Below are 56,262 nucleotides of genomic sequence, written 5' to 3' on the forward strand. Positions count from 1 at the left end.
CGATTTCGCGGGCATTCTTACGTGATGCATGGATCAGATTTCGCGGGCATCTTGATGCGATGAAGGGGCGGGGCCTCCGCTCCTCGTAGCGTTCCCGGCGGATGCTGGGGGTGTTCACTATCCACGAATCATGGGAGGCCCCTATGAACGAGTATGACGGCAAGCAGTTCGTCGGGATCGATCTGCATCGGCAGCGGTCGGTGATCGTGCGCCAATCCGAGTCCGGCGAGCAGCTCTCGGCAGTACGGATCGTCAACGACCCAGTCGCGTTGGGACTGCAGCTCGAGGACGCCGGCACTGACCCTGAGGTGGTGCTCGAAGCAACCTACGGTTGGTACTGGGCGGTCGATGTGCTGCAAGCCCACGGAGCGCAGGTGCATCTGGCACACCCGTTGGGAGTCAAAGGGTTTCGATACCGACGAGTGAAAAACGACGTGCGCGACGCCGGTGATCTGGCCGATCTGCTGCGGATGGGTCGCCTGCCCGAGGCCTGGATCGCACCACCGACCACCCGCGAGTTACGCGAACTGGTGCGCTACCGGGCCAAGCTGGTCGCAATCCGATCCGGGCTCAAAGCCCAGGTCCATGCCGTGCTGGCCAAGGCCGGCGTGTTGATCGCGGTGTCGGATCTGTTCGGCGTTGCTGGCCGCAAACGACTGGCCAAGGTGCCCCTGCGCCCCGCCTACACAGAACGGGTCCGCTCGCTGCTGGAATTGATCGATACCCTCAATGGCCACGAGGAACGGTTTGCCGCGTTGATCGCCGAACGGCTCAACGCTGACCGCGGCTATCAAGCCATCCAGCAGGTGCCCGGTATCGGACCGGTGCTGGCGGCAGTGTTCGTCGCCGAGATCGGTGACGTCGGTCGCTTCACCGGTCCGGCCCAACTCTGCTCCTGGGCCGGGCTGACCCCGCGCCACCGCGAGTCCGACACTGTCGTGCATCGCGGGCATATCACCAAACAAGGCTCCAAGCTGGTTCGGTGGGCGACGATCGAGGCGGTGCAGCGCCACCCAACGACGGCCAAGATCGCGGCCGACAAGGACCGTATCGAAGCTCGCCGCGGCAAGAACATCGCCAAGGTTGCCGCGGCACGCAAACTGCTCACACTGGTCTACTACGGACTGCGCGACGGACACATCCGCGCGCTCGACAAAGCCCGGGCGGCGTGAGCACTCCGGACGCAACACGTGCGCGGTCGCTATTTTGTCTGACCCCCCAACGGCGTGGTCGCCCTCTTGATTGACCCCGCGTGTTGCTACCGCACCGCTCCATGCCCACCACAGCTGGGCGAAGGGATGACCGGCAGCCGGAAAAGTCCGGCCCTGCCCCAAAGTACCTGCACACCATCACAGTTGGAGAAGGCCCACAACCACACTCGCGCCGCTGATCTTCCGGCATCCGCCGAAGTATGCATCGGCACGGTCCCGGCATCAAGACCGTTCGTCCTCGCTCACGCTGCGGGCGCTGCGTCTTGACCCCGGCCCTTACCCGATGCCGCCCACACGGAGGCCGAAAATCAGCAAATTACCTGGTCACCAACGCCTTGACAGAACCCCACCCCTTCAGGGATGACTTGATGCATCACGGGATCTCGTCGCCGACCTTTCCGCTGTCGGCCAGATCGCACAGCGTGCGGCCGGCCGTGACGGCCTGATCGGGTTGCCTGTATTAGAGCCCGCACCGCCAGGGCGTTGAGGAAGGTCTCGACTGGCGATGCTGCGCCGCTGGCCGGATACCCCCAAGGGGCGTGACGACCGGGACGGCTGGGAGCTGCTGCACCAGAACAGCCACAACCCCCCGGTGCTGCGCGCCGGCGCGGCCGGGCATCTGGCCGGCATCGATTTCGCACGCGGCTGACTTCCCTGGGATCGACTGGCGCTGCAACGGTGCTGCAACGTGGTGATTCGTATCTTGGGTGGCGACCGCCACACCATGCAGGTAGGGAGCAGCACCGTGACAGTGATCGACACCGTTCTTGACGTCGCGGATGCCGAGGCCGATCGGTTGGGTTTCTGGGCGGCTCAGGCCCGCCGGCTGGACTGGGACACCGACTTCACCCAGGTACTCGATTACACCGACGCCCCGTTCGCCCGCTGGTTCGCCGACGGACGGCTCAACGTTGCCCACAACTGCATCGACCGCCACGTCGCCGCCGGCCACGGCGACCGCATCGCCATCCACTGGGAGGGCGAACCCGGCGATCACCGCACCATCAGCTACGCCGACCTGCAAGCCGACGTCTCCCGCGCAGCCAACGCCCTGACCACCCTGGGCCTGGTCGCCGGGGACCGGGTGGCGATCTACCTGCCGATGATCCCCGAAGCCATCATCGCCATGCTGGCCTGCGCCCGTCTCGGCGTGCTGCACACCGTGGTGTTCGGCGGCTTCGCCGCACACGCGCTGCGCGACCGGATCAACGACGCGGCCGCCAAACTCGTCATCACCTCTGACGGCCAATACCGTCGCGGGGTCGCCGCCGCCCTCAAACCCGCCGTCGACGAAGCCTTGAGCACCGCCCCCGAAGAAAGCACCGTGGCCCACGTCCTGGTGGTGCGTCGCACCGGCGGCGACGTCGCCTGGACGCACGACCGCGACCTGTGGTGGCACGACGTCATGGCAACCGCCGCCCCGCAACACACCCCCGAGGCCTTCCCCGCCGAACAGCCACTGTTTCTGCTCTACACCTCCGGCACCACCGGAAAACCGAAGGGCATCGTGCACACCTGCGGCGGCTACCTCACCCAGGCCGCCTACACCCACCAGGTGATCTTCGACCTCAAGCCGGCCACCGACGTGTTCTGGTGCACCGCCGACATCGGCTGGGTCACCGGCCACACCTACGCCGTCTACGGTCCGCTGTCCAACGGCGCCACCCAGGTTATCTACGAGGGCACCCCCGAGTTCCCGGACCAGCATCGGCATTTCGAGATCATCGAAAAATACGGCGTGACAATCTATTACACCGCGCCAACGCTGATCCGCACGTTCATGAAATGGGGCGCCGAGGTGCCCGACGCCCACGACCTGACCAGTCTGCGGCTGCTCGGCTCGGTCGGTGAGCCGATCAACCCGGAGGCCTGGCGCTGGTACCGCCAGGTGATCGGCGCCGACACCCTGCCGGTCGTCGACACCTGGTGGCAGACCGAGACCGGCGCCGCCATGATCAGCCCGCTGCCCGGGATCGCCGCGGCCAAACCGGGTGCGGCGATGACCCCGCTGCCGGGCATCTCGGCAATGATCGTCGACGACGACGGCAACCGCATCGCACCCGCCGACGGCTCCGCCGAACCTGTCACCGGGTACCTCGTGGTCGATCAGCCGTGGCCGGCGATGGCCCGCGGCATCTGGGGTGATCGACAGCGTTTCATCGACACCTACTGGTCGCGGTTTGCCGAGCAGGGCTGGTATTTCGCCGGTGACGGCGCCCGCTACGACGCCGACGGCGACATCTGGGTGCTGGGCCGAGTCGATGACGTGATGAATGTGGCCGGGCACCGCATCTCCACCGCTGAGGTGGAGTCGGCGCTGGTGGGCCACCCCGCGGTCGCCGAGGCGGCGGTGGTGGGTGCCGCGGACGAGCAGACCGGCCAGCGCATCTGCGCGTTCGTGGTGGTGGCCAAGAGCTACAGCGACTGGTCCGACGTCGACGACGCGATCATCGGCGAACTGCGGACGCGCGTGGCCGCCGAGATCTCCCCGATCGCCAAACCCCGCATGGTGCATGTGGTTCCGGAGCTGCCGAAGACCCGCAGCGGTAAGATCATGCGCCGGCTGTTGCGTGACGTCGCCGAGGGCCGCGAGCTCGGTGACACCTCGACACTGGTCGACCCGAGTGTCTTCGAAGCGATCCGGACCGGTCGATAGCCACACGCGGTCAGCTGCAGGATTATCTGGATCGGGCGATACAGTCCGGCCCCACAGGCGGCACACCCCACACGTGCTCGACGAGGCGCTGTCCTGGCACACCCGTTACCTGGCGACCGGCACGATGCTGGCCTGAGACCGGCTATCGACCGCGGAGCAGCTCCAGCACCTCGCTGAGCTGGCCGCCGACCGTTTGGATCTGACCACCGAGCTTGGTATCAAGTGCATCGATCCGACCGTTGAGCTTGGTATCCAGCGCATCGATCCGACCGTTGAGCTTGGTATCCAGCGCATCGATCCGACCGTTGAGCGTGGTATCCAGCGCATCGATCCGACCGTTGAGCTTGGTATCAAGTGCGTCAACCTTCCGGTCGACGCCTTCGACCAGCTCGTAAAGCGCGTCAATATCGGCACGCTGCTGGCGCGCCTGGCGTTCGGTCTCGCGCTGTGTCATCCCCGAAAGCTTAGGAGCTCTCCGGCGCCGGCGTATTCCAAATTCCACAGCCCTTGACCCGCGCAGTGATCCGCTACGACGCCGCTGATTCAGGCCAGCTCAGAGTCCAGCCCGGCCAGATGACCGCGGGCCCGCGCGCAGACCGCCGTATCGCCGTTGGCGGTGTCGTGCAGCAACTGCCACCCTTCACGGTCGTCCCGGCCCTCGGGAAGATCCAGCCACTGCCGCATCGCGGCCGTATTGCCCGACGCCAGCACCGCGCCACGCATGCTGGTGCTCAGTTCGGTGCGCAGCCGTCCGATGCCGGGCGACAGCGACCGGGGCAGCAGCGGTCCCTGGTACTGCCCCATCGCGGTCCGGACATCGGCCGCATCCAGGGCGGTCAGTACATCGCCGATATCGCTGCTGATCGGTTTGAGCAGCCGGTAGGGCCGGGAGTCGATGAAGTCGGCGCCGATGGCCTTGCGCAGTCGCGACATCTCGGCGCGAATCGTGACCGGGTCGAGGTCGGTTTCGTCGAGCAGTATCGCCAGATGGTCGGCGGTCAATCCCTCGGGGTGACGGCTGAGCAACGCCAAGATCTCGGCGTGCCGACCGCTCAGGGTCGTCACCCGAGCGTGCCCACCGGCGTCGGTCACCACCCAGCGCGACGGCCCGGGGCCCAGCACCGTCAGGCGGGCGCTCACCGCCGGGTTGGTCCCCACACCGGCCAGCCGCAGCAGCGCCAACTGGTTCTCCACCGCGACCGCCGTCGCGCGCAGCAAGGCCAGAGTGGTCGGGGTGACCACCCGGCCACTACCGGTCACGTTGATAGCGCCGATCACCGCACCGGTGGCACGGTCATGGACGGGCACCGCCGTACAGTTCCAGGGGTGCACCGCGCGGGAGAAATGTTCCGCTCCGCGGATCTGCACCGGGCGATCCAGCGCCAGCGCGGTCCCGGGTGCGTTGGTTCCCACCCGACTTTCGCTCCAGTCGGCGCCGGGCACGAAGTTCATCGCTTCGACGCGTCGGCACACCCGACGATCACCTTCCACCCACAGCAGCGTGCCGTCGTCGCCGACTACGGCCACCACCACCCCGGAAGACGCCGCATCATCGGTCAACAGCTGCCGAATCACCGGCATCGCCGCCGTCAGCGGATGCCCGTCACGCACCGCGGCCAGTTCATCGGAGATCACCTGCTGCGGCGGGCCGTCGGGATCGACCCCTCCAGCCAGGCTGCGCTGCCAGCTCTGCGCAATCACCGGCGACAGCGGCGTCGTACCCAGGTATGCAGCGTCGATTCCCCCGGCGACGAACCGTTCGTGGATGTCGCGCAACGTCGACCTCAGGTTCCGCTCGTCGGCGATTCCCTCGATCGGCATTGCATCACGCTCCAACTCGCGCAACGGCCCCATACGGTGCTCCCAGGGTAGTCCGATCGCCAACCGGGCGTAACAACCTCCCGCTACCGGTAATCGATCACCATCCGGCCGTCGATCTGTCCGCGGTCCATCCGGTGGAAGATGTCGTTGATGTCCTCCAGCTTGGCGGTGGTCACGATGGGCTTGATCAGACCGCGGGCATAGAAGTCGAGCGCCTCGGCCAGGTCCTGCCGGCTACCGACCATCGAGCCCCGGATGGTCAGTTCGTTGACCGCGATGTCGAAGATCGTCGCCGGGAAGTCCCCGGGCGGCAGGCCTAGGAAGACGATGGTGCCGCCGCGGCGGGCCATCCCGATCGCCTGCGCGAACGCCTGGGGATGCACCGCGGTGACCAGCACACCATGCGTTCCGCCGGTGAGCTTGCGGGCTTCGGCGGCCACGTCGACAGTGCGCGCGTTCAGGGTGATCTCGGCGCCCAGCCGAGCGGCCAGCGCCAGCTTCGGGTCGTCGACGTCGACGGCCAGCACCCGCATCCCCATCGCCCGGGCGTATTGCACCGCGACGTGGCCGAGCCCACCGATGCCGGAGATCGCCACCCATTGGCCGGGCCGGGTCTCGGTTCGCTTCAGGCCCTTGTAGACGGTGACACCGGCGCACAGAATCGGTGCGACTTCCACCGGGTCGGCGCCGTCCGGGATTCGGGCCGCATAGTCTGCGTTGACCAACATGTAGCTACCGAAGCTGCCGTTGACCGCGTACCCGCCGTTCTGCTGCTTCTCGCACATGGTTTCCCGGCCGGTGTGGCAGTATTCGCAACGTCCGCACGCCGACCACAGCCAGGCGTTGCCGACCTTGTCGCCCACCTCGAGATCGTCGACACCCGGACCGAGTGCGACCACAGTGCCGTATCCCTCATGGCCCGGAACAAACGGCGGCTGCGGCTTGACCGGCCAGTCACCTTGTGCGGCATGCAGGTCGGTGTGGCATACGCCGGAGGTCTCGAGCTTCACGAGAGCTTCCCGGTAACCGGGGGTGGGCAACGGCAATTCGGAAACCTGCAGCGGCGCACCGAATTCAGTGACAATCGCGGCCTGCATGGTTGCGATGGGCGGCGCGGCTGTGCGGGCGGTTTGGGAGGCGCTGGTCATCGTTCGTTCCTATCTTCGAGGGTGGATTCCTTCAACTGGGTTGCGGCTCAGAAGAATCCCGGGGCGCTGGTGGAGTAGGACACCAGCAGGTTCTTGGTCTGCTGGTAGTGGTCGAGCATCATCTTGTGGTTCTCCCGGCCGATGCCGGACTGCTTGTAGCCGCCGAACGCGGCGTGCGCCGGGTAGGCGTGATAGTTGTTCACCCACACCCGGCCGGCCTGAATGTCGCGGCCGGCCCGGTAGGCGGTGTTGCCGTCGCGGCTCCACACCCCGGCGCCGAGTCCGTACAGCGTGTCGTTGGCCTTTGCGATGGCGTCTTCGTAGTCGCGGAAAGAGGTGACCGCGAGGACCGGGCCGAAGATCTCCTCCTGAAAGATCCGCATCTTGTTATGACCGGTGAAGACGGTCGGCTGCACGTAGTACCCGCCGGACAGTTCCCCGCCGAGGTCGGCGCGCTGTCCGCCGGCGACAATCGTGGCGCCCTCGTCCTTGCCGATCTCGATGTAGGACAGGATCTTCTCCAACTGGTCGTTGGAGGCCTGCGCCCCGATCATGGTCGCGGTGTCCAGCGGGTCACCTTGCCGGATCGCCTTGGTGCGGATCGTGGCCAAGTGCAGAAACTCGTCGTAGATGTCGTCCTGAACCAACGCCCGCGACGGGCAGGTGCAGACCTCGCCCTGATTGAGGGCGAACATCGCAAAGCCCTCCAGAGTCTTGTCGCGGAATTCGTCGTCGGCTGCCAACACGTCGGCGAAGAAGATGTTCGGGCTCTTGCCGCCCAACTCCAGCGTGACGGGGATCAGGTTCTGGCTGGCGTACTGCATGATCAGGCGCCCGGTGGTGGTCTCTCCGGTGAACGCCACCTTGGCGATCCGGTTCGAAGAGGCCAACGGCTTTCCGGCCTCGGCGCCGAATCCGTTGACCACATTGAGCACTCCGGCCGGCAGCAGGTCTGCGATCAGGCTCATCAGGTACAGGATCGAGGCCGGAGTCTGCTCGGCCGGTTTGAGCACCACCGCGTTGCCGGCTGCCAGCGCGGGCGCCAGCTTCCAGGTGGCCATCAGGATCGGGAAGTTCCACGGGATGATCTGGCCCACCACCCCCAGCGGCTCGTGAAAGTGATAGGCGACGGTGTCCTGGTCGATCTGACTGAGCGCACCCTCTTGGGCGCGGATCGCCGCTGCGAAATAGCGGAAGTGGTCGACCGCGAGCGGCAGGTCGGCGTTCAGTGTCTCCCGGATCGGTTTGCCGTTGTCCCACGACTCGGCCACCGCGAGCGCCTCGAGATGCTGCTCCATCCGATCGGCGATCTGGTTCAGCACCTTCGCCCGTTCGGCCGGGGAAGCCTTACCCCAGGCCGGTGCCGCCGCGTGCGCGGCGTCCAGCGCCCGGTCGATATCGGCCGCGGTGGAGCGGGCGACCTCGCAAAACACCTGACCGGTCACCGGGGTGCGGTTCTCGAAATAGTTGCCGCTGATCGGCGGCACCCACTGGCCGCCGATGAAGTTGTCGTAGCGCGACGAGAACGACATCAGCGAGCCTTCGGCGCCGGGTTGGCGATAGACCGCCATAATTCCTCCTCATGTGCGAACTGTGGCTGCGATCACACACAAGGTAGGGCTGGCCGGGTTGCATCACCGTTGCAACGACTCAGACGCGGTTTGGCGCACCGGCTCCTGCACCGCCGAACAACTGCAGGGCCGCGGTGGGCTCAGCCGATCCGATCGATCGCGGCGCTCAACCGCGCCACCGTTCCCTCGACATCGGCCAGCTTGTCCAGGCCGAACAAGCCCACCCGGAAGGTGCTGAACGTCGCCGGTTCGTCGCATTGCAGCGGCACTCCCGCCGCGGTCTGAAGCCCCTGGGCCAGAAATTTTTTCCCGGTACGGATCTCGGGGTCGGTGGTGTAGCTGACCACCACGCCGGGCGCTTCGAATCCCGGCGCGGCCACGCTGGGGAAGCCGCGTTCGGCCAGCAGCGCACGCACCTTGCGCCCCAGGGCGAACTGTTGCTCGCGCACCGCGCCGAAGCCGCGCGCGCGGGTCTCGGCCATGGCGTCGCGCAGGCCTCTGATGACCCCGGTCGGCATGGTCGCGTGATAGGCGTGGCCACCGTTCTCGTAGGCCACCATGATGTCGCGCCATTTCTTCAGATCCAGCGCGAAGCTGGTGCTCTGGGTGCGCTCCATGACCTCCGCCGCCCGGCTGGACAGGCAGACCGCGGCGCAGCCCGGGTCGGCACTCCAGCCCTTCTGCGGCGCGGTCACCAATACGTCGACGCCGAGCGCTGCCATATCGACCCAGACGACGCCCGAGGCGATGCAGTCCAGGACCAGCAGGCCGCCCACCGCCGCTGTCGCCGCGCCGAGGCGCGCCAAGTAGTCGTCGGGCAGGAGGATTCCGCTGGCGGTCTCCACGTGCGGGACGAACACCACCGCCGGCCGGGTCCGCGCGATCGCCTCCTCGACCTCGTCGATGGGCGCGGGCGCGAAGGGCGCCTGGTCGCCGTCGCCGGTCGGGCGCGCCTTGAGCACGGTGATGCGGTCGGTGATGCGGCCGGTCTGAAGGATCTGACTCCACCGGTAGCTGAAGAACCCGTTGCGGACGACGAGTACCTCGGCGTCGTTGGCGAACTGGCGCGCCACCGCCTCCATCCCGCAGGTTCCGTTGCCGGGCACCACGATTGCCACGTCGGCGTGGTACACCTCGCGCAGCATGGCCGAGACGTCGTTCATGACGTCCTGGAAGCGCGCGGACATGTGGTTGAGCGCCCGGTCGGTGTAGACGACGGAGTACTCCAGAAGGCCGTCTGGGTCTACTTCGGGCAGAAGTCCTGGCATGAAGCCTCTCCTAGCGTCGGTGGACTGATCAGCGCAGCAGGTGCCGGCTCATCACGACGCGCTGAATCTGGTTGGTGCCCTCATAGATCTGGGTGATCTTGGCGTCGCGCATCATCCGCTCCACCGGGAAGTCGGTGGTGTAGCCCGCGCCACCGAACAACTGCACAGCGTCGGTGGTGACCTCCATGGCCACATCCGAGGCGAAGCACTTCGACGCCGCCGAGATGAATCCCAGACCGGTCTCGCCACGCTCGGCGCGCGCCGCAGCCGAATACACCATCAACCGGGCGGCCTCCAGCTTCATCGCCATGTCGGCGAGCATGAACTGCACACCCTGGAAGCTGCTGATGTTCTTCCCGAACTGCTTGCGGTCCTTGGTGTATTCGATCGCCGCATCCAACGCGCCCTGGGCGATACCCACGGCTTGGGCACCGATGGTCGGCCGGGTGTGATCGAGCGTGCGCAGCGCGGTCTTGAATCCGGTACCGGGCTCCCCGATGATCCGGTCGCCGGGAATCCGGCAGTTCTCGAAATACAACTCCGTTGTCGGCGAACCCTTGATGCCGAGCTTGTGCTCCTTGGGCCCGATGGTGAAGCCCTCGTCGTCGATGTGCACCATGAACGCCGAGATGCCGTTGGCGTCCAGGTCCGGGTCGGTCACCGCCATCACCGTGTACCAACTGGACTTGCCGCCGTTGGTGATCCAGCACTTGGACCCGTTGAGGATCCAGTCGTCTCCGTCGGCCTTGGCCCGGGTGCGCATCGCCGCGGCGTCACTGCCCGCCTCACGCTCGGAGAGCGCATAGGAGGCCATCACCTCACCGGCCGCCAGACCCGGCAGCACCTGCGCCTTGAGTTCCTCGGAACCGGACAGGATCAGGCCCATCGTGCCGAGCTTGTTCACCGCCGGGATCAACGACGACGAGGCACACACCCGCGCCACTTCCTCGATGACGATGCACGCCGCCACCGAGTCCGCACCCTGACCGCCGTACTGCTCGGGCACGTGCACGGCGTTGAAGCCCGAGGCGTTCAGCGCCACCAGGGCCTCCTCGGGGAAGCGCGCCTTCTCGTCGACATCCTTGGCGTACGGAGCAATCTCCTTCTCCGCCAACGCCCGAATCGCCGACCGCAACTCATCATGCTCCTCAGGGAGCTTGAACAGATCGAACGAGGGATTCCCGGCCCACCCAGCCATCACAGCCTCCTAAGCTACTCGCCGGTAACTTTACCTTGAAGCGCGGCGTCTTTCGCAAGCACGACGTCGGCCAACCGATCCTGAAATGCCACCATCCGGGCCCGCATCGTCGCGTCGGCGGAGCCCAGAATACGCGCCGCCAGCAAACCCGCGTTGCGTGCGCCGCCGATGGAAACCGTCGCCACCGGCACGCCGGCCGGCATCTGCACAATCGACAGCAAAGAGTCCAACCCGTCCAGGTGAGCCAGCGGCACCGGGACCCCGATCACCGGCAGCGGTGTGGCCGAAGCCACCATCCCCGGCAGGTGCGCAGCGCCACCCGCCCCGGCGATGATCACCTCGATGCCCCGGCCCGCTGCGTCGCGGGCGTAGTCGAACATCCGTTGCGGGGTGCGGTGCGCCGAGACGACCCCGACCTCTAAGGGGATCTCGAACTCGGCCAGCGCCAGCGCCGCCTCCTCCATCACCGACCAGTCGCTGTCGCTGCCCATGATCACGCCGACCCGGGGTCCGGGCTTGTGCTCACTCATGCGGGTCCCATCCATCGCTCCATTCCCCGTGCGACAACCAGTGTGCCGCGCTTTCGGCCCGTTCACGCAGCTTCGCCCACTCCGACAAGTCATCCCCGAGCAGATTGATGTGCCCGATCTTGCGTCCGGGCCGTTCGCCCTTGCCGTACAGGTGCACTCGCGCGTCGGGATAGCGGGCGAACAGGTGGTGCAGCCGCTCGTCCATCGTCATCGTCGGCGGTTCCGCAGCACCCAGCACATTGGCCATCACGGTCACCGCAACCACCGGGGAGGTGGCTCCCAGCGGGTAGTCCAGCACCGCGCGCAGATGCTGTTCGAACTGACTGGTGGCGGCGCCGTCCATGGTCCAGTGGCCGGAGTTGTGCGGACGCATTGCCAGCTCGTTGACCAACAGGGCGCCGTCCGTCGTCTCGAACAGCTCGACCGCCAGCACCCCGACGACACCCAACTCGTCGGCCAGGCGGAGCGCCAATCGCTGTGCCGCAGCAGCTGATTCGTCGGACAGATCCGGAGCCGGCGCGATCACCGTCACGCAGATCCCGTCCTGTTGCACGGTCTCGACCACCGGCCACGCCGCGCCCTGACCGAACGGTGAGCGGGCGACCAGCGCGGAGAGCTCGCGACGCATCGCGACTCGTTCCTCGGCCAGCACCGCCACCCCGGCGGCCAGGTAGTCGGCCACAGCGGCTCGGGCCTGCTCGGCGTCGTCGACGATCGAGACCCCGCGCCCGTCGTAGCCGCCCCGGGCCGCCTTGATCACCATCGGACCACCCGTCACGACGGCGAACTCGTCGACTGCGTCGACAGTCTCGATGGCGGCGAATCGCGGCACCGGCGCCCCCAGCGCCGCCAGCTTGCGCCGCATCACCAGCTTGTCCTGGGCGTGCAGCAGCGCGGCCGGCGGCGGCGCCACGGTGACGCCCTCGGCGACCAGCTTCTCCAGCAACTCACCTGGGACGTGCTCGTGGTCGAACGTGAGCACGGTGGCCCCGGCCGCGGCCCGGCGCAGGGCGTCGAGGTCGGTGTGCGATCCGATCACCACATCCGGGCTGACCTGGGCCGCCGGTTCGTCGGCGTCGGCGGCGAGCACCCGCAGCCGCTGACCGAGCGCGATCGCCGCCTGATGGGTCATCCGGGCCAGCTGGCCGCCGCCGACCATGGCGACCAAGGGGTAACGCCCGCTTGCGGGGGACGTGGAAGGCGCAGACACGGGCAATATCGTGTCACGACCGCCGGCAGAGGTCGTTATCCAGTCGTTAGGCGGGAGACCCGCAGAGTCCGTACACTGGCAACTTGTGTCTTTTACCGACGCCACCATCGCCCGCCTGCCGCGGGTGATCCGACCCCTGGCCGAGCGCCACCACGAGTTGATCAAGTTCGCCATCGTCGGCGCGACCACCTTCGTGATCGACTCGGCGCTGTTCTACACACTCAAGCTGACGATCCTGTCGCCCAAGCCCGTCACCGCCAAGGTCATCTCCGGGATCGTGGCCGTGATCGCGTCCTACATCCTCAACCGCGAGTGGAGCTTCAAGGCACGGGGCGGCCGGGAACGCCACCACGAGGCGCTGCTGTTCTTCGGGGTCAGCGCCGTCGGCGTGCTGCTGTCGATGGCGCCGCTGTGGTTCTCCAGCTACGTGCTGCAGCTGCGGGCGCCCAATGTGTCCCTCACTGTTGAGAACATCGCCGACTTCATCTCGGCCTACATCATCGGCAATCTGTTGCAGATGGCGTTCCGGTTCTGGGCGTTTCGGCGCTGGGTCTTCCCCGACGAGTTCGGCCGCAGCGACGACGCTGCGCTCAGTGCGACTCTGGAGACCGGTGCGCTCGCCGAAGCCCTCGAGGACGCCGAATTGGACGGCGGCCCGGATACCGGTGTGGTGACACTGTTCCGGCGGCCTGCGTCTCAGCCGCCGACGGACGGGCTGTCGAAGACTTCGTGATACAACAGCGCGTGGACCTGTTCCACCCGCGGAATGTCGTAGAACTCCAACGGTTCCTGTGACGCCGACTCGATGACCAGGGTGCCGGTGCGCAGTATCCGGTCGATGAACCCGTGGACGAATTCCACACTGTTGATGCGTGCCAATGCGATGTCGATGCCGCTGCGGGTGAGCAACCCGTGCCGGAACATCACCCGGCGGTCGGTGATGACGAAGTGGGTGGTCAACCAGTTCAGGTACGGCAGGACCGCCAGCCAGCCGACCACCACCAGCCAGATCGCCCCGATCACCCCGACGACGACGTTCTTGGCGGTGGGATCCCAGGCGAGGGGGTTGACGATCCCCGCCAGGAAGCCGGCGCCGGCGGTGACCAGCAGGAGGGCCAGAATCGGCCCGATCAGCCGCTTGACGTGCGGGTGGCGGTGCAGCACCACATGTTCGTCGTCGGCCAGCACGCTCTCGGGGTAACCCACGACCGGCCCTAATTCGGCCGCAGCCGGGTGACGTCGCCGGCCGATACCGTCACGGTTTGGCCGCCGGTGTCGATGACAAGCCGCCCCGTCTCGTCGATGGCCTGCGCGACGCCTTCCACCCGCTGCTCGCCCGGCATGTCGGCGCGTACCCGCTCGCCCAGCGTGCAGCTGTGCCGCCGGTAGTCCGCGGCCAGTGCGTCATCGGCCCCGCCGGCCGTTCGCCAGGCCGAGATCCGCGCCGCGAGGTGACGAAGTACTTTGTCCGCCAAGATATTCCGGTCGAGCACTGAGGAACCGAGCATCGCCAGCGAGACGGCGGCCGGGTCCGGCGCCTCGTCGGCGGTCATCGTCACGTTCAGGCCGAGCCCGACGACGATGACGGGTTTCGGGGGTTGCTTGGGCGTGGCCACCTCGGCGAGGATTCCGGCCAGCTTGCCGTCTTTGGCGATGACGTCGTTGGGCCACTTCAGCCCGACCTGCAGGCCGGCCTCCGCGAGCGCGTCAGCCACCGCGACGCCGGTGGCCAGTGTCAGCCAGCCCCATCCCGACGTAGGCACGGTGTCGGCGGCGACCCCGACCGACAGTGCGAGCTGGCTGCGCGGTGGGGCGCTCCACTGCCTGCCGTGCCGGCCGCGGCCGGCGGTCTGGTGATCGGCCAGCAGCACCGCCCCGTCGATGTCGCCACCCGCCGCGGCGCGGGCCAGCAGGTCGGCGTTGGTGGAGCCGGTTTCGGCGATGACGTCCAGGCTGCGCCAGGGCAGGCCGGGTCCGGCCAGTCCGTCGCGCAGCACGGTGGCGTCCAGCGGCGGCCGGGGCGGCTGAGATTCCATTTCGCCAGCCTACGGGCGGTGGCGTGGCCGTACCGGTTGAAACGCCCGGCCGCGGGGTATGCGGATTGCAGATGTTGAGGAGGTGATCGCCATGGTCACCAGGGGGTTACGGCGACGAGTTCACCGTCGTCGCAGCACACAGTCGGTCGCCGTGTCGCTGACCAGTCGGTTCTTCGTGAAGAACGTGGTACGCGCCTGGGCGATCCGGCCTGACCTCGCCTGGCCGTTCGCGTCGGTCGACCGGTTCGCCGGTCTGGTGCCGTACGGCGGTTCCGCCGAGGTCCTGCGCGTCCGTCTGAGTCATTGTGTGGCCGAGCGGATTCAGGCAGCGGGAACCTCGGCGCAACAGGCGATTCTCTATCTGCACGGCGGCGCGTTCCTCACCTGTGGACTCAATACTCACCGTTCGCTGGCAGCGCGGCTGTCGAGGGCCGCCAATGCCTGCGTGCTCAACGTCGGCTATCGAATGTTGCCCTCGCACCGGATGTCCGATGCGATCGAAGACGCCCTGAGCGGGTTACGCTGGCTGCTCCGTCACGGCTATTCCCCGGAACAGATTGTGGTTGCCGGGGATTCGGCTGGGGGCTATCTGGCCTTCATGACCGTCTTGGCCGCCCAGCATTCGGAGAAGGTGAAACCCGCGGGCATAGCCGTTATCTCACCGTTCACCGACGCCAATCCGGCAGCGAAGCTGCGCCACCGCAATGCGGACCGATGCGCGATGTTCCCGTGCGGGGCGCTGTCGGTGTTCAGCCGTTATCTGCTCCGCGCCCGCGCCGCGTCGCCGGTGGATGCCGACCTGTCGTCGCTGCCGCCGGTGACCATCCACGCCAGCTCCGACGAACTGTTGCTGCCCGATGCCGAAATCATGGCCCAGCGTTTGGATACCGCCGGCGTCCGGTGCGATCTGCACCTGTGGGACGGCCAGATTCACGACTTTCCTCTGGCGGCCGACGTGCTCCCCGAAGGCCGGCGGGCCATCCGCTACATCGGCGAGTTCGTCCAGCAGGTCACCGAGGACCAAAGCCCTCCACACCTGACCGCCGCATAGCCCGGGCCAGGGAACGCGCATGCCTCCCCATACCGGCCCACGGGTCGTCGCGTTCGACCATTCGCTTGGATACGTCGCGCAGTGTAAACAGATCCGAACGCATGCCGCGATCCTCGAGCTCGTCCCACTCCAGCGGGGTGGCGACCGGCGCACCTGGACGTGCCCGTACCGAGTACGGCGCTACCGCCGTCTGCCCGTAGACATTTCGCATGACGTCGACGTATAGGCGGCCGCCGCGGCCGCTCTTTCGGATCTCACTCGTGCGGTGCGCCGGATCGTCGTCGACGACGGCTTGTGCAACAGCACGGGCGAACTCGCGAGCGGTGTCGAAGTCGGCGCTACCGCGCACCGGCGCGACGACGTGCAGGCCGCGCGAGCCCGTCGTCTGCACGTAGGGCGTCAGCTCCAGCGCCCGGAGCACCTCGGCGATGGCTCGGGCGGTGTCGCGCAGCACCGCGAAGTCATCGCCCGCCGGATCCAGGTCGAACACCAACCGGTTCGGAACATCCAAGTGCGGCTTGCGCGACAACCACGAATGCAGGGTTACGCAGTCCTGATTGGCGGCCCACACCAGAGCTTCGCGCCGCCGGACCACCGGATGCACGACGGTGCCGGTACCGGACTTCCGGGCGACCTCGGCACGGTCTATCCAGTCGGGCAGCGACGTGGCGAAGTTCTGCTGAATGAATCCCTCCTCCTCGATGCCGCCGGGGAATCGCGTCAGAGTGAGTGGACGACCATCCAGGTGCGGCACCATGACGGGCGCTATCTCGCGGTAGTAGTCGACGAGGTCGTTCTTGGTGAGCGCGGCGTGGGTGGCTGACGCAGGGAACAGCACCCGATCCGGGTGGGTGATCGCAACGTCGGGCTTCATCAGGACTGCGTACCCGCGGACCCTGGACGGGTAAACCAAACCTCGTTTATCACTGTATTCACTTGTGTCACTGTGGTTTTGGCGTCTGCGCGTGTCGGTGGGCGCCGCTACAATTAGCACATGTGTTCGAGTGATCGGGAGACAGTGGTCGAAGCGTTCGACGCCCTGTCGGCCGATCTGGACCGGGCACTGGAGTTGGACTTCTCCGCCCTGACCCCGCGAGAATGCCTGGACCTGCTGAAGCGCTGCGAAACCCTGCGCCGGCGCCTGCCCGCCGTCGAGCATCCCCTGGTCAACCTCCTGGCCGCCACCGACCCCGCCGAGATCGGCGGCAAACCCAACTGGGTCCTCGCCGATGCCCTGCGCATCACCCGCAGTGACGCCAAACGCCGGATCGACGACGCCGCCGACCTGGGGCCACGACGCGCCCTGACCGGCGAACCGCTGGAGCCGCTGCTGCCGGTGGTGGCCGCCGCCCAACGCAACGGACGCCTCGGCACCGGCCACGTGATCGTCATCCGCTCCTTCTTCGACTACCTACCCACCGACATCGATGCAGGCACCCTGGCCCAGGCCGAGGCGCATCTGACCGAACTGGCCGGCGGATGCCGCCCGGATGAATTAGCGAAGCTGGCCCAACGCCTCGCCGATCACCTGCACCCCGACGGCGACGAACCCGACGAACGCGCCGAACAACACCGAGCCCAACGCCGCGGCATCACCCTGGGCCCCCAAGACCGTGACGGCATGACCGCGATCACCGGCCACCTCGACCCGGCAGCACGCGCCGCCCTCGACGCCGTCCTGGCCCGCTGGGCCGCACCCGGCATGTGCAACCCCGACGACGACACCCCCTGTCACTCGGGCACCCCATCACAGGCCCAGATCGACGCCGACCGCCGCAGCGCGGCCCAACGCAACCACGACGCCCTGGCGGCCATGGCCACCAACCTGCTGGCCTCCGGCGAACTCGGCAGCCACCACGGACTGCCCGCCACCGTCGTGGTCTCCCTCAGCCTCGCCGAACTGCAATCCGCCGCCGGCAAAGCCACCACCGCCGGCGGCACCTGGCTACCCGTCCGCGACCTCATCGCCCTGGCCTCGAAGGCCCACCACTACCTACGCATCTACAACGGCGCCAAAGAAATCGCGCTCTTTCACACCAAACGCCTCGCCAACCCCGGCCAACGACTGGTGCTCTACGACAAAGAACGCGGCTGCACCCACCCCGGCTGCACCGTGCCCGCCCAACTCACCGAAGTCCACCACAACAACGACTACGCACACACCCGCCGCACGGACATCAACGACCTCACCCTGCGCTGCCGCCCCCACCACCGACTACTCTCCCACGGCTGGCAAACCCGCAAACGCCACAACGGCATCACCGAAACCCTGCCCCCAACCCACCTCGACCACGGCCAACCACGCACCAACACCTACCACCACCCCGAAAAACTGCTACGCGACAGCGAACCCCGAGAAGACGACGACGTGCCGTAACCGGTCCGGTCGGGCGATCCGAGGGCCCACACTTTAAGATCGTTTCTTATGACTAGCGTTTCCGACGCCCATGTAGAGGCCCGAGCCGATCACGTCGTCGACCTCCACACCACCGCAGGCAAGCTCGCCGACCTCAAGCGCCGTACCGAGGAGACCCTGCACCCGGTCGGTGAGGCCGCGGTGGACAAGGTGCATGCCAAGGGCAAGCTGACCGCCCGCGAGCGGGTCTACGCCCTGCTGGACGAGGGGTCGTTCGTCGAGCTCGACGCGCTGGCCAAGCACCGCAGCACCAACTTCGGCCTGGGCGACAAGCGTCCTCTCGGCGACGGTGTGGTCACCGGTTACGGCACCATCGACGGCCGCGAGGTCTGCATCTTCAGCCAGGACGCCACCGTGTTCGGCGGCAGCCTCGGCGAGGTCTACGGCGAGAAGATCGTCAAGGTTCAGGAGCTGGCCATGAAGACCGGCCGCCCGCTGATCGGCATCAACGACGGCGCCGGCGCCCGCATCCAGGAGGGCGTCGTCTCGCTCGGCCTCTACAGCAAGATCTTCCGCAACAACATCCTCGCCTCCGGAGTGATCCCGCAGATCTCGCTCATCATGGGCGCGGCCGCCGGCGGCCACGTCTACTCCCCCGCGCTGACCGACTTCATCGTGATGGTCGACCAGACCAGCCAGATGTTCATCACCGGCCCCGACGTGATCAAGACCGTCACCGGTGAGGACGTCACCCAGGAGGAGCTCGGCGGCGCCCACACCCACATGGGCAAGTCGGGTACCGCGCACTACGTCGCCTCCGGCGAGCAGGACGCCTTCGAGTACGTCCGCGACCTGCTGAGCTACCTGCCGCCGAACAACTACGCGGACCCGCCGCGCTACCCGGCTGCTGCGGTTGAAGGTGCCATCGAGGACAACCTCACCGCCGAGGACATCGAACTCGACACCCTGATCCCGGACTCGCCGAACCAGCCGTATGACATGCACGAGGTCATCACCCGGATCCTCGACGACGACGAGTTCCTGGAAGTCCAGTCCGGTTACGCCCAGAACATCGTCGTCGGCTTCGGCCGTATCGAGGGCCGCACCGTCGGCATCGTGGCTAACCAGCCCACCCAGTTCGCCGGCTGCCTGGACATCAACGCCTCGGAGAAGGCCGCCCGGTTCATCCGGACCTGCGACTGCTTCAACATCCCGATCGTGCTGCTGGTGGATGTGCCCGGCTTCCTGCCCGGCACCGAGCAGGAGTACAACGGCATCATCCGGCGCGGCGCCAAGCTGCTCTACGCCTACGGTGAGGCCACCGTCGCCAAGATCACCGTCATCACCCGCAAGGCCTACGGCGGCGCGTACTGCGTCATGGGCTCCAAGGAAATGGGCGCCGACGTCAACGTGGCCTGGCCCACCGCACAAATCGCCGTGATGGGCGCGTCCGGCGCGGTCGGGTTCGTCTACCGCTCTCAGCTGTCGGAGGCCGCCAAGAACGGCGAGGACGTCGACACGCTGCGGCTGCAGCTGCAACAGGAGTACGAGGACACTCTGGTGAACCCGTATGTCGCCGCTGAGCGCGGCTACGTCGACGCGGTGATCCCGCCGTCGCACACCCGCGGCTACATCGCGACCTCGCTGCGGCTACTGGAACGCAAGATCGTCCAGCCGCTGCCCAAGAAGCACGGGAACATTCCGCTATGACGGACGAGACACCGGCAGCGGCCGACGAGCAGCGGGCCGCCGAGCCGCACATCCAGGTGCTGCGGGGCAACCCCAGCGATGCCGAGATCGCGGCTCTGGTCGCGGTGCTGGGCGCGGCCGGCGGCGGCAGCAGCGCCGAAGCCGGTGTGCAAGACCGCAACCTGTGGGGCCACCCGGTCGACAAGCTGCGCTATCCGCTGATCAGCTGGCAGCGCATCACCCTGCTTGAGCGCACCCACATGCGCCGGTGACGAGGCCGAGCGCCAGCGAGGCGGAGAATATCCGGCGCCGAAAGCACCGCCGGTGACCCGACTGGTCCTGGGCTCCGCCTCGTCCGGCCGGCTGGCCGTACTGCGCGGCGCCGGGATCGAGCCGCTGGTGGTGGTCTCGGGCGTCGACGAGGACGCCGTCATCGCCGAGCTGGGCCCCGATGCCCCCGCCGGGCAGGTGGTGGTCGCACTGGCCAAGGCCAAGGCCGAGGCGGTCGCCGCCGACCTGACCACAGACCTGGCCGGCGATTGCATTGTGGTGGGCTGTGATTCGATGCTGGAGCTCGACGGTCGGCTGCGCGGCAAGCCCGAATCCGCCGACGCCGCTCGCGCCCAATGGAACTCGATGGGCGGACGGGTCGGGACATTGCACACCGGGCACTGCGTACTGCGACTGCGCGACGGCGCCGTAGTCCAGTCCGAAGCCCAAGTGGGTTCCACCACAGTGTTTTTCGCCCAACCGTCGGCAATAGACCTGGATCACTACATCGGCAGCGAAGAGCCGCTGTGGGTGGCCGGGGCGTTCACGATCGACGGTCGTGGCGGCTGGTTCGTCGACCGCATCGAGGGCGATTCGTCCAATGTGATCGGCTTGAGCCTGCCGTTGCTGCGCCGGCTGCTACAGGCGACCGGCGTGTCGATCGCCCAACTGTGGGCGTCGAACCCCCGCAGCGTTGAGTAGGCTCGACACCGTGCCAGTACCTGCCGATCCCAGCCCCGCCCTGCAGTCCTACGCCCACCCGGAAAGGTTGGTGACAGCCGACTGGCTTGCCGGGAATCTGGGCAAACCCGGTCTCGTCGTGGTGGAGTCCGACGAGGACGTATTGCTCTACGACATCGGCCACATTCCCGGTGCGGTCAAGATCGACTGGGTCACCGACCTCAACGACTCCCCGGTCCGCGACTACATCAACGGCGAGCAGTTCGCCGACCTGATGAACCGCAAGGGCATCTCGCGGGACGACACGGTGGTGATCTACGGCGACAAGTCGAACTGGTGGGCCGCCTACGCGCTGTGGGTGTTCACCCTGTTCGGCCACCAGGACGTGCGACTGCTCGACGGCGGTCGTGACCTGTGGGTGTCCTCGGGCCGCGAGACCACCCTGGACGTGCCGTCGAAGACCACGACCGGCTACCCCGTCGTCAAGCGCAACGACGCCCCGATCCGCGCCTACAAGGACGACGTGCTCCAGATCATCGGCAAACAGCCGCTGATCGACGTCCGCTCGCCGCAGGAGTACACCGGCGAACGCACCCACATGCCGGACTACCCGGAGGAGGGTGTGCTGCGCGGCGGTCACATCCCCACCGCGGTGTCCATCCCGTGGAGCAAGGCCGCCGACGAGGCCGGGCGGTTCCGCAAGCGCGAGGAGCTCGACGCCCTCTACGGCTTCCTGAAGCCCGGGGACAAGCCCGTCGCCTACTGCCGGATCGGGGAACGCTCCAGTCACACCTGGTTCGTATTGACCTATCTGCTCGGATTGCCTGACGTCCGCAACTACGACGGCTCCTGGACCGAGTGGGGCAACACCGTGCGGGTGCCCGTCGTCGACGGTGAAGCACCGGGAGCCGTGCCGGCCTGATGAGCCTGCCGGAGGGATTGGCGCAGGTGGTGTCCGACTTCGCCGAGGTCGAGGGACAGGACAAGCTGCAACTGCTGCTGGAATTCGCCGATGAGCTCCCCGCGCTCCCCGACGACCTGGTCGAATCGGCGATGGAACCGGTGCCCGAGTGCCAGTCACCGCTGTTCCTGCATGTCGATGCCGATGACCGTCAACGGGTGCGGCTGTACTTCAGCGCGCCCGCCGAAGCCCCCACCACTCGGGGTTTCGCATCGATCTGGGCGGCGGGCCTCGACGGACAGCCGGCCGACGTCATCTTGGGCGTGCCGGAGGACTTCGCCTCCCGTCTCGGTCTGGCCGCGTTGATCAGCCCACTGCGACTGCGCGGCATGTCGGCCATGCTGACCAGGATCAAGCGGCGGTTGCGTACGACGTAAGGGGCACCCGGAAGAGGTTCCGCGGTCGCGCCTTACACTGCTGTGAACTACATTCTTAAAGACATTTCTTAAACATGCCATCAGGAGGGCCAGTGGCGAACCATGCCAGCTCGAAGATCTCCAAGGTGCTCGTCGCCAATCGCGGGGAGATCGCAGTCCGGGTGATCCGTGCCGCTCGCGACGCAGGACTGCCCAGCGTGGCTGTGTACGCCGAACCCGACGCCGACGCGCCGCACGTCCGGCTGGCCGACGAGGCGTTCGCACTGGGTGGGCAGACCTCGGCCGAGTCGTATCTGGTGTTCGAGAAGATCCTCGACGCCGCGGCGCAGTCCGGCGCGAACGCCATCCACCCCGGCTACGGGTTCCTCTCGGAGAACGGCGACTTCGCCCAGGCCGTGATCGACGCCGGTCTGATCTGGATCGGGCCGAGCCCGCAGTCCATCCGCGACCTCGGCGACAAGGTCACCGCCCGTCACATCGCGGCCCGCGCCAAGGCGCCGCTGGTGCCGGGCACCCCTGACCCGGTCAAGGACGCCGACGAGGTGGTGGCCTTCGCCAAGGAGCACGGCGTGCCGGTGGCGATCAAGGCCGCGTTCGGCGGCGGCGGTCGCGGCATGAAGGTGGCCCGCAGCATCGAGGAGATCCCCGAGCTGTTCGAGTCGGCCACCCGTGAGGCGGTCTCGGCGTTCGGCCGCGGCGAGTGCTTCGTCGAGCGTTACCTGGACAAGCCGCGCCACGTCGAGGCCCAGGTCATCGCCGACATGCACGGCAACGTCGTCGTCGCCGGCACCCGCGACTGCTCGCTGCAGCGCCGCTTCCAGAAGCTCGTCGAGGAGGCGCCGGCACCGTTCTTGACCGACGCACAGCGCAAGGAGATCCACGAGTCCGCCAAGCGGATCTGCAAGGAGGCCGGCTACTACGGCGCCGGCACCGTGGAGTACCTGGTGGGCCAGGACGGCCTGATCAGCTTCCTGGAGGTCAACACCCGTCTGCAGGTGGAGCACCCGGTCACCGAGGAGACCTCGGGCATCGACCTGGTCCGCGAGCAGTTCCGGATCGCCAACGGCGAGACCCTCGACATCACCGAGGACCCGGAGCCGCGCGGGCACTCCATCGAGTTCCGCATCAACGGCGAGGACGCCGGCCGTGGCTTCCTGCCCGCCCCCGGCCCGGTCACCCGCTTCGACCCGCCGACCGGCCCCGGCATCCGGATGGACTCCGGCGTGGAGACCGGCTCGGTGATCGGCGGCCAGTTCGACTCGATGCTGGCCAAGCTGATCGTCACCGGCGCCACCCGCACCGAGGCCCTGGAGCGCGCCCGTCGCGCCCTGGACGAGTTCCACGTCGAGGGCCTGGCCACGGTCATCCCGTTCGACCGCGTGGTGGTTCGCGACCCGGCGTTCATCGGCGACGAGAACGGCTTCACCGTGCACACCCGCTGGATCGAGACCGAGTTCGAGAACAACATCGAACCCTTCACCGCCGGCGAGCCCCTCGACGAGGAGGACGCGCAGCCGCGGCAGAAGGTGGTCGTCGAGGTCGGCGGCCGTCGCCTGGAGGTCTCGCTGCCGGGTGATCTGGCGCTGGGCGGCGGCGGGGGTGCCGGAAGTGGAGCCAGCGGTGTACTCAGAAAGAAGCCCAAGGCCCGCAAGCGTGGCGCGCACGGCGGAGCGGCGGCTTCCGGTGACGCCGTGACCGCGCCCATGCAGGGCACCGTGGTGAAGGTGGCCGTCGAGGAGGGCCAGGAGGTCGCCGCCGGTGACCTGGTCGCCGTCCTGGAGGCGATGAAGATGGAGAACCCGGTCACGGCCCACAAGGACGGCACCGTCACCGGCCTGGCAGTGGAGGCCGGCGCGGCCATCACCCAGGGCACGGTGCTCTGCGAGATCAAGTAGTCACAGCGACAATCGGCCCGTGGCATCTGCTGATGCCACGGGCCGATGTGCGCCGCGGGTGAACTTCCGGGTCGCCCGCTGCGCCGCGGGGGTCTACCTGCGGTGGTGGGCGGCGTGGGCGGTGCGGTTCCGCCCGGCGAACATCCAGGTCACGCCGCCGACCGCGAGTACAAGTACCGCGATCCCGAAGCCCAGCGCCCAGCCCGCGCTGGCCTGCGCGGCAGCGCTCGCGAAGGCCACCAACGCCAACGCCGCCATCACCAGCATGGCCAGGCCCGGCATTTCGCGCCGGTCCTTGAACACCATGCCGGCCCGCGGCCGAGTGGTTCTCGCATCATCGATGGGGTTATCGGTATCGGTCATGAATCCGCTGTACCCCCTGCGCCACGCACCGAAACCGTTACCGTCCGTCTACCGTCCGTCACGCAGAGCGGTCAGCAGCGGTTCCGCGGCGTCGGCGAGGAATGCCTCCTGGGTCTCCCCGCCGATCTGGATCAGCGCGACATCGGTGAATCCGGCCTCTTGGTAGGCGCGCACCGCGTCGATGATCGGCTCCAGATCGGGTCCGCACGGGATGGCCTCGGCGACGTCCGCGGGCCGCACGAAGTGGGTGGCAGCCGCGAAGGCTGCCGGTGTCGGCAGCTCGGAGTTGACCAGCCATCCGCCGCCGAACCAGCGGAACTGCTCGTGCGCACGCTGCACCGCAGTATCCCGGTCGGGGTCCCAGCACACCGGCAGCTGCCCGATCACCCGGCCGCCTTCACCGAGCCCGGTCGCGTGGCGTGCGGTGTGCCAGGCGTGCACCAGATCCCTGTCGGGCCGCACCGCGATCAGATGGTCGGCTGCGGTGGCGAACCGCTCGATGCCCTTCTCTCCGGACATGGCGACAGCCAGAGCGACCGGAATCTCGGGGAGGTCCCAGAGCCGCGCTCCGTCGACCTGAAAATGCTCGCCACGCAATGTGACCGTCTCACCCATGAGCAGTTCGCGAATGATCTTGATCGCTTCACCGAGCATGGCCTGCCGGTGCGACGCGTTCGGCCAGCCGGCGCCTGTGACGATGTGCTCGTTGAGGTTCTCCCCGCTGCCCAGGCCCAGGGTGAACCGGCCATCGGCAAGGATCTGCAGCGTGGCGGCCTGCTGCGCCACCACGGCCGGGTGGTAGCGCATCGTCGGGCACGTCACGTAGGAGCACAGCCCCACCTGCTCGGTGGCGTGGGCGACCGCGCCCAGCACGGGCCAGGCATTGGGCGCGTGGCCCTGCGAGGTCAGCCACGGCGAGAAGTGGTCGCTGCAGACCTCGAAGTCGAACCCGCGTTCTTCAGCGTCCAGGGCGTAACGGACAAGGTCTTTGGGCCCGCTCTGCTCGGTCATCAAGGTGTAGCCGAACCGTGTCATGCTCACCCGGGTACCCACCGGTTCCGCCCTGAAACGACGGTCGTTTGCCCGTGGCCGCGCGGGGGAAAACCACGGGCGTGAGCATCGCATTGCCCCGCGCTGGGCCCTGGTTGCCGACTCCGGCCGGCCCGTTGTCCGCCGCAATCTTCGACCTTCTCCGCAGGCCAGCCGGCGTAGACCGATTCGATCCGTCTGTGGCCGACGCCGATCCGTACGGCCGGGACCTGCAACTGGCCTTGTATGTCTGCTACGAGTTGCACTACCGCGGCTTCGGCGACGTCGATCCCGACTGGGAATGGGATGCCACCTTACTGGAACTGCGCGCATGTCTGGAGCGAATGTTTCTCGATAGTGTGCGGCGTGGCGTCGGCCCGATACCTCCGGACGTTACCGTCGACACCGAAATGACCTCTGCGGCAACCGAGCCCGTGCACGGGACCGGCCCGTCCTGGCATCTGCGCGATCACGGCACGTGGGAGCAGGCCCGCGAGTACTTCGTGCACCGGTCGCTGTACCACCTCAAGGAGGGCGACCCGCATGCCTGGGCGATCCCGCGCCTGACCGGCCCGGCCAAGGCCTCGTTCGTCGCGGTCGAGTTCGACGAGTACGGCGCCGGCCGCGCCGCGCGGATGCACCAGCAACTGTTCGCCGATCTGCTCACCGCCGCCGATTTGGATGCTGAATACCTCGCCTACCTCGACGTTGTTCCCGCCGAGTCGCTGGCGGTGGTGAACCTGATGTCGCTGTTCGGCCTGCATCGCCGCTGGCTGGGCGCCGCCGTCGGACACTTCGCAGCAACGGAGATAACCTCCTCCCCCGGATCTGGTCGGCTGGTGGCCGGGCTGCGACGCATAGGCGCGCCGGAACCGTGCGTGACGTTCTATGCCGAGCATGTCGAAGCCGACGCGGTACACGAACAGGTCGTGCGCACCGATGTGATCGCTGACCTGCTAGATCATGAGCCGACCCTGGAGGCCGACGTGGTGTTTGGGATGCGGGCCCATGCCGTGGTCGAGGATCGACTCGCCGATGTCATGATGACGAACTGGTCAGCAGGGCGGTCGTCACTGCGCACGATCTGAAACATAAGGTTTCACTGGGTTTTTCCCGAATTTGTTACTCAAGTCTTTACCAACCGGAAGCCGCATCGGTAACGTCTGGATTCTCCGGTTGAGTTCACAGCCGCAGTGAACGTCCCGCGTTTTAGAGGTCGGAACAACTACGCTGACGTGATCCAACAGCACGATTCGTCGACTGATGGAGCCACCAGAATGACTACGAACAAGATTTCAGACAACGCCTTCGCCACCCCCGCAAGCGAAGCCACGCACGCATGGCAGAGCCACACCGCCGACTTCACCGTGCATTGGGGCCGGACTGGAGCGGTGCTGGCCGCGAACGGAGAGATCGACGCCGCCAACGCCGGCCCGTTCGCCGACTATGTCAAGCGCTGCTCCGACTGCTGCGAATGGCTGATCTTGGACCTGTCCGCATTGGCCTTCATTGGCACCGTGGGGTTTTCGGCGCTGCAGGCGATCAACGCCCGGTGCGCCAAAGGTCGGATACAACTGATGGTCATACCCGGCCTGGCGCTGACCACAGTGCTGCGGATCTGCGATCCCGATGGGCGGCTGCCACTGGTTAAGTCGCTGGAGGACGCACTGGCCGCCGTGCAGAAGTCCGGTCGGCCCCTGCACGCGGTGCACTGAACTCAGGCAGGCACGGCGTCCGTCGACCGGTCCCAAGCCCGATGCTTGGCCAGCTCGGCGGCGAACGCCTCGAAGAACGGCTCACCCAGGTCGCCGGCGGCCGCAGTCGTCGTCACCACACCGTGTGCGACGGTGACCGCGATGTCCTGGGCGAGTTGTTCGGCGACGCCGGCCGCGGGCAACAGCTCGACGCCGGCCCCGAACGCTCCGATCGCCTTGAGGTGCTTGTAGGCCTCGGTGATGAAGTGCATCGCATAACCGTCCGCGGACAGGGTGCGCATCGCATCCGGGCCGCAGGGCACCACCACCGCGTCGTAGAGCACCGAGGCCATCGTGGTGATCGCCCGGTCGACGGCGAGTTCCCCGCCTGAACCGCCGGCCAGGGAGCCTCCCGCGACGGGAGCCAGCACCTCGACAACAGCACCGCGCCGGCGCATCGCCTCGATGAAGCTCTGGGTACCGTCGACGTCGACACCGTCGGCGGCCAGCACCGCGATCTTGCGGCTTTCGACGCTTTCGGTTGCGGTGTTGAGCTGCGACAGTGCCGGTGAAACTGGGGCTTTATTCTGGGCGGCCTTCTCGCCGGTCTGTTCGCTAGGCACGGGCAGACCCAGCTTCTCGGCAACCTGGTTCGCCAAACCAGGGTCGATCCGGCTCAACTGATCGACAGCGCGCTCGCGGATCTCGACTGTTTCGCATTTCCCCAGCTCGAAGGCGTAGGCGGCGATGATGTGCTCGGCCTCCGGCGCCGACATGCTCCGGTAGAACATCCGGGCCTGGCTGTAGTGGTTCTGGAAGCTCGCGGCGCGCTTACGGATCTTCTCGCCGTCCACTTTCTCGGTGTAATGCCGGAACACGCCCTCGTCAGCCAATGCCGGGCAGCCGCCACCCACCGTGTTCTTGTAGTAACTGGACCTGCCCTGCGGAATTGCGTGTTGGCCGTAGCCGTCGTGCTGATTGGTGTGCACCTCGGCGACCGGCCGGTTGACCGGCAGCTGCGCGAAGTTGGGTCCGCCGAGCCGGATCAGCTGGGTGTCCAGGTAGGAGAAGTTACGGAACTGCAGCAGCGGGTCGTTGGTGAAGTCGATGCCCGGCACGAGATTGGCGGTGTGAAAAGCGACCTGCTCGGTTTCGGCGAAGAAGTTGTCCGGGTTGCGGTTGAGCACCATCTTGCCGACGGGTTGCACCGGAACCTGTTCTTCCGGAATGAGTTTCGTAGCGTCCAGCAAATCGAAGTCGAAGTTGTCCTCGTCGGCCTCGGCCACCAGCTGCACCCCCAACTCCCACTCCGGGTACTGACCTGCCTCGATGGCGTCCCACAGGTCGCGACGATTGAAGTCGGGGTCCTTGCCGGCAACCTTCTGGCATTCGTCCCAGATCAGCGAATGAACACCGAGTTTCGGCTTCCAGTGGAACTTCACGAAGGTTCCCTCGCCGGCAGCGTTGACGAGGCGGAAGGTGTGGACTCCGAAACCCTGCATCATCCGGTAACTGCGGGGCAGTGCCCGATCCGACATCAGCCACATGATGGCGTGCAGCGTCTCCGGCTGCAGCGCCACGAAGTCCCACAGGGTGTCGTGGGCGGACTGGGCCTGCGGAATCTCGTTGTCCGGCTCGGGTTTCACCGCGTGTACGAAATCGGGGAACTTGATGCCGTCCTGGATGAAGAACACCGGGAAGTTGTTGCCCACCAGGTCGTAGTTTCCCTGCTCGGTGTAGAACTTGGTGGCGAAACCGCGCACGTCACGGACGGTGTCGGCCGAACCGCGGAAGCCCGCCACCGTGGAGAACCGCACGAACACCGGGGTCGTGGTGCCCGGCGTGGTCAAGAACGGTGCCGCGGTGTATTCGGCGAGCGAATCGTCGTAGGGCTCGAAGTGGCCGTAGGCGCCCGACCCCCGGGCGTGCACCACCCGCTCGGGAATCCGCTCATGGTCGAAGTGGGTGACCTTCTCGCGGGCGTGAAAGTCCTCCAGCAGCGTCGGTCCGCGTTCGCCGACGCTCAGCGCGTCGTCGGTGTGGTCGACTCGCACGCCCTGTTGGGTGGTCAGATCGCCGATCTGCCGATCGGCCCGGTAGTCGTCGAGCTGTCGCTGCTTGGGGTCGCGATCGTCGGTTGCCACGGCATTTCCTCTCGTCCGGTATGGGGAGTTCCCCGGCTGGGTATCCCGGTCAGCACATCCGCAAACGAGAGAGGCAGGCCCGTGACTGACCAATCGGCGGTGTTGTTCGACGTCGACGGCACCCTGGTCGATTCCAACTATCTGCACGTACGCGCCTGGCGGCGCGCGTTCGCCGAGGCCGATATCGCGGTGGAGACCTGGCGTATCCACCGCGCCATCGGCATGGACGGATCCGCTCTGGTACGACTGCTGTCCAACGACGCACCCGCCCGTGTCCGCGAACGACTCAAGGATCTGCACGCTCGGTATTACCTGGAGTCGGCGGCGCTGCTGTCGCCGCTGCCGGGCGCCCGGCGGTTGCTGGAACGTGTGGCCGCTATGGGCCTTCCGGTGGTGCTGGCCACCTCCGCACCCGAGGACGAGCTGGCGGTGCTGCGCAAGGTACTCGACTGCGACGACGTGGTCACCGCGGTCACGTCGGCGTCCGACGTCGACGTCGCCAAGCCGGAGCCGGACATCATCGGGACAGCGCTGGAGCGCATCGGCGCACCCGCGCGGCGCGCGATATTCGTCGGCGACGCGGTGTGGGACGCGCAGGCATGTGTGCGCGCCGGCGTGCCTTGCATCGGCCTGCTCAGCGGCGGGGTCTCCCGCGATGAATTGCAAACCGCAGGCGCCACAGCGGCTTTCGACAATGCCGAGGATCTGCTGGCGCACCTGGACCGGACGCCGATCCCCGCCTTGGCCGACGGGCGCGACGGACATGGATGAGTCGGCGTTCTTGACCACCTGATCCGGGTGGTCAGCATCCTGCGACGCGCCGCGCTCCCGCGATCCGGCTACTTGCCGCGGACACGGCGGTTGTGCTTCTTGATCGCCGTGACCAGCTCCGCCTTCCGCATCGTCGAGCGGCCGTGAATGTCCAGCCGACGTGCGACATGCAGCAGATGCTGCTTGCTGGCGTTGGCATCGACACCCTCAGCACTCGGCCCCGAAGCATTCGGGCCGCCGCTGGCCGCGCGCTTGTCCGATGGGCCGCGCTTCCTCTTGGGCTCCCAGTGGTCGCCGACCTTCTCGAAACTGTGCTTGAGCGCCGCGTAGGCGACCCGGTGGGCGCGCTGCTCGCTGCCGTACTCCTTGGCGGCCGCGTCGTGCGCTTTGGCGAAGGTGCGCTGCGCTTTGCTGCCGGAGCGCTGCAGGGTACTGGGCAACTCGCTGCGCTTGGCGGTGCCGCTCTTCGTCGTCTTGGGCATGAGGCCTCCATTCAGCAGTGCGTGCTGGGTACCCGCCCCGCGCGTCCGGAAACCACCACATCCGCCTCAGCGGCGCCGGGCGGCCAGTACACCGGCCCCGGCCATCCCCAACGCGGTCGCCGCCCCCGCCACAAGCCCGGCATGCCGGGCCGCCCAGATCTGCGGGCCGTGCACATGCGAGGAGTCGTCGAACACACCGCGCGCCCCGTGATCACTGCCCGGCCGGTCGTCCAGCGGCTGCCACAGGTTGTACGGGCCCTCACCGGGCGCCCTTTCGCCGGTCTGTTGCGACTCGTATCCGGTGCGCGCCAGGTAGCGGTCGAGCAGCGGCGCGGCGAGCTTCTGCGCCAGCAGGGTGGCGGCGGTGCTGGCGCCCACCCAGCGCTGCTTGCGGCGCGGATGATCGGCGGCGTGCAACACCGCGCGGGCAACCAACTGCGGTTGATAGATCGGCGGAACCGGCTGCGGATGACGGGGCAGCCTCGACAACACCCAGGAGAACTGCGGGGTGTTGACGGCCGGCATCTGGGCGACTGTGATGTTGACCCCGGAGCCGTCGTGCAGCAGCTCGCAGCGCACCGATTCGGTGAACCCGTTGATGGCGTGTTTGGCGCCGCAGTACGCCGACTGCAGCGGGATCGACCGCTCTCCGAGCGCGGAGCCCACCTGCACGATGGTGCCGTGACCGCGGGGCTTCATCCTTGCCAGCGCCGCCATGGTGCCGTAGACGAATCCGAGGTAGCACACCTCGGTCACCCGCTTGAACTCCTCGGGGCTGATCTCGGTGAACGGCGCGAATACCGAGGCGAATGCGACGTTGATCCAGACGTCGATCGGGCCGAGTTCCGCCTCCACCCGATCGGCGGCGGTTTCGAGCGCCGCGTGGTCGGCGACGTCGGTGGGAAGAGCCAGCGCGGTCCCGCCGGCGTCTTCGACATCGCGCGCCGCGCCCCGCAATCCGGCCTCGCCGCGGGCGAGCAGTGCCACCCTGGCCCCGCGGCGCCCGTAGAGTTGCGCGACGGCGCGCCCGATCCCGGCACTGGCGCCGGTGATGACGACGGTTCGAGTCATGACTGAACCCCTTTCTGTCCGACCCTCTTTCCGGCCAGCCGCTCGGCAAGCCGCGACGCCAGCGCCATGATGGTCAGCGCGGGATTGGCCGAGCCCTGCGTCGGAAACACCGATCCGTCGGCGATGAAGACGTTCGGCACGCCCCACATCCGGTGGTCGGCGTCGACGACGGAGTTCTCCGGAGCGGTGCCCATCCGGGCGCCGCCGATCAGGTGGGCGTAACGCCGGATCGTCAGCACATCCTGGGCGCCGGCCGCGTGCAGGATGTCGGTGATCACCTGGGTGGAGTACTCCATGTTGGCCTTGTCGTTATCGCAGCGGGTGTAGTCCATCCGGGCCACCGGGATTCCGTGGCAGTCGGTTTCGTCGGCCAGCGTGATCCGGTTGTCCGGCAGCGGCAGCAGTTCGTTGAGCACCCCGATGGTGCTCCAGTGGTTGTAGTCGCGCATGTATTCGCGCATCGCGCGCCCCCAATGGCCGTCGGCGAGTACGTGTTCCGACCAGCCTATCGGCAGCGGTGACACGGTCTGAATGGAGAAGCCGCGGGCGAATCCGCGGCCGGTGTCGGTCTCGTAGAACTGTTCGCTGGTCACCTGCGGGGGCGGCGCCTTGTACATCCGCAGCTCCTGCGACCAACGCCCCGCCGCCTGGGAGGCACCCTGCACCATGACGTAGCGCCCGACCTGATCGGTGTTGTTGCCCAGGCCGTGCCGGTGGCGGGGGCTGGCCGAATTGAGCAGCAGCCGTGGAGTTTCGATGGAATACCCGGCAATGGCGACGGTCTTGGCGCGTTGCAGCTGCTCGGTCCCGTGGCCGTCGTGATAGACGACTCCGTGGGCGGCCCCGGCGTCGTCGAGTTCTACTCGGGTGGCCATGCAGTCGGCGCGGATCTCCACACCGTGCGCCAACGCGTCGGGCAGGTGGGTGACGTACGGGCTGGCCTTGGCGTTGACCTTGCAGCCCTGCAGACAGTAGCCGCGGTAGATGCAGTGCGGCCGATTTCCGAAGGTGCCGTTGACGATTCCCACCGGTCCGACCCGCATCTCGATTCCCAGGTTGCGCGCACCCTCCCACAGCTTCGACGCGGCGCCGGAGATCGGGTGCGGCGACGACGGATAACGATGCGGATAGCCCCACGGCCAGTTCTGCCCGGCCACCGGGAGTTCGGCCTCGAGCACCTCGTAGTGGCGCCGGATGTCGGAGTAGTCGATCGGCCAGTCCGCGCCGACGCCATCGAGGCTGGCGGTGCGCAGGTCGCTGGGGTGGAACCGCGGGCAGTAACCGGCATAGTGCACCATCGAGCCGCCGACCCCACGGCCGGAGTTGTTCTTGCCCAACTCGATCGGGTCGTCGCCGCCGATGATGCGCTTCTGCGTCCAGTACAGCGGGTGCGAACCGGCTTCGTCGGACACCCAGTCGGCGTCGGGATGCCAGAACGGGCCTGCCTCGATGATCACGACGCGCCACCCGGCGCGCGCCAGGCGCTGCGCCAGCACTGATCCCCCAGCGCCGGCGCCGACCACCACCAGATCGACGTCGTCGTCGGTTGCGTAGCGGCGCATGGTCTCTTCGCCGGGCAGGGCGCGTGACTGCACATCCAGCAGGAACCGCGAGTCGTTGTCGGGTGGGCCCAGCGATCCCTTGAGCAGACCCCGCCAGAAGTCGCCCACTATTCCCCCTCTTCCTGCACGAGTTCCACCGGATCCTTGTCGAGGGCGCCGCGGGTCTCGAAGGGTTCCCGGGCCGCTGCCGGTCCGCTCGGTCCGCCCAGCCGCATGAAGCCACGCGGGTACGCGGGGCCTCCGAACCCGATCTCGTTCCACGCCCACGGGTGTGAATAGAACGCCGACAACGTCATCCGCATGCACACCGACCAGGCGCGGCTCACGTTCAGCTGCGCCCAGCTGCCGCCACGCAGACGCGCCCGACAGAACTGATCGACCAACGCCAGCTGGGTGGCGACCTCGGCGGCGGCGAACGATTCCTTGCCGTACCGCTCCCGCGCCGCCTCATCCAATCCGCAGAGCACCAACCGCCAGGTCTGCCGGTCGTCGGGCATGTCGGCGTACTGGTAACCGTCGAGCTGCCCATCGGCCAGCTTGGCGTCGACGAATTCGGCCACCGGCACCCGCGGTTCGCGGTCCTGGGCCAGCACGATGTCGCAGAACGCACGCAGCGTTGGCTCCTCGGCGACGGTGAAGAACCGCAGCGGCCCCGGCGGCTCCAGCCGGGCCAGCACCACCTGTCTGGTGGCCTCGTCCCAGCTGTCGGTGGTGGTGAGCACGTCGAAATCGGGGTAGCGCCCGATCATCTGCGGCGTGATGCCCCGGCGCTGCCTGGGCAGCCACGAGGGGTGCGGGGGCTGGCGGTCGGCCCGCAGGTTGGGCAGGTGGTGGGGGCGGGAGGTGTCGGCCATGGCCTGGCGCAAGCTCAGGGTTCGCGGCGCAGCACCGCAGCCAGCAGGCCCATCCCGCCGACCATCGCCATCAGGCCAGGCGCCGCGATCGGCGGCCCCATCGGAATGTTGTAACTGGCCATCCGCCAGCCGCCGGGCCTGCGGGCCACGCCGCGGGCATGCAGGTACTCACCGAGCAGGCCGTTGGCGGCGTACATCGCGGCGGTCAGGGGCAGCCAGCGTTTGGCCCAGCGGCGGGAGAACACACCGCCGATTCCGGCGACCACCACCGGCGGCGTGACCAGTACCGGGCTCCACATCCATTTGTTCCCGAATCCGGCTTTGTAGTGCTCCAAGTAGATCTCGGCAGTGGTCACGACCGCGGCGAACGCCGTCATCGCCGACAGCGACCTCTCGAAACGGCCGTGTGCGACATTGCACAGCATCCGATCGACGACGTCGCCCGCCTCGCCGATCCACTCGGCGTGGCTACCGCGCCGCAGATCGGATTCGCCGTTGCCGAGCAACATCATCCGCGCACTCCGTTCCTGAAGTCCCTGAAATGTTTCACCGATTCCCGCGCCTACCCCGCCACCGCCACCGCCAAACATCGCGCCGGCGGTGGCGAACCGCGAGGTTTCGACAACGGCAAGATCGGGAACTGAATGAGATACAGGCCGGCCCGTTGAACTATGCCGGTTTCAATCCGGTCGTGACGGATTGTCATTTACCGCAACCCAGTTCACGGAGCGCGGTCGGTTCGATTGTCTGAAGAAGGGGATTCGTTGATGATTGGTCTCGGAGTGATCCTGATAATTCTGGCGCTCGTTCTCAAGGTCAACGTGTTGTGGACGATCGGAGTCATTCTGCTGGTTGTCGGTGCGGCGCTGTGGATTCTGGGCGCCATCGGTCGCCCGGTCGCCGGCCGACGCTACTGGTATTGACCTGAGCGTCTGGTCCTGATTCGAGCGTCGTCACCGACGCCGCGGGCTGCCGGTTGGAGGTGCACAGCGCTAAACTGAACAGGTTCTGCAGCCCATTCCCGTTGGATGACAGGGGCACATGCGATGACTGTCGCTGTCGAAGATGGCGGATCGTTGCGGCATATCGCGATGTTCTACCGGTCGCCGAAGGAGTATCTGGACTGTCTGGCGCCCTTCGTCGCCGATTCCGTCAGCGCCGGCTTCCCCGTTCTGGTGGCGGTGCCCGAGCCGGGTCTCGCACTGCTGCACGATGCCCTCGCCGACATCACCAGCCCCGGCAAGCCCGCCACCCTGACCGACATGAGCCGGGTGGGACGAAACCCGGGGCACATCCTGGGTGGCGTGTTGGGCACCTTTGCCGCCCAACACCCGACGGGTCCGGTGCGCTTGGTGGGCGAGCCGGTCTGGAATGGCCGATCCAAGCTGGAGTATCCGGCCTGCGTGCAGCACGAAGCGCTGGTCAATCAGGCATTCGCCGGCCGGGACATCACGGTGCTGTGCCCTTATGACGCAACGCATCTGGACTCCGACATCCTCGTCGACGCGGAGGTCACCCACCCGCGCCTGACTGGACCCGGGGTTCCGGAGCGAACCAGTCCTGGTTTCGCCCCCGACGCGGCGTGGGCTCGCTACAACGAGCCGCTGCCCAGCAGTCCGACCGCAGCGAGCTATACGCTGCACCGACTTACCGATCTGGCCGGCGCGCGGCAGTTCTCCGCCAAGTACGCCCGCTGGTTCGGCTTCTCCCCCACCGACATCGCCGATCTGCAACTGATCGTCAACGAATTGGCCTCCAACAGTCTGCAGCACGGCCGCGGGCCGTGCACGCTGCTGCTGTGGGAGTCGGGCGACCAATTGATCTGCCAGGTGCGCGACTCCGGTCAGCTGGCCGACCCGCTGGCCGGACGGCGGCCGATCATCCGTGACGACGGCGCCAACGGCTATGGATTGTTCGTGGTCAACGCGACCGCGGACCTGGTACGCATCCACACCGCGACGACCGGGACCACCGTGCAGGCGCACCTGAGCATGAGGAAGTCGGCATGATGGGCGCACACCGGGCTGACCCGTCCGGCGAATACGGGCACATCGGCTGGCAGTACCGGGACTACGCCGAATTCCTCGACCGCGCCGCGCAATACCTCGCGGTCGGCCTGAGCCTCGGCCAGCGCACCGTCTACGTCGGCGACGGCGAGCCTGCCGCATTGCGGTCCGCCCTCGCCACGGCGGGGCTCGGTGGCGGTGCGAGCCGGGTGGACGTCAGGACCGTGCCGGAGCATTTCGCGTTCCGTAAGGGCAGCGACGTCGTCGACGCCGAAGCCATGACCGAGCGCTACGCCGCAGCTGCGATCGGCGCGGTCGCCGAGGGCTACAGCGGGCTGCGGGTGGTCATCGACGTGACGCCGGTGGCGCGTACGCCGGAGCAGCGCGAGGCGCAGGCCGCGCTGGAGTTCCTCGGTGATCGGCGGATCTCCACACTGCCTGTGGCGGCGATGTGCGGTTTCGACGTCAACGAACTCGGCGATGCCGCTGCCGGGCTGCTGTGTCTGCATCCAACGGCCGGCCCGGATTCCTCGGTCCCGTTCCAGCTCTACACCCAGCCCGCGCACCACAATGCGATCGCCCTGGCCGGAAATCTCGACGCCGCCAGCGAGCCGCTGTTCCTGACCACCCTGCAGCGGGTCCTGCCGCTGCTGTCGCGCGACACCCTCGAGATCGACGCGCGGGAACTGGAATTCGTCGGTCACCGGCAACTCTGCCTGCTCGATCGTTCCTGCGCCGCCCACGGCCGAACCGCCTTACTGCGCAGCGCCCGAGCCGTCGTGCACCGGCTGGTCGACCTGCTGGAGTTCGGCAACGTTCGCATCGAGACGACGGCGTGACGTGACCGTCCAGGCACCACAATCACCGGGCCATAGACGTCAGCGATGGCGGCGCAGCGGGCCGACCCACAGATCTGGCCGACGGACTGGAGCGGGAGGGTCACCGTAGGTGACCCGGACCTCCACCGGCCCTTTCCGATCGGCGGTGGGCCGAGTCGGCGACTTGCGATCGGCGTCGGCATGGTGGCCGCCGCGCCGCAACAACGCGTACGCGCTCAGAAGCTGCTGTAGCTGCGCCTCGGTGCCGGCGGTTGGCGGAGAGCCCGCATTACCGGCATCGGGATGGAGCGTGCGCAACTTGGTACGGAAGGCATGACTGATCTCAGCCAGCGTGGCAGCCGCTGTCACGCCAAGGACTGTGTAGGGATCGGGACTCTTGCTCATAACGCCACCAAGGTCCAAGCCGGGACCACCGCACATGATCGACATCTACCAGGCCGGCGAGGCCCGCTGCCGGGAGAGCATTGACGGCAGCGGAACCCCGTCGCCCCCTGCGGCGACATCGCGTTCGGCCCACCTTAGTTTCGCTGCCACATCGGTGGCGATGCGCGCGCAGGCCCGGTCTGCGTCGAACGCGCTCACAATGGTCGGACATCGGTGAGCGCCGCACGAGTCACCGCCCGTTGTTGATCGCGTTAGGTCATCACCTCCCTTTCCCGCCATCACTTGATCAAATCGGCTGCGTCACGGAGGGGACCGCTGTGTCGGCCACACTCTCCTGTTGGGCCGCCGCGTGGCCGACCGGTGTCGGCAGTCGGCCGGCAATGGCACCTCGCGCCGCTCAGGAGTGGCGCTGCACAGGGCGAGCTTCGGGGGGCGAGGCCGGGCGACGGGCTTTTCGGTGGATGCCGCCTTCTGGCGCCCGGGATCTGCGGCAGTCAACAGGCGCAGCCATTCGGCGCGCACGATGCTCTCCGCCTCATCGAGAACCTCTGCGGTCACAGTGTCGGTGGTCATTGCGCTCACCTCCTTCACCGGGTAGCCGGCCGCCGCCCGGCCCCTCGCAATCAGGCGTTGATGGCCCGCTCGCCGTGGCTACTGGCGATCTTGATCCGCCGGGGCTTTGCCTTCTCTGCGACCGGAATGGTCAGCCGCAGCACGCCGTCTTGGTAGCTGGCCTCGATCTGGCCCGCGTCCAGATTGTCGCCGAGGAACAACTGGCGGCTGAATACACCGCGGGGCCGTTCCGCCGACACCATCTCGCGACTTTGATCCAGCCCCGGACGTTCGGCATGCACCGTCAGGACATTGCGTTCGACATCGAGATCCAGGGAATCCTCTGCCACCCCGGGCAGGTCGAACTCGACGATGAACTGGTCGCCGTCACGCCAGGCATCCATCGGCATGACCGCCGGCCGCGCCGCGGTGCCCAGCACCTGCTGGGTCCAGCGGTCGAGATCACGGAACGGGTCGGTACGCATCAACATCATTTCCACCTCCTCGGTCTGCGGCAGATCTTCTATGTCTGCCGACATAGATTTTTATATAGCACCAGTGGTAGGTTTACGCAAGCAGACTTTTCCGACGAGCGAGAGTGACATGTCGTGGCCGACGCGATGAATGCCCGGTCCGGGCTCGGGGTATACAGCATCTCTGTGGCCGCAGAGTTGTCCGGTATCGGCCCGCAGACCTTGCGGCTCTATGAGAGCCGAGGTCTGCTGATGCCGGCTCGCACCGCCGGCGGCACACGTCGCTACAGCGATGACGACCTCGTCCGGTTGCGGCGGATCGTGGAGTTGGTCGGAGCCGGAATCAATGTGGCGGGTATCGGAGAGATTCTCGGCCTGGAGGCCCACAACGCCCGGTTGCAGGCCCACAACACCAGATTGGAGTCCGACAACAGCCGGCTGCGGTCCGACAACACCCAGCTCAAGTCGGACTACGCGCTGCTCGTCGCCGCCCGGAATCTCGAACGGTCGCGCCAGGGCGCGCGGGCCGGGAAACGAAGGGGATCATGATGACCAACGCTGAAGAACGGCCACCGACCGACGATGTCCCGGAGGCCGATCTGGCCGAACAGCAGATCGACGCCACTGCCGAGGACGAAGGCGTGGATCCGGCCCGACTCGAAAACGCCGGCGACACCGACGCCGATCCGGCCGATCTGCTCGAACAGGCGATCAGCGTTCCGCTGCAGGACGACTACGACCGCTGACGGTCCGGATCAGCCCCGGCAGCGCCGATGGCTGGTGTCGCACAGCGGGTAGGTGTGGCTGCGCCCGCAACCGCAGATCGCGACCATGAATCGATCGGATTCGACGACGCCGCCGTCAGGCGTCTCGATGCGCACCGGACCGGCCACCAGAACGGGGCCGTTGCGCACGGGTTGTACCAGGCGAGGCTGCCGCTCGGTCACGGCTTGTCCGCCCGGATCACCACCAACCGCTCGACCCGACAACCCCGGGGCAACCGGCCGGTGCGTTCCAGCCAGTCGGCCCGCGCCGAGAGCGCCGGTCCGAACGGAACCCATTGTGCGGCAACCACGTCGGCGGTCAGCCCGCTGCGACGCAGGATCGTCAGAGACCGGCCCGCATCGGCAAGCCCGGACTGCACCAACAACGCCGAACCACCGGGGCGCAACAGCGCGGTCGCCGAACGGCACAGCGGGTCCAGCACAATCCGCCCGTCGACCCCACCGTTCCACGACAACTCGGGTCCGCCCGCCGCCGGGACCGGGCCGCCGTCGGGCGGCGAGGGCACATACGGCGGATTGGACACCACGAGGTCGAACGGGGCGCACCGCAGTGCGGCGCTCCAACACCCCCGCCGCACCGCGACGCTGACCCCCGCGGCGCGTGCGTTGTCTCGCGAGCAACGCACCGCGTGCGGGCACAGGTCGAAGGCGGTGACTCTGTCGGCGCCCAGCTCGGCCGCGGCGATGGCCGCTACGCCGCTGCCCGCGCACAGGTCCAGCACGCGGGCCCGCGATGCCAGCCCGCTGAGCTCCACAGCGTCGATGAGAAGCCGCGAATCAGCCTGTGGCACATAGACGCCGTCCAGCCTCAGCGGCCGCCGGCGCACGTCACAGGGCACGCCCACGGCGGTCATCAGTGCCTACCCGCCGTTCTTGCTGCGGATGTCGCGCACCGACTGCTTCGCTGATTCGGTGAACTCGTGCATCTTCTGCTTCGCGCCCTTGGTGACGACGCTGACCCGGTCCGGGTCCTTGATGATCGCCTTGGCGGTGTTCTTGGCGATCATCTTCTCGATGTGCGGGGGCACCGGCGGGATGTCGGCGTCCACGACGACTTCCAGCACCACCGGCCCGGGCGCCGCCATCGCCTGGTCCCACGCCTGGCCGATCTTGTCGGGGCTGTCGCAACGGATCCCGGTCAGCCCTAGCAGGTTCGCGAAATCGGCATAGGGCACGTCCGGAATGTATTGCGAGCCTTTGAACTTGCGTTCGCCTCCCATCGCCCGCTGCTCCCAGGTCACCTGATTGAGGTCCTGGTTGTTGAACACGCAGAAGATCAGCGGCCCGTCGGACAACCGGTCCTGGTAGCGCTTGACGGTGATCATCTCGGCCATGCCGTTCATCTGGAACACGCCGTCGCCGACAACGGCGATCACCGGCCGGTCCGGGTGCGCGAGCTTGGCGCTGACCGCGTACGGCGTCCCGGGACCCATCGTCGCGAGATTGCCGGCCAGTGACGCCGCCATGCCTCGCCGCAGCCGCAGGTGCCGCGCCCACCAGTTGGCCACCGAGCCGGCGTCGGTGGTGACCACGGCATTGTCGGGCAGCCGCTTGGACAGCTCGTGCACCACCAGCTCGGGGTTGAGCGGGGTGGCCTTGTCGTGCGCCCGATCGCTCAGCACCCGCCACCAGGTCTCCACCTCGCTTTCGACCTTGCGCCGCCAGGAGCGGTCCTTCTTGCGGTTCAGCAGCGGGATCAGTTCAGCCAGGGTGTCTTGGGAATCTCCGATCAGGTTGGCCTGTACCGGGTAGCGCACCCCGATCATCCGCCCGTCGTGGTTGATCTCCACCGCGCGGCACTGCCCTTCCTTCGGCAACCATTCGGCGTAGGGAAAGCTCGTTCCGATCATGAACAAGGTGTCGGCGCCCGACATCATCGCCTCGCTGGCGGTGGAGCCCAGCAGACCGATCGGCCCGGTGACATACGGCAGTTCATCGGGCAGCGCAGCGCGCCCCAACGATGTCTTGGCGACACCGGCACCGAGCAGATCGGCGACTTCCACCACTTCGTCGGCGGCGTCGCCGGCCCCCGCGCCGACCAGGATCGCCACTTTCTGACCCTCGTTGAGGATCTCGGCGGCTTTTCGCAGCTCGGTGCGCGGCGGGATCATCCGCGGTTTCACCCACCCGACGCTGCTGAACACCGCACCGTGTTCACGTGGCGGCGAGGTTACCGCCTCCTCCTCGGCGACGTCCTCAGGCAGGATGATGGTGGCTACCGTCCGATTGGTCAGCGCCACCTTGCAGGCCCGGTCCACCAAGTGGCGGGCCTGCACCGGCGCCATGCAGGTCTGGACGAAGTCCGACGAGACGTCCTTGTACAGCGAGTTCGGGTCGATCTCCTGCTGGAAGGCCGCACCCAGCGACATCCGCTTCTGCTGCCCGATGATCGCGACCACCGGCTGGTGGTCGAGTTTGGCGTCGTAGAGCCCGTTGAGCAGATGGATCGCTCCGCCGCCGGATGTGGCCAGGCAACACCCGAGCTTTCCGGTGAATTTGGCGTGGCCGGTGGCCATGAACGCCGCCATCTCTTCGTGGCGCGGCTGGATCAGTTCCGGGTCTCCGTCCGCGCGGTCCAGGGCGCCGATCATCGACAGGATCCCGTCGCCGGGGTAGCCGAAGATCCGGTGCACTCCCCAGTCACGGAGCCTTGCCAGGACGAAGTCCGCAGTTTTCGGCATTGGATGCTCCCTTCGATCTCGGCACACGGTTACCCGCCACCGGTTTTGTCAAACGGCGGGGTGCGGTTGCGCGAAGAAGGCAAGTCACTGCTGCGGCAACGGCTGCAGGTCTGATCGCCAGATGTGCCCGACCCGATAGGATCGCGCCCATCCCGGCTCGGCGTCAGGCCTTGTTCGACCAGATCAGCACATCCTGGACGCCATCGTTGTAAACGACACCGTCCGGCGGCTGACCCGTCACGTCGAAGTAGATCTTGCCGCTCGCCACGCCCCCCTGCGGGATCGGCCCGGGGTTGATGCCGCCCGGTGTGGGCACGGTGTTGATCACCCGATACGTCTGACTGTCGGCCGTCCGGGCGTTGAAGTCGGTGACCAGCGGGGTGACCGTGCCCCGGTCCGCGCGTGCGGTCACGTCGGCGGCGTAGAGCTTGCCCTGCGGCTGGTAACCGGGGATCGCGGTGTTCGCCGGCCCGAGGTTGCTGACCGTGTAGGATGTCGCCAGCGCGCCGTCGTTGAGCTGTTCGCTGCTTCCGAAGGGCTGGACAGCCGGATCGGCCATGGCGGTCGTCGCCGAGAAGAGGCTCAGCGCTGCGATTCCCGCCGCGCCGGCGGCAGTCTTGAAGAGCGTCACGATGACTCCTTTCGTCGGTTCACGATGGGCAGAGGTCCACTTTGCTGGAACCTCACCCCACGTCGTTGTGCGCGTACCCGTCAACGCCGAACCGGAAACGCGGTAGTAGTTGCGTGGCGTTTCGAAATTGTGGATAGTTACGCCAAGCTCGGGCGTTCAACAACCAGCGCCGGTCCAGACTGTCCGTGCATTCAACTGCCTCTGATTCCAGACCGCGGCTCGCCGCCGGCCGTTGGCAATCAGCTCATAGGTGTCGGGCACGAGAGGGCGGGTGCGCGGTGATCGGTGATGTCAACCCTTCGACTGCAACGCCGTTGAACGAGAGCGCCGAAGACCACGACGATCTCGACCTGATGGTCGGCAGCGGTGAACCGCAGCGCGTCGGCCGGTTCCGGTACTGGATCAAGGACAAGCGCTGGGAGTGGTCGGACGCGGTGGCCCGGATGCACGGCTACGAGCCGGGCACGGTGAAACCGAGCACCGCCATCTTGCTGCAACACAAGCATCCCGAGGACCGGGCCCAGGTCGCCGAGGTGCTGGAGCGGGTCGGCCAGGGGGAGCCGTTCTCCAGCCGGCATCGGATCATCGACACCGGCGGACAGGTCCACTGGGTGATCGTGGTCAGCGACCGCATGCTCGACGACGCCGGCACGGTGATCGGCACCGCGGGCTTCTACGTCGACGTCACCGACGTGCTCCAGGCCGACGTCAGTGCGGCGATCTCCGAGGCCGCCGCGTCCCGGGCGGTGATCGAGCAGGCCAAGGGGGTGCTGATGGTCTGCTACGGCATCTCCGCCGAGCGGGCGTTCGACATCCTGGTGTGGCGTTCGCAGGAGACCAACGTCAAGGTGCGCGATCTGGCCGCCCGCTTCCTGGCGGCTTTCACCGGCAGGCTGCCCACCGAGGTGCTCTCCGATCTGGATCACACCCTGCTGACGGTGAGCTGAATCGAGATTGCCGACGCAGCTCCGCGGGTAGCCACCGGGTGATGATGGTGAACGCGATGGCAGACAACAGACGAGGTGACAGGCCCTGACCGGGACATCGGACGAGCTGAGACTGTCGGCGGCGACGATCGGCACGGTGTGCCTGCTGACGGCGGTCGGAACGCTGGACAGCAGCACGTTAGGAGAGTCCGCGACAGAGTGATCGAGGCGGCCCTCGGTGAGCCGGCTGCAGTGCTGGTCGACGTCAACGGACTGGACGGCGTAGCACCCTCGGTGTGGTTGGCTTTCGCCAGTGCCCGTTGGCATGTGAGCACCTGGCCCGGCATCCCGATCCTGTTGGTCTGCGGGCGACCGGAACTGGCCGCGCGGATCGCGCAGAGCGGGGTGACCCGTCACGTGCCGGCGCACTCCGATATCGAGGCGGCGTTGCGATCGCTCGCACACGACGAATTACACCGCCGCCGAGCCCGCATCGAACTACCCCGCCACCTCACCAGCTTGCGGCGCGCCCGCGACTTCGTCGGGAAGCGGTTGTCGGACTGGTCGCAGGGTCAGCTGATCCCGGCCGCGAAGGTGGTCGCCGACGTGTTGGTCAGCAACGTGTTACGCCATACCCAGAGCCCACCGGTGGTGTTGCTGGAAAACGCACGTTCGACGGTCACCATCGCGGTCCAAGACGCTGAGGAAGCCCCTGCGGTACGTCGCGAAGCCGCCGACGGCAGCACCGACCGGGCGTCGGGTCTGGCGGTGGTCGATGTGCTGTGCCGCGCCTGGGGCAGTGCGCCCACCCCGCACGGCAAGACGGTGTGGGCGGTGATCGGACCGGAGAACAGGCTCTAGCTGTAGTGACCTGAGAGGTTGTTGACGGCGTGGCAGCTTGAAATGGGGAGGACCTCCTGACGGAGTGGATGTGTCTAGGCATTCATTCCGTAGGAGGTCCTCGTGTCTCACGCTAACGCCCGCACCAACGTTTTCGCTCGACGTCTGATCGTGGAACGTGTCGCCGCTGGTTGGCCGCCCGCCCATGTCGCTGAGCAGCTGGGTATGCTCGCGCAGCCAGTCCCTGGCCTGATAGCCCGAGGTGCCGGTCCCCGAGACGTCCACCAGAACCTGCAGCCGGTCCAGGTCGTGGGAGGCCTCGGCTCCCAACAGCACGTCCTCGAGCACCTCGACGCCGGGCAACGTGTCGATGCGCTGCCGTACGTCGTGCGCCAGCTCCAGTGCGGCACTGAGCAGTTCGTGGCCGTGAGCCACCATCTGGCGGCGCCAGCCGTCGAGCGCGGCATAGATCGGGACGCTGGGGCTGGTGGTCATCAACAGGTCCGCGCACGCGGTCAACCGGTTGCGGTCGACCAGGTCGCCCTGCACGTGATACACCGAGCCCTGCTCGAATCCGGCTCCCATCTTGTGCACGCTGACGACGCAGACGTCGGCGCCAGCGTCCATCGCCCAGGTGGGCAGGTCCTGATGGAAGGGCAGGTGTGCACCCCAGGCCTCGTCGACGATCAGCGGCTTGCCGCGCTGATGGCAGATCTCGGCGATGGCGTGCAGGTCCGCGCAGGTCCCATACGGCGAGGGACTGACGACCAGCGCACCGGCGGCATCGGGATGCTCCTCCCACGCACCGGCGACCCGTTCCGGTGACGGCGGGTGACAGAAATGCCGTTCGGCGTCCCAGCGCGGGGCGATCCAGCGCGGCCGGATACCGGAGAAGATCAACCCGCCAACAATGGATTTGTGGCTGTCGCGCGGCAGCAGCAGCCCGCCGCCGGAGCCGCCGGCCACCGCCATCATGGCCGCACGCACCGAAAGCGAACTGCCGCAGGTGGAGAAGAACGCCGTCTCGGCTCCCACCGCATCGGCCATCAACTGCTCGGCGTCGGTGAGAATCCCGGAGCCCGCCCGCCAGTCGTCCAGTCCGCCGCGAGCGAGCACGTCCGCGCGGAACAGGTCGGATCCCACTACTGCACGTACCGACTCGTCGGCGCCGCGACCCTGGCGGTGCCCCGGAGGGCTGAAGCCGTAGCGGTCTTTCCGGTGGTAACCGGCCAAGGCTTCCAGCACGGGCGCTCGGCGGTGATCCATAGGTCAGCGACGGAAGGCGATGACCAGCGCCAGTAGGTCGATGCCCAACAGCACCCAACCTGCCACCGGGACAACGAATCCCCGTCGGCGCCCGGCCGTCCAGAACGACGCCAGGATGGTCAGCGCGGCGATGACGGGCGCGCCGTAGTACAGGATGGCGAACACCACCCCGCTGGGTCCCAGGTCGGGGCACTCGGCGGTGCTGCAGGCCGCGGTGCTCATCACCGCGCCCGTCGCGGACGCCATCACCAGCGCCGCCCCGGCGGCGGTCAACAGTGCCGTCACCCAGTTGACCCACAGTCGGGCGCGGTGGTTGCGCTCTTGGACCGGCACGGGCATCGGTTCTCCGATCACAGCGTCGCCTCCCGCCTAGCAAACTCCCGGACCAGCGCGTCGCAGAACTGTGGCAGGTCATCGGGTTTGCGGCTCGACAACAGGATCGAGGGCTTGCAGTCGCAGCGCACCACCGGCTCGTCGACCCACTCACCGCCTGCGTTGACGATATCGGTGCGCAGGCTCGGCCAGGACGTGAGCCGCCGTCCCGCGACGACTCCGGCCTCCACCAATGTCCACGGCCCGTGACAGATCACGGCGACCGGTTTGCCGGCGTCGAAGAACGCCCGGACGAACGCCACCGCGCGCTCGTCGGTGCGCAACTGGTCGGGGTTGGCCACCCCGCCCGGCAGCACCAGCGCGTCGAAGTCGTCGGCGCTGACGTCGTCGATCGCCCGATCCACGTCGAACTGGTCGCCGCGATCCAGATGGTTGAACGCGGACACGGGCCCGCGGGTCGTCGACACCAGCGCCGGCCAGCCGCCGGCCTTGGCGACCGCCCGCCACGGTTCGGTCAGCTCGACCTGCTCAACGCCGTCGGGCGCCACCAGAAACGCGACCTGTCGGCCGCCCAGCGATCCGGACATCAGTCTCCCCTTTCATGCCGGCTTACCCCTGCTGCCTACCCGATGGCCGAGCGGCACAAACGGGCCGGTGTAGCCGGCCGTCACCGGGGGTTAGCTCGCCGGAATGAGTCGGCGGCCGGTGGTCGCGGCGGCCACGGTAACCGCCGCGACCAGCCCGCCGTAGACCAGCAATACCATCAGGTATCCCCCCAGCGGCCGCGGGTTGTCGCCGCGGTATGCGTCGGCTTCCCGCTTGGCCGCATCCGTGAGGGCGCTGCCGGTCTCGGCCGATCCTGCCATCGCTCAGTAGTTGTCGCAGGTGTTGGCGATGGGGCCGACGAGATTGACGAACTGCGCCCCCTCGGGCGACCCCTGGGCCTGCTGCAGCATCTGCTCACGCTGCGGCGGCGCCGATGCGAGGAAGCTCTGCAGGAAGGACTGCGCCGTGGGCGTGGCGTTGAATTGCGCTGCGGTCTGCGGTGATTGAGCGTTCATTGCGGCGACGACCTGTGAGTAGCTGCAGGTGGTGTTGACCGCCGGGTTCTGCCCCGGATCCGCGGACGCGACTCCCCCGGTTGTCAGCGCCAGCGCCACGCCGCCGGCGGCGGCGACGCCCAGCCTGGTCAAAGACATTGTGATCATTGGATTCTCCCATTCGACTTCGAATTCCGTCAGTGACGGCATCGACGTAGGCTTGCCGTTTTCACGCGGGCTAAAACCACCGTTTGCCGTGTGTCGGCAATGGGTATCGGAAGAAGCGCTGTGTTAGCCCGGATACTCACCGCGGTCGGCCTGTGCGGTTCGACGCTGTTGGTCTGCCCCGGCGGGGCGGCGGAGCCCGGCTGCCCCGACATCGAGGTGGTGTTCGCCCGCGGCACCACCGAGGCGCCCGGCGTCGGATGGATCGGCCAGCAGTTCGTCGACGCCCTGCGGTGGCGTGTCATGGGCCGCTCGGTGGGCGTGTACCCGGTCGACTTTCCGGCGGTTCCCGAGTTCGCACCCACGGTCGCCGGTGTCGTCGATGCCGCCGGGCACATCACCGACACGGCGGCGGGCTGCCCGGACACCCGACTGGTCCTGGGCGGCTACTCCCGCGGCGCGGCCCTGATCGGCTACGTCACCGAACCGGCGGCAGCCGCGGGCGGCTTCCCGCCCCCGCTGCCACCCGAGACGGCCGTCCATGTCGCCGCCATCGCGCTGCTGGGCAAGCCGTCACCGGCGTTCCTGGACTCCCTCGGGGCGCCGCCGGTGGTGATCGGACCCGACTACGCGGCCAAGACGATCGAACTGTGCGCGCCCGGCGACCCGATCTGCTCGGCGGGCACGGACGGTGCGGCGCATGCGGCCTACGCCGGCAACGGTATGACCGCTCAGGCCGCCGATTTCGCCGCAGACCGGCTCAGGCCACCCGAAACTGTTCCAGGTCAGCCACTTTGACGCTCAGACCGTGGCCAGCCGCACCGCGGTCCGGACGCAGCACACCGCCCGGTTCGGGGCGCAGCACACCGTCGAACGCCATCTGCTCGATGCGCACATGGTCGTGGAAGTACTCCAGATGGCGCAGGTGCCACAGCGCCGCACCCACGTGTGCGCTGATCTGTGGCGCGCAGTGCAGTGACAGGTCCATGCTGCGGGCGTCGCACAGGGCGCCCACCTTGAGCACTCCGGTGATGCCCAGGCACCGGGTGACGTCGGCCTGCGGGCAGTCGACGGCACCCGCGCCGAGCAGCCGCTGGAAATACGGCAGGTCGTAGCCGTACTCGCCGGCGGCGATGTCCATGCCCGCCGGCGCGTGCTCGCGCAGCAGGTGCAGGCCTTCGAGATCATCGGAGCTGACCGGCTCCTCGAACCACCGCACGTTGTGTTCGGCGAAGCGCTGCGCCCAGTCCAGTGCCAGCTTGCGGTGGTATGCGCCGTTGGCGTCGACGAACAACTCGGTGTCGGGGCCGATCGCCGAGCGCGCCGCGTACACCCGGGTTCCGTCGGCGACCGGGTCACGCCCGACCTTGATCTTGACCCGGCCGATGTCCTGCTGCACCCATCCGGCGAGTTGGCGGCGCAAGGTGTCGTCGTCGTAGGAGGTGAATCCGCCGCTGCCGTAGATCGGGGTGGCGTCGTGCATCGCGCCCAGCGCGACGACCAGTGATACGTCGAGCAACCGGGCCCGCAGATCCCACAGCGCGATGTCGACCGCAGCGATCGCCTCGGCGACCATGCCGGGCCGGCCCAGGTTGCGCACCGCACGCACCATGTCGGCCCAGCGGGCCGGCGGCGCCAGGGCGTCGCCGCCGGCGATGATCCCGGCCAGCTTGTCGCGGACCACGGTGACCGCTGCGGTGCCGGCGTAGGTGTAGCCGACGCCGGTCTGCCCGCCGGCGCCGACGGTGACCAGCACCAGCGTGGTGGAGTCCCAGACCAGGGTGCCGTCGGACTCGGGGGCCTCGGTGGGAATCGTGTAGGCGGCGACCTCGATCGAGGACACCGGTACCGGCGCGCCGCGGGGCAGGCTCATGCCGTGGTGACTACCCGCGCGCCGGCGTGGGTATGCACTGCGGCATGGACGACGAGCCCCCCGCAGGTGCTGCGCCAGTATGCGCTGATCGCCGACGGCGAGCGCGGCGTCGTGGTGGGGCCGCACGGCGACTTCTGCTGGATGCGCCTGCCCCGCTGGGACAGTCCGGCGGTGTTCAGTTCACTGCTCGGCGGGGCTGCGGTGCTGCGCGGCCTGACCAGCTCCGGCGGCGGGATGGTGGCGGCCGCGACGATGTCGCCGCCGGAGCGCGCCAAGGCCGTGACCCACGACGGCTTCGTCTATCGGTATCGCCCCAATGGGCGCGACCTCGGCGAGGCCGAAGGGGCGTTCGTGCTGTGCAGCTTCGTGATGGCCCTGGCCGAGGCGGCGCACCTGATCTCCAAGAACGTCACGGCTTGAATCACCGAACGGACTGAAGCGTTGGGTGACTCAAGTGCACCGCTATTGCAACTGATCGCGCAGCCGGGCCAGCGATTTGGCCAGCAGACGCGATACGTGCATCTGAGAGATGCCGACCCGCTCAGCGATCTGCGTCTGGGTCATCGATTCGAAGAACCGCAACACCAGCACGGTGCGTTCCCGATCCGGAAGCGCATTGAGTAAGGGCCGCAACGTTTCTCGATCATCGATCCGGACCAGGCCGGCATCGATGTCACCCAGGGTGTCGGCAATCGAGCGGACGTCCTCCTCGTCGGATTTGCCGCCGCTGTCGATCGACAGCGTGTTGTAGGAGCTGCCCGCCACCAGGCCCTCGACCACCTCCTCGCGGCTCATCTCCAGTTCCCGGGCCAGTTCGGAGGCGGTCGGCGCGCGCCCCAGGCGCTGCGAGAGTTCGGCGGTCGTCGCGCCGAGCCGCAGATGCAGCTCCTTGAGCCGGCGGGGCACTTTGACCGACCAGCTGTTGTCCCGGAAATGCCGCCGGACCTCGCCCATGATGGTCGGCACCGCGAATGAGACGAAATCCGAGCCGGTCTCGACATCGAATCGGGTGACGGCGTTGACCAGCCCGACCCGAGCGACCTGAACGAGGTCGTCACGCAACTCACCACGGCCCTCGAAGCGGCGTGCGATGTGGTCGGCCAGCGGCAGGCACCGCTCGACGATCTTGTCCTTGCGGTTGCGGTAATCGGCTGAGCCGGAGTCGTATTGCGCGAGTTCGCGAAACAGGTCACCGACATCGGAGTACTCCGAGCCGGACTGGGAGCCGCCGGAGGCGGCGCGCCGGATCACCGCCCGGCTTCTGCCCGTCGAGTCGTCAGGGTCACCCCGAATACCGCAACCGCGCTACCGTTTTCATGGCCATCTTGGAACGCCCGCACGTCGTCCACCAGCGACGTCAGCACATGCCAGCTGAAGCTGCCCGGGGTCAGCACATCGGTGCCGTCGCAGGCGGCCGAGGCCTGTATCGTCACGTCGTCGTCATGCGGATCGATAACCACGGTCAACGTCGCGTCCGGTGCCGCGCGACGGATCAGCAGGGTGCACAACTCATCGATCGCCAGCCGTAGATCGGCCACCTTGTCGACGTCGAGATCCTCGAAGGTGGCGATCGCACCAACCAGCATGCGCACCACCGCCAGACTCTCCAGCCGTGGGGTCACCCGCAGTTCCACGGCCCGCTCGCTATGTGGCCCCCGGATCCGCTGGCTCTTAATGTCGGCCATTGAGCCTCCCGGCATGTCGGTCATTGAGCCTCCCGGCGAATTCGGACCGAGACCACGGTTGGGCGCCAGCGAATCTGCGGCTGCCCGAAGACCAGTCATGGGTGTCCCTATACCCAGTTACCAGCGCATTGAATCATCAATTCCGACAATTTTCGAGACCAGACGCAGAAGCGGCCCGGCTGGAAAACCAACCGGGCCGCTTCTGCACCTGGGGCTAGCTCGTCGAGTGCTGCCAATGCGCCTCGGGGTGGGCCCGGTGCCACTCATGGTTCACCCTGCCGATCCGACGGTGTTCGATGACCAGCCACAATGCGCCCAGAGCGGCGGCGACCACTGCGACGATGGCCACCTCCACACCCTGGCGGTCGTGTCCGGTGCCGAATGCGGTGAGGCAGCCGATTCCGGTGACCATGCCCACCACCAGTAGGGCGTAGCCGGGCCAGCCCATCACGTCGATGACGGCACGGCCGGCATGCGGCCGGGTCGTCCGGACGTGGTCAACCGGGTCGCGAAATGTGTCACCCATGTGCAGTTCCTCTCCTGAGTCGTCCGGCCCATCCGGAAGGCGTTCCCAGGTCGTCCTTGCTAAGCCGAACCTGCGCACGCCCAAAATCTATCGTAGTCCGATGTGTTTCGATTTTGGTTCGATTTCCAGATATCTCACAGGCATCTCGCAGTAGAAGCCTGTCTTCCACCGCCCAGGTTTGGGCCGACCGCCCCCCGGGGAAGCCTTGAAGTGTGGCGGGCCTGCAAACCGCGCGGGCCCGCCACACCCACAAATCCAGGGAGGGATTTATGTCGGACGACAAGAGGAGCGGACCCGAAGAAGGGATCCGGGGCGCCGTGGAAGGTGTCAAAGGCATGGCCAAGGAAGCAGTCGGAACCGTGACGGGTAACGACGAAATGGCTCGGGAGGGCCGAGCGCAGCAGGACAAGGGCGAAGCGCAGCGTGACGCCGCTAAACGCGAAGCCGAGGCCGAAGCGGCTCGGGCAGCGGCCAAAGCCGCAGAGAAGCGCGAGCAGTCCCACCAGTAGCCACCCTTAGCCAGATTGAAGATGGGCCCGGTCCGCCCGGCGGGCCGGGTCTATCGCTGGCACCATGGCCAGGTGAGCCGAGAAACACCAAACCCGCTGGCGCGGTTCTCGGCGCTGACCCGGGATTGGTTCACCGGAACGTTCACCGCGCCCACGCCGGCCCAGGCACAGGCCTGGTCGGCGATCGCCGACGGGCACAACACGCTGGTCGTCGCACCCACCGGATCGGGCAAGACCCTGGCGGCGTTCCTGTGGGCGATCGACCGGCTGGCCGCCACGCCGGCCCCGGGGAAACGTGCCACCCGGGTGCTGTATGTCTCGCCGCTCAAGGCGCTGGCGGTTGACGTCGAACGCAACCTGCGCACCCCGCTGGCCGGAATCGGCCGGATAGCGGCGCATCGCGGTGAGCTCGTGCCGAACATCACGGTCGGGGTGCGCTCCGGGGACACCTCCCCCGCCCGACGCCGCGAGTTGGTGAGCAAGCCACCGGACATCCTGATCACCACCCCGGAGTCATTGTTTCTGATGCTGACGTCTGCAGCGCGCAACGCCCTGGCCGGGGTGCAGACGGTGATAGTCGATGAGGTCCACGCGGTGGCCGGAACCAAACGCGGCAGCCACCTGGCGTTGTCGCTGGAACGGCTCGACGCGATGCTGGACACCCCGGCCCAGCGGATCGGGCTCAGCGCCACCGTGCGGCCACCCGAGGAGGTCGCCCGATTTCTGTCCGGCCAGTCACCGACCACGATCGTGGCACCCGCGGCGGCCAAGACATTCGCTCTCACAGTGCAGGTTCCGGTTCCCGATATGGCCGCCCCGGCCGAGGGAACCGTGTGGCCGGAGGTCGAGGAGCGCATCGTCGATCTGATCGAAGCGCACCGATCCTCCATCGTGTTCGCCAACTCCCGGCGGCTGGCCGAGCGATTGACCGGGCGGCTCAACGAGATTCACGCCCAGCGCAGCGGTGACGATCTGGTACTGGCACGCGCGCACCACGGTTCGGTGTCCATCCAGACCCGAGCCGAAGTCGAGGAGGAGCTCAAGAGCGGGCGCCTGCGGGCGGTGGTCGCCACCTCGAGCCTGGAATTGGGCATCGACATGGGCGCGGTCGACCAGGTGATCCAGATCGAGGCGCCGCCGTCGGTGGCCGCCGGCCTGCAGCGCATCGGCCGAGCCGGACACCAAGTCGGCGAGACCTCCCGCGGGGTACTGATTCCCAAGCACCGCAGGGATCTGATCGGATGCGGCGTCGCGGTGCAGCGGATGCTGGGCGGGCAGATCGAGACCCTGTCGGTACCGGCCAATCCCCTCGACATCCTCGCCCAGCACACGGTTGCCGCGGCAGCGCTGGAACCGTTGGACGCCGAGGCCTGGTTCGACACCGTGCGACGCAGCGCACCGTTCGCGACCTTGTCGCGCAACGTGTTCGAGGCGACCCTGGACCTGCTGTCCGGCAAGTACCCGTCCACCGAATTCGCCGAACTGCGGCCCCGGCTGGTCTACGACCGTGACACCGGCACCCTGACGGCGCGGCCCGGCGCGCAGCGGCTGGCCGTTACCTCCGGCGGTGCGATTCCGGACCGGGGACTGTTCGCCGTGTATCTAGCGGGTGCCGAAAAGCCTTCCCGGGTCGGTGAACTCGACGAGGAGATGGTCTACGAATCGCGGCCCGGCGACGTGATCTCGCTGGGCGCCACCAGTTGGCGGATCACCGAGATCACCCATGACCGGGTGCTGGTAGTCCCGGCCCCCGGCCAGGCCGGCCGGTTGCCGTTCTGGCACGGCGACGGAATCGGCAGGCCGGCCGAGCTGGGCGCTGCCGTCGGTGCATTCACCGCCGAGCTGGCCGGCATGAATCGGGAATCCTTCGATGCCCGTTGCGCGCAACTGGGTTTCGACGACTACGCGGTCGACAACCTCTGGCGGCTGCTGACCGACCAGCGGTCGGCCACCGGCGCGATACCGTCGGACACCACACTGGTGGTGGAGCGGTTCCGCGACGAGCTCGGCGACTGGCGGGTGGTGCTGCACTCGCCGTACGGGCTGCGGGTGCACGGACCGCTGGCGCTGGCGGTGGGCCGGCGACTGCGGGAGCGCTACGGCATCGACGAGAAGCCGACGGCGTCTGATGACGGCATCGTGGTTCGCCTGCCCGACACCGACATCGAATACGACGGCGCGGCGCCCGGAGCGGAACTGTTCGTCTTCGACGCGGACGAGATCGAGGCGATCGTCACCGCCGAGGTCGGCGGCTCGGCCCTGTTCGCCGGCCGCTTCCGGGAATGCGCGGCCCGGGCATTGCTGCTGCCGCGCCGGAACCCGGGCCGTCGCACGCCGCTGTGGCAGCAACGCCAGCGGGCCGCCCAACTGCTGGACGTGGCACGCAGATACCCGACGTTTCCGATCGTGTTGGAGACCGTGCGGGAGTGCCTGCAGGACGTCTACGACGTTCCGGCGCTGATCGACCTGGCCGAGCGGATCGCGCAGCGCCGGGTGCGGGTGGTGCAGGTCGAGACCGCCAGCCCTTCGCCGTTCGCGGCGTCGTTGCTGTTCGGCTACGTCGGCGCGTTCATGTACGAGGGCGACAGCCCGCTGGCCGAGCGGCGCGCCGCGGCGCTGTCGTTGGACCCGACCCTGCTGGCGCAGCTGCTGGGCCGGGTCGAGTTGCGCGAGTTGCTCGACGCCTCCGTGGTCGACGCCGTCGCCGCACAACTGCAGCACCTGACGCCGGAGAAGGCCGCCCGCGATGCCGAGGGCGTGGCGGACCTGTTGCGGCTTCTGGGCCCGCTGACCGTCGACGAGGTGGCGGCCAGGGCCGGCGGGGCGGATGTCGCAGGGTGGCTGGAACACCTGCTGGCGGCCCGGCGGGTACTGACGGTGTCGTTCGCCGGGCAGCGCTGGTGGGTGGCGATCGAGGACATCGGCCGGCTGCGCGACGGTATCGGGGTCGCGGTGCCGCCCGGCGTGCCGGCCGGTTTCACCGATCCGGTCGCCGACCCGCTGGGCGAGTTGCTGGGCCGCTTCGCCCGCACCCACGGGCCGTTCACCACCGGGCAGGCCGCGGACCGGTTCGGGCTGGGGTTGCGGGTGGCGGCCGACGCGCTGGGGCGCCTGGCCGCCGACGGGCGGGTGGTGCGCGGCGAGTTCGCCGACTTCCCTGACTCCCCGGGCGAGCAGTGGTGTGACGCCGAGGTGCTGCGGATTCTGCGACGCCGGTCGCTGGCGGCGCTGCGTTCGGCGATCGAGCCGGTGTCGACAGCGGCCTATGGGCGTTTCCTGCCGGCCTGGCATCAGATCGGCACCGATTCCGTCTCCGGCCTGGACGGCCTGGCCGGGGTGATCGAACAGTTGGCGGGGGTAGCCCTGCCGGCGTCGGCCATCGAGCCGCTGATCCTGGGCCGGCGGGTGCGCGACTACTCCCCGGCCATGCTCGACGAGCTGCTGGCAGGCGGGGACGTGCTGTGGTCGGGTGCAGGCGCCCCGGCCGGTGACACGCCCGCGGTAGACGGATGGATCGCCTTCCACACCGCCGATTCGGCACCGCTGACGCTGGCCTCCGGCGCGCCGCTGGAGTTCACCGATACGCATCGGGCGATCCTGGACAAGCTGTCCGGTGGGGGTGCGTACTTCTTCCGTCAGCTCGGAGACGATGGTGACGGCGACTCGAAAGCGCTGAAAACCGCGCTCTGGGAACTGATCTGGTCCGGTTGGGTCACCGGTGACACCTTCGCACCGGTGCGGGCGGTGCTGGCCGGCACCCGGCGTGCCACCCCGGCACACCGCACCCGGCGCCCACCCCGACTGAGCCGATACAGCGTCGCGCACCCCACCTCCCGGGCCACCGACGCCACCGTAGCCGGACGGTGGTCGAAAATTCCCGCGCCGCAACCGGACACCGGAACCTCGACGCTGTGGCTGCATCATCAGGCCGAACTACTGCTGCATCGCCACGGGGTGCTGACGCGCGGAGCGGTGGCGGCCGAGGGCGTCCCGGGCGGGTTCGCGAGCATGTACAAGGTGCTGACAGCGTTCGAGGAGGCCGGGCGATGCCAGCGCGGCTACTTCATCGAGTCGCTGGGCGCCGCCCAGTTCGCCCTCGCCTCGACGGTGGACCGGCTGCGCGCCTACCTCGACGGCATCGATCCGGCCCGGCCCGACTTTCACGCGGTGGCGCTGGCCGCCGCTGACCCGGCCAATCCCTATGGCGCCGCGCTGAATTGGCCGGCGCACCCCGGCTCGGCGCGGCCCGGCCGCAAGGCGGGCGCACTGGTGGTGCTCGTCGACGGCCGGCTGGTGTGGTTCGTCGAGCGCGGCGGGCGAACTCTGTTGAACTTCGCGGATGATTCCGCGGAGACCCAGCTTGCCGCCGCCGGTGCGCTGGCCGGGCTGATCGCCGAGCGCCGGGTGGACGGTCTGCTCATCGAGCGAGTGGACGGCGTCGCGGTACTGGAGCTGCGCGACTCACCGACGGTGGCGGCACTGTCGGACGCCGGATTCTCCCGCACGCCACGCGGACTGCGGTTGCGCTGATGCCCGAGGGCGACACCGTCTTTCACACCGCCGCGGTGCTCGGCACCGCATTGGCGGGAAAGACCCTGACCCGCTGCGACATCCGCGTCCCCCGCTACGCGGACGTAGACCTGACCGGCCTGCGGGTGAACCAGGTGCTCAGTCGTGGCAAGCACCTGTTCATCCGGGTGGGCCCGACGAGCATCCATTCGCATCTGAAGATGGACGGCAGTTGGCGGATCGGGAAGCACCCGATAGATCATCGGGTACGCATCATCCTGGAGGCCGGCGACGTCCGTGCCGTGGGCATCGATCTGGGCACGCTGGAGGTGCTGGACCG

At 67.8% G+C, this 56,262-nt stretch carries 57 protein-coding genes and 4 pseudogenes (1 of these 61 only partly in view); 27 read left to right on the forward strand and 34 right to left on the reverse strand.

What is annotated here, in order from left to right:
* The first annotated feature begins 143 nt into the window (after positions 1-143).
* From K6T84_RS16045 to acs, 3 genes are all read left to right on the forward strand, one after another.
* Positions 144-1,172 carry an IS110 family RNA-guided transposase gene (locus tag K6T84_RS16045; RefSeq protein ID WP_224864811.1) on the forward strand — a complete coding sequence of 343 codons (1,029 nt, stop codon included), beginning with the start codon at positions 144-146 and terminating at the stop codon, positions 1,170-1,172.
* A gap of 544 nt (positions 1,173-1,716) precedes the next feature.
* Entirely contained in the window at positions 1,717-1,860 is a 144-nt protein-coding gene (locus K6T84_RS16050; RefSeq protein WP_224972560.1) for a hypothetical protein, read from the forward strand.
* 96 nt (positions 1,861-1,956) lie between these two features.
* Positions 1,957-3,867 (forward strand): acetate--CoA ligase, encoded by a 1,911-nt coding sequence (gene acs / locus K6T84_RS16055; protein ID WP_224972561.1) that lies wholly within the window; start codon positions 1,957-1,959, stop codon positions 3,865-3,867.
* Positions 3,868-4,009: 142 nt separating this feature from the next.
* On the opposite strand, the gene K6T84_RS16060 is transcribed toward acs, so the two are convergent.
* The 8 genes from K6T84_RS16060 to K6T84_RS16095 all read right to left on the reverse strand — a co-directional run bounded on the left by K6T84_RS16060 (position 4,010) and on the right by K6T84_RS16095 (position 12,619).
* Positions 4,010-4,321 (reverse strand): hypothetical protein, encoded by a 312-nt coding sequence (locus K6T84_RS16060; protein WP_329786706.1) that lies wholly within the window; start codon positions 4,319-4,321, stop codon positions 4,010-4,012.
* 89 nt (positions 4,322-4,410) lie between these two features.
* Entirely contained in the window at positions 4,411-5,688 is a 1,278-nt protein-coding gene (locus K6T84_RS16065; RefSeq protein WP_225401887.1) for a helix-turn-helix domain-containing protein, read from the reverse strand.
* An 83-nt stretch (positions 5,689-5,771) separates the two neighbouring features.
* Positions 5,772-6,836: an alcohol dehydrogenase AdhP gene (gene adhP, locus K6T84_RS16070; protein ID WP_224862021.1), complete on the reverse strand. Its 1,065-nt coding sequence runs from the start codon at positions 6,834-6,836 to the stop codon at positions 5,772-5,774.
* Positions 6,837-6,883: 47 nt separating this feature from the next.
* Positions 6,884-8,407 (reverse strand): acetaldehyde dehydrogenase ExaC, encoded by a 1,524-nt coding sequence (exaC, locus tag K6T84_RS16075; protein ID WP_224862023.1) that lies wholly within the window; start codon positions 8,405-8,407, stop codon positions 6,884-6,886.
* A gap of 140 nt (positions 8,408-8,547) precedes the next feature.
* Positions 8,548-9,675, reverse strand: coding sequence for an aminotransferase class V-fold PLP-dependent enzyme (locus K6T84_RS16080; protein ID WP_224862025.1), 1,128 nt, complete (start codon positions 9,673-9,675; stop codon positions 8,548-8,550).
* Positions 9,676-9,703: 28 nt separating this feature from the next.
* A complete protein-coding gene (locus K6T84_RS16085; RefSeq protein WP_224862027.1) occupies positions 9,704-10,873 on the reverse strand; it encodes an acyl-CoA dehydrogenase in 1,170 nt (389 codons plus the stop codon).
* Positions 10,874-10,887: 14 nt separating this feature from the next.
* Complete coding sequence (purE, locus tag K6T84_RS16090; protein WP_225401888.1) at positions 10,888-11,403, reverse strand: 5-(carboxyamino)imidazole ribonucleotide mutase; 516 nt, start codon at positions 11,401-11,403, stop codon at positions 10,888-10,890.
* Positions 11,396-12,619: a 5-(carboxyamino)imidazole ribonucleotide synthase gene (locus tag K6T84_RS16095; protein ID WP_224862032.1), complete on the reverse strand. Its 1,224-nt coding sequence runs from the start codon at positions 12,617-12,619 to the stop codon at positions 11,396-11,398. Before K6T84_RS16095 ends, purE begins: the two co-directional genes overlap by 8 nt.
* A 79-nt stretch (positions 12,620-12,698) precedes the next feature.
* Between K6T84_RS16095 and K6T84_RS16100 the strand changes: the two genes are divergently transcribed.
* Positions 12,699-13,346 (forward strand): GtrA family protein, encoded by a 648-nt coding sequence (locus tag K6T84_RS16100; RefSeq protein WP_224862034.1) that lies wholly within the window; start codon positions 12,699-12,701, stop codon positions 13,344-13,346.
* Here K6T84_RS16100 and K6T84_RS16105 read toward each other — a convergent pair.
* Together K6T84_RS16105 and K6T84_RS16110 are read right to left on the reverse strand one after the other, a co-directional pair.
* On the reverse strand, positions 13,310-13,819 hold the full coding sequence (locus K6T84_RS16105) for a PH domain-containing protein (RefSeq protein ID WP_224862036.1): 510 nt from the start codon (positions 13,817-13,819) through the stop codon (positions 13,310-13,312). The genes K6T84_RS16100 and K6T84_RS16105 overlap by 37 nt on opposite strands.
* An 8-nt stretch (positions 13,820-13,827) precedes the next feature.
* Entirely contained in the window at positions 13,828-14,649 is an 822-nt protein-coding gene (locus tag K6T84_RS16110; protein ID WP_225396871.1) for a biotin--[acetyl-CoA-carboxylase] ligase, read from the reverse strand.
* Between the two features lie 91 nt (positions 14,650-14,740).
* On the opposite strand from K6T84_RS16110, the gene K6T84_RS16115 reads away from it, so the two are divergent.
* A complete protein-coding gene (locus K6T84_RS16115; RefSeq protein ID WP_225399852.1) occupies positions 14,741-15,700 on the forward strand; it encodes an alpha/beta hydrolase in 960 nt (319 codons plus the stop codon).
* On the opposite strand, the gene ligD is transcribed toward K6T84_RS16115, so the two are convergent.
* The gene (gene ligD / locus K6T84_RS16120) at positions 15,660-16,577 is read right to left on the reverse strand and encodes a non-homologous end-joining DNA ligase (protein ID WP_225402005.1); all 918 of its coding nucleotides are present in this window, start codon (positions 16,575-16,577) and stop codon (positions 15,660-15,662) included. The two genes, K6T84_RS16115 and ligD, sit on opposite strands and share 41 nt — an antisense overlap.
* Positions 16,578-16,694: 117 nt before the next feature.
* Here ligD and K6T84_RS16125 point away from each other — a divergent pair, with 117 nt between their 5' ends.
* The 7 genes from K6T84_RS16125 to K6T84_RS16155 all read left to right on the forward strand — a co-directional run bounded on the left by K6T84_RS16125 (position 16,695) and on the right by K6T84_RS16155 (position 23,929).
* A complete protein-coding gene (locus K6T84_RS16125) occupies positions 16,695-18,077 on the forward strand; it encodes an HNH endonuclease signature motif containing protein (RefSeq protein WP_225401889.1) in 1,383 nt (460 codons plus the stop codon).
* A gap of 48 nt (positions 18,078-18,125) precedes the next feature.
* Positions 18,126-19,766, forward strand: coding sequence for an acyl-CoA carboxylase subunit beta (locus K6T84_RS16130; RefSeq protein ID WP_225401890.1), 1,641 nt, complete (start codon positions 18,126-18,128; stop codon positions 19,764-19,766).
* A complete protein-coding gene (locus K6T84_RS16135; protein WP_225396873.1) occupies positions 19,763-20,017 on the forward strand; it encodes an acyl-CoA carboxylase epsilon subunit in 255 nt (84 codons plus the stop codon). Before K6T84_RS16130 ends, K6T84_RS16135 begins: the two co-directional genes overlap by 4 nt.
* Positions 20,018-20,069: 52 nt before the next feature.
* Positions 20,070-20,717, forward strand: a complete 648-nt coding sequence (locus K6T84_RS16140) for a Maf family protein (protein WP_224862044.1) — start codon at positions 20,070-20,072, stop codon at positions 20,715-20,717.
* Between the two features lie 10 nt (positions 20,718-20,727).
* Positions 20,728-21,618 carry a sulfurtransferase gene (locus tag K6T84_RS16145; protein ID WP_224862046.1) on the forward strand — a complete coding sequence of 297 codons (891 nt, stop codon included), beginning with the start codon at positions 20,728-20,730 and terminating at the stop codon, positions 21,616-21,618.
* Complete coding sequence (locus tag K6T84_RS16150) at positions 21,618-22,034, forward strand: SufE family protein (RefSeq protein ID WP_224862048.1); 417 nt, start codon at positions 21,618-21,620, stop codon at positions 22,032-22,034. The genes K6T84_RS16145 and K6T84_RS16150 overlap by 1 nt, the downstream gene beginning before the upstream one ends.
* Positions 22,035-22,126: 92 nt before the next feature.
* A complete protein-coding gene (locus K6T84_RS16155; protein ID WP_224862050.1) occupies positions 22,127-23,929 on the forward strand; it encodes an acetyl/propionyl/methylcrotonyl-CoA carboxylase subunit alpha in 1,803 nt (600 codons plus the stop codon).
* A 93-nt stretch (positions 23,930-24,022) separates the two neighbouring features.
* Here K6T84_RS16155 and K6T84_RS16160 read toward each other — a convergent pair whose 3' ends face one another.
* Complete coding sequence (locus K6T84_RS16160; protein ID WP_225401891.1) at positions 24,023-24,292, reverse strand: hypothetical protein; 270 nt, start codon at positions 24,290-24,292, stop codon at positions 24,023-24,025.
* 48 nt (positions 24,293-24,340) lie between these two features.
* Positions 24,341-25,327: a TIGR03557 family F420-dependent LLM class oxidoreductase gene (locus tag K6T84_RS16165; protein ID WP_225402006.1), complete on the reverse strand. Its 987-nt coding sequence runs from the start codon at positions 25,325-25,327 to the stop codon at positions 24,341-24,343.
* Positions 25,328-25,404: 77 nt separating this feature from the next.
* Between K6T84_RS16165 and K6T84_RS16170 the strand changes: the two genes are divergently transcribed.
* Positions 25,405-26,409, forward strand: a complete 1,005-nt coding sequence (locus K6T84_RS16170; protein WP_225401892.1) for an iron-containing redox enzyme family protein — start codon at positions 25,405-25,407, stop codon at positions 26,407-26,409.
* A 189-nt stretch (positions 26,410-26,598) separates the two neighbouring features.
* Positions 26,599-27,036, forward strand: coding sequence for an STAS domain-containing protein (locus tag K6T84_RS16175; protein ID WP_224862054.1), 438 nt, complete (start codon positions 26,599-26,601; stop codon positions 27,034-27,036).
* 2 nt (positions 27,037-27,038) lie between these two features.
* On the opposite strand, the gene K6T84_RS16180 is transcribed toward K6T84_RS16175, so the two are convergent.
* Positions 27,039-29,159, reverse strand: coding sequence for a catalase (locus K6T84_RS16180; protein ID WP_225401893.1), 2,121 nt, complete (start codon positions 29,157-29,159; stop codon positions 27,039-27,041).
* A gap of 81 nt (positions 29,160-29,240) precedes the next feature.
* Between K6T84_RS16180 and K6T84_RS16185 the strand changes: the two genes are divergently transcribed.
* On the forward strand, positions 29,241-29,930 hold the full coding sequence (locus tag K6T84_RS16185; RefSeq protein WP_225401894.1) for an HAD family hydrolase: 690 nt from the start codon (positions 29,241-29,243) through the stop codon (positions 29,928-29,930).
* Between the two features lie 68 nt (positions 29,931-29,998).
* On the opposite strand, the gene K6T84_RS16190 is transcribed toward K6T84_RS16185, so the two are convergent.
* The 5 genes from K6T84_RS16190 to K6T84_RS16210 form a co-directional block, all read right to left on the reverse strand.
* On the reverse strand, positions 29,999-30,412 hold the full coding sequence (locus K6T84_RS16190) for a ChaB family protein (RefSeq protein WP_225401895.1): 414 nt from the start codon (positions 30,410-30,412) through the stop codon (positions 29,999-30,001).
* Between the two features lie 66 nt (positions 30,413-30,478).
* Positions 30,479-31,483 carry an SDR family oxidoreductase gene (locus K6T84_RS16195; RefSeq protein ID WP_225401896.1) on the reverse strand — a complete coding sequence of 335 codons (1,005 nt, stop codon included), beginning with the start codon at positions 31,481-31,483 and terminating at the stop codon, positions 30,479-30,481.
* Complete coding sequence (locus K6T84_RS16200) at positions 31,480-33,153, reverse strand: GMC family oxidoreductase (protein WP_225401897.1); 1,674 nt, start codon at positions 33,151-33,153, stop codon at positions 31,480-31,482. The genes K6T84_RS16195 and K6T84_RS16200 overlap by 4 nt, the downstream gene beginning before the upstream one ends.
* Positions 33,153-33,899 carry a gluconate 2-dehydrogenase subunit 3 family protein gene (locus K6T84_RS16205; protein WP_225401898.1) on the reverse strand — a complete coding sequence of 249 codons (747 nt, stop codon included), beginning with the start codon at positions 33,897-33,899 and terminating at the stop codon, positions 33,153-33,155. The genes K6T84_RS16200 and K6T84_RS16205 overlap by 1 nt, the downstream gene beginning before the upstream one ends.
* A gap of 14 nt (positions 33,900-33,913) precedes the next feature.
* On the reverse strand, positions 33,914-34,411 hold the full coding sequence (locus K6T84_RS16210; protein WP_224862068.1) for a hypothetical protein: 498 nt from the start codon (positions 34,409-34,411) through the stop codon (positions 33,914-33,916).
* 255 nt (positions 34,412-34,666) lie between these two features.
* Between K6T84_RS16210 and K6T84_RS16215 the strand changes: the two genes are divergently transcribed.
* From K6T84_RS16215 to K6T84_RS16225, 3 genes are all read left to right on the forward strand, one after another.
* Positions 34,667-34,822, forward strand: a complete 156-nt coding sequence (locus K6T84_RS16215) for a DUF6131 family protein (RefSeq protein WP_224862070.1) — start codon at positions 34,667-34,669, stop codon at positions 34,820-34,822.
* 123 nt (positions 34,823-34,945) lie between these two features.
* A complete protein-coding gene (locus K6T84_RS16220; RefSeq protein WP_225401899.1) occupies positions 34,946-35,908 on the forward strand; it encodes an anti-sigma factor RsbA family regulatory protein in 963 nt (320 codons plus the stop codon).
* Positions 35,905-36,744 carry an MEDS domain-containing protein gene (locus K6T84_RS16225; RefSeq protein ID WP_225401900.1) on the forward strand — a complete coding sequence of 280 codons (840 nt, stop codon included), beginning with the start codon at positions 35,905-35,907 and terminating at the stop codon, positions 36,742-36,744. Before K6T84_RS16220 ends, K6T84_RS16225 begins: the two co-directional genes overlap by 4 nt.
* A gap of 39 nt (positions 36,745-36,783) precedes the next feature.
* Here the strand turns inward: K6T84_RS16225 and K6T84_RS16230 are convergent, their stop codons facing one another.
* Both K6T84_RS16230 and K6T84_RS16235 read right to left on the reverse strand, forming a co-directional pair.
* Positions 36,784-37,128, reverse strand: a complete 345-nt coding sequence (locus K6T84_RS16230) for a J domain-containing protein (protein ID WP_224862076.1) — start codon at positions 37,126-37,128, stop codon at positions 36,784-36,786.
* Between the two features lie 623 nt (positions 37,129-37,751).
* Positions 37,752-38,174, reverse strand: coding sequence for an Hsp20/alpha crystallin family protein (locus K6T84_RS16235; RefSeq protein WP_304621337.1), 423 nt, complete (start codon positions 38,172-38,174; stop codon positions 37,752-37,754).
* Positions 38,175-38,288: 114 nt separating this feature from the next.
* Between K6T84_RS16235 and K6T84_RS16240 the strand changes: the two genes are divergently transcribed.
* Positions 38,289-38,702 (forward strand): MerR family transcriptional regulator, encoded by a 414-nt coding sequence (locus tag K6T84_RS16240; RefSeq protein WP_408066126.1) that lies wholly within the window; start codon positions 38,289-38,291, stop codon positions 38,700-38,702.
* The gene (locus tag K6T84_RS16245; protein ID WP_224862078.1) at positions 38,699-38,899 is read left to right on the forward strand and encodes an Rv3202a family protein; all 201 of its coding nucleotides are present in this window, start codon (positions 38,699-38,701) and stop codon (positions 38,897-38,899) included. The genes K6T84_RS16240 and K6T84_RS16245 overlap by 4 nt, the downstream gene beginning before the upstream one ends.
* A gap of 9 nt (positions 38,900-38,908) precedes the next feature.
* On the opposite strand, the gene K6T84_RS16250 is transcribed toward K6T84_RS16245, so the two are convergent.
* The 4 genes from K6T84_RS16250 to K6T84_RS16265 form a co-directional block, all read right to left on the reverse strand.
* Positions 38,909-39,100: a CDGSH iron-sulfur domain-containing protein gene (locus K6T84_RS16250; protein WP_224862080.1), complete on the reverse strand. Its 192-nt coding sequence runs from the start codon at positions 39,098-39,100 to the stop codon at positions 38,909-38,911.
* A complete protein-coding gene (locus K6T84_RS16255) occupies positions 39,097-39,792 on the reverse strand; it encodes a HemK2/MTQ2 family protein methyltransferase (RefSeq protein ID WP_225401902.1) in 696 nt (231 codons plus the stop codon). The genes K6T84_RS16250 and K6T84_RS16255 overlap by 4 nt, the downstream gene beginning before the upstream one ends.
* Before the next feature lie 6 nt (positions 39,793-39,798).
* A complete protein-coding gene (locus K6T84_RS16260) occupies positions 39,799-41,619 on the reverse strand; it encodes a thiamine pyrophosphate-requiring protein (protein ID WP_224862084.1) in 1,821 nt (606 codons plus the stop codon).
* 163 nt (positions 41,620-41,782) lie between these two features.
* On the reverse strand, positions 41,783-42,253 hold the full coding sequence (locus tag K6T84_RS16265) for an MPT63 family protein (protein WP_408066128.1): 471 nt from the start codon (positions 42,251-42,253) through the stop codon (positions 41,783-41,785).
* Positions 42,254-42,603: 350 nt separating this feature from the next.
* Here K6T84_RS16265 and K6T84_RS16270 point away from each other — a divergent pair, with 350 nt between their 5' ends.
* Positions 42,604-43,197: a PAS and ANTAR domain-containing protein gene (locus K6T84_RS16270; protein ID WP_224865922.1), complete on the forward strand. Its 594-nt coding sequence runs from the start codon at positions 42,604-42,606 to the stop codon at positions 43,195-43,197.
* A gap of 942 nt (positions 43,198-44,139) precedes the next feature.
* Positions 44,140-44,244 (forward strand): annotated as a pseudogene (locus K6T84_RS23945) (IS481 family transposase); the annotation flags it as partial.
* Here K6T84_RS23945 and K6T84_RS16280 read toward each other — a convergent pair.
* From K6T84_RS16280 to K6T84_RS16300, 5 genes and pseudogenes are all read right to left on the reverse strand, one after another.
* Positions 44,218-45,282 (reverse strand): annotated as a pseudogene (locus tag K6T84_RS16280) (aminotransferase class I/II-fold pyridoxal phosphate-dependent enzyme); the annotation flags it as partial. The pseudogenes K6T84_RS23945 and K6T84_RS16280 sit on opposite strands and share 27 nt — an antisense overlap.
* 3 nt (positions 45,283-45,285) lie before the next feature.
* Positions 45,286-45,621, reverse strand: coding sequence for a hypothetical protein (locus K6T84_RS16285; RefSeq protein WP_224862088.1), 336 nt, complete (start codon positions 45,619-45,621; stop codon positions 45,286-45,288).
* 11 nt (positions 45,622-45,632) lie between these two features.
* Positions 45,633-46,202, reverse strand: coding sequence for a type 1 glutamine amidotransferase domain-containing protein (locus tag K6T84_RS16290; RefSeq protein ID WP_224862090.1), 570 nt, complete (start codon positions 46,200-46,202; stop codon positions 45,633-45,635).
* A gap of 105 nt (positions 46,203-46,307) precedes the next feature.
* Positions 46,308-46,481, reverse strand: a pseudogene (locus tag K6T84_RS16295) (DUF1360 domain-containing protein); the annotation flags it as partial.
* Between the two features lie 3 nt (positions 46,482-46,484).
* On the reverse strand, positions 46,485-46,820 hold the full coding sequence (locus K6T84_RS16300; protein WP_224865924.1) for a hemophore-related protein: 336 nt from the start codon (positions 46,818-46,820) through the stop codon (positions 46,485-46,487).
* A gap of 102 nt (positions 46,821-46,922) precedes the next feature.
* On the opposite strand from K6T84_RS16300, the gene K6T84_RS16305 reads away from it, so the two are divergent.
* A complete protein-coding gene (locus K6T84_RS16305; protein WP_408066127.1) occupies positions 46,923-47,618 on the forward strand; it encodes a cutinase family protein in 696 nt (231 codons plus the stop codon).
* Here the strand turns inward: K6T84_RS16305 and K6T84_RS16310 are convergent.
* Positions 47,581-48,693, reverse strand: coding sequence for an enolase C-terminal domain-like protein (locus K6T84_RS16310; RefSeq protein WP_225401904.1), 1,113 nt, complete (start codon positions 48,691-48,693; stop codon positions 47,581-47,583). The genes K6T84_RS16305 and K6T84_RS16310 overlap by 38 nt on opposite strands.
* A 6-nt stretch (positions 48,694-48,699) precedes the next feature.
* On the opposite strand from K6T84_RS16310, the pseudogene K6T84_RS23900 reads away from it, so the two are divergent.
* A pseudogene (locus K6T84_RS23900) lies at positions 48,700-49,002 on the forward strand (trehalase-like domain-containing protein); the annotation flags it as partial.
* A 153-nt stretch (positions 49,003-49,155) separates the two neighbouring features.
* Here K6T84_RS23900 and K6T84_RS16320 read toward each other — a convergent pair.
* The 3 genes from K6T84_RS16320 to usfY form a co-directional block, all read right to left on the reverse strand.
* Positions 49,156-49,944, reverse strand: a complete 789-nt coding sequence (locus tag K6T84_RS16320) for an RNA polymerase sigma factor SigF (protein WP_225401905.1) — start codon at positions 49,942-49,944, stop codon at positions 49,156-49,158.
* Positions 49,941-50,378 carry an ATP-binding protein gene (locus K6T84_RS16325; protein WP_225401906.1) on the reverse strand — a complete coding sequence of 146 codons (438 nt, stop codon included), beginning with the start codon at positions 50,376-50,378 and terminating at the stop codon, positions 49,941-49,943. Before K6T84_RS16325 ends, K6T84_RS16320 begins: the two co-directional genes overlap by 4 nt.
* A 214-nt stretch (positions 50,379-50,592) precedes the next feature.
* Positions 50,593-50,904, reverse strand: a complete 312-nt coding sequence (gene usfY / locus K6T84_RS16330; protein ID WP_224862100.1) for a protein UsfY — start codon at positions 50,902-50,904, stop codon at positions 50,593-50,595.
* A 269-nt stretch (positions 50,905-51,173) separates the two neighbouring features.
* Between usfY and mbp1 the strand changes: the two genes are divergently transcribed.
* From mbp1 to nei2, 3 genes are all read left to right on the forward strand, one after another.
* The gene (mbp1, locus tag K6T84_RS16335) at positions 51,174-51,413 is read left to right on the forward strand and encodes a microaggregate-binding protein 1 (protein ID WP_224862102.1); all 240 of its coding nucleotides are present in this window, start codon (positions 51,174-51,176) and stop codon (positions 51,411-51,413) included.
* 72 nt (positions 51,414-51,485) lie between these two features.
* The gene (locus K6T84_RS16340; protein ID WP_225401907.1) at positions 51,486-55,943 is read left to right on the forward strand and encodes a DEAD/DEAH box helicase; all 4,458 of its coding nucleotides are present in this window, start codon (positions 51,486-51,488) and stop codon (positions 55,941-55,943) included.
* A protein-coding gene (gene nei2, locus K6T84_RS16345; RefSeq protein ID WP_225401908.1) for an endonuclease VIII Nei2 crosses the window boundary here: on the forward strand, positions 55,943-56,262 show its beginning. The gene runs 430 nt beyond the window's last position; the window shows 320 of its 750 coding nt (coding positions 1-320); its start codon is at positions 55,943-55,945; the stop codon falls past the right edge of the window. The genes K6T84_RS16340 and nei2 overlap by 1 nt, the downstream gene beginning before the upstream one ends.

It is taken from the genome of Mycobacterium zoologicum, from assembly GCF_020181635.2.
In the GTDB taxonomy this organism is placed as follows: domain Bacteria; phylum Actinomycetota; class Actinomycetes; order Mycobacteriales; family Mycobacteriaceae; genus Mycobacterium; species Mycobacterium zoologicum.

Coding starts and splice junctions, on each gene's coding strand:
- K6T84_RS16045 (WP_224864811.1), top strand. CDS start 144: ATGAACGAGTATGACGGCAAGCAGTTCGTCGGGATCGATCTGCATCGG.
- K6T84_RS16050 (WP_224972560.1), top strand. CDS start 1,717: ATGCTGCGCCGCTGGCCGGATACCCCCAAGGGGCGTGACGACCGGGAC.
- K6T84_RS16060 (WP_329786706.1), bottom strand. CDS start 4,321: ATGACACAGCGCGAGACCGAACGCCAGGCGCGCCAGCAGCGTGCCGAT.
- K6T84_RS16065 (WP_225401887.1), bottom strand. CDS start 5,688: ATGCCGATCGAGGGAATCGCCGACGAGCGGAACCTGAGGTCGACGTTG.
- adhP (WP_224862021.1), bottom strand. CDS start 6,836: ATGACCAGCGCCTCCCAAACCGCCCGCACAGCCGCGCCGCCCATCGCA.
- exaC (WP_224862023.1), bottom strand. CDS start 8,407: ATGGCGGTCTATCGCCAACCCGGCGCCGAAGGCTCGCTGATGTCGTTC.
- K6T84_RS16080 (WP_224862025.1), bottom strand. CDS start 9,675: ATGCCAGGACTTCTGCCCGAAGTAGACCCAGACGGCCTTCTGGAGTAC.
- K6T84_RS16085 (WP_224862027.1), bottom strand. CDS start 10,873: ATGGCTGGGTGGGCCGGGAATCCCTCGTTCGATCTGTTCAAGCTCCCT.
- purE (WP_225401888.1), bottom strand. CDS start 11,403: ATGAGTGAGCACAAGCCCGGACCCCGGGTCGGCGTGATCATGGGCAGC.
- K6T84_RS16110 (WP_225396871.1), bottom strand. CDS start 14,649: ATGGAATCTCAGCCGCCCCGGCCGCCGCTGGACGCCACCGTGCTGCGC.
- K6T84_RS16115 (WP_225399852.1), top strand. CDS start 14,741: ATGGTCACCAGGGGGTTACGGCGACGAGTTCACCGTCGTCGCAGCACA.
- K6T84_RS16125 (WP_225401889.1), top strand. CDS start 16,695: ATGTGTTCGAGTGATCGGGAGACAGTGGTCGAAGCGTTCGACGCCCTG.
- K6T84_RS16130 (WP_225401890.1), top strand. CDS start 18,126: ATGACTAGCGTTTCCGACGCCCATGTAGAGGCCCGAGCCGATCACGTC.
- K6T84_RS16135 (WP_225396873.1), top strand. CDS start 19,763: ATGACGGACGAGACACCGGCAGCGGCCGACGAGCAGCGGGCCGCCGAG.
- K6T84_RS16150 (WP_224862048.1), top strand. CDS start 21,618: ATGAGCCTGCCGGAGGGATTGGCGCAGGTGGTGTCCGACTTCGCCGAG.
- K6T84_RS16160 (WP_225401891.1), bottom strand. CDS start 24,292: ATGACCGATACCGATAACCCCATCGATGATGCGAGAACCACTCGGCCG.
- K6T84_RS16165 (WP_225402006.1), bottom strand. CDS start 25,327: ATGACACGGTTCGGCTACACCTTGATGACCGAGCAGAGCGGGCCCAAA.
- K6T84_RS16175 (WP_224862054.1), top strand. CDS start 26,599: ATGACTACGAACAAGATTTCAGACAACGCCTTCGCCACCCCCGCAAGC.
- K6T84_RS16190 (WP_225401895.1), bottom strand. CDS start 30,412: ATGCCCAAGACGACGAAGAGCGGCACCGCCAAGCGCAGCGAGTTGCCC.
- K6T84_RS16195 (WP_225401896.1), bottom strand. CDS start 31,483: ATGACTCGAACCGTCGTCATCACCGGCGCCAGTGCCGGGATCGGGCGC.
- K6T84_RS16205 (WP_225401898.1), bottom strand. CDS start 33,899: ATGGCCGACACCTCCCGCCCCCACCACCTGCCCAACCTGCGGGCCGAC.
- K6T84_RS16210 (WP_224862068.1), bottom strand. CDS start 34,411: ATGATGTTGCTCGGCAACGGCGAATCCGATCTGCGGCGCGGTAGCCAC.
- K6T84_RS16215 (WP_224862070.1), top strand. CDS start 34,667: ATGATTGGTCTCGGAGTGATCCTGATAATTCTGGCGCTCGTTCTCAAG.
- K6T84_RS16220 (WP_225401899.1), top strand. CDS start 34,946: ATGACTGTCGCTGTCGAAGATGGCGGATCGTTGCGGCATATCGCGATG.
- K6T84_RS16225 (WP_225401900.1), top strand. CDS start 35,905: ATGATGGGCGCACACCGGGCTGACCCGTCCGGCGAATACGGGCACATC.
- K6T84_RS16230 (WP_224862076.1), bottom strand. CDS start 37,128: ATGAGCAAGAGTCCCGATCCCTACACAGTCCTTGGCGTGACAGCGGCT.
- K6T84_RS16235 (WP_304621337.1), bottom strand. CDS start 38,174: ATGATGTTGATGCGTACCGACCCGTTCCGTGATCTCGACCGCTGGACC.
- K6T84_RS16245 (WP_224862078.1), top strand. CDS start 38,699: ATGATGACCAACGCTGAAGAACGGCCACCGACCGACGATGTCCCGGAG.
- K6T84_RS16255 (WP_225401902.1), bottom strand. CDS start 39,792: ATGACCGCCGTGGGCGTGCCCTGTGACGTGCGCCGGCGGCCGCTGAGG.
- K6T84_RS16260 (WP_224862084.1), bottom strand. CDS start 41,619: ATGCCGAAAACTGCGGACTTCGTCCTGGCAAGGCTCCGTGACTGGGGA.
- K6T84_RS16270 (WP_224865922.1), top strand. CDS start 42,604: ATGGTCGGCAGCGGTGAACCGCAGCGCGTCGGCCGGTTCCGGTACTGG.
- K6T84_RS16285 (WP_224862088.1), bottom strand. CDS start 45,621: ATGCCCGTGCCGGTCCAAGAGCGCAACCACCGCGCCCGACTGTGGGTC.
- K6T84_RS16290 (WP_224862090.1), bottom strand. CDS start 46,202: ATGTCCGGATCGCTGGGCGGCCGACAGGTCGCGTTTCTGGTGGCGCCC.
- K6T84_RS16305 (WP_408066127.1), top strand. CDS start 46,923: ATGGGTATCGGAAGAAGCGCTGTGTTAGCCCGGATACTCACCGCGGTC.
- K6T84_RS16310 (WP_225401904.1), bottom strand. CDS start 48,693: ATGAGCCTGCCCCGCGGCGCGCCGGTACCGGTGTCCTCGATCGAGGTC.
- K6T84_RS16325 (WP_225401906.1), bottom strand. CDS start 50,378: ATGGCCGACATTAAGAGCCAGCGGATCCGGGGGCCACATAGCGAGCGG.
- usfY (WP_224862100.1), bottom strand. CDS start 50,904: ATGGGTGACACATTTCGCGACCCGGTTGACCACGTCCGGACGACCCGG.
- mbp1 (WP_224862102.1), top strand. CDS start 51,174: ATGTCGGACGACAAGAGGAGCGGACCCGAAGAAGGGATCCGGGGCGCC.